Genomic DNA, 57,671 nt, shown 5'->3' with positions numbered 1-57,671 from the left:
CAACGGCAGCGTCGAGGAGTCCGCCGCCGTGATCCGAGGTGCCTTCCTGGCCCACGGTTCGCTCACCGAACCGGGGCGGGCCGCGGCGATGGAATTCACGTGCCCCGGTCCCGAGGCGGCGCTCGCGCTCGTGGGTTCCGCGCGTCGGCTGGACGTGCTCGCCAAGGCGCGGCAGGTGCGCGGGGCGGACCGCGTCGTCGTGCGCGACGGGGACACGATCGCCACGCTGCTCACGCGCCTGGGCGCGCACCGCGCTCTGCTGCAGTGGGAGGACCGCCGGATGCGCAAGGAGGTGCGCGCCACGGCCAACCGGCTCGCGAACTTCGACGACGCCAACCTGCGCCGCTCCGCGCAGGCCGCGGTCACGGCGGGGGCCAAGGTCGAGCGTGCCCTGGACCTGCTCGGGGACGACGCCCCGGAGCATCTGCGGGCCGCCGGCCGGCTCCGGGTCGCCAACAAGCAGGCGAGCCTGGATGAGCTGGGTCGGTTGTCGGACCCGCCCCTGACCAAGGACGCGATCGCCGGGCGGATCCGCCGACTGCTCGCCATGGCGGACCGCCGTGCCGAGGAACTGGGTGTGGCCACGACCTCCGAGTTCGCCGCGCACGCTGGGTCGGAACAGCAGCGCGCATAGTAGCACCCGCGGGCAACACGCCGGTGCTGTGGGTTTGTGTGGGGTTTACGGGAGAGTCGCCTGAATGTGCATCGAGCCCCTGTTGAACCGCGTGAATTCTCGGTAGAATAGGACCGGAAGACCCGGCGGGCCTCGGACGACGTCGAGAACAGAGTGTGGGAGTTCTACCGTTTGGTTTGGATCCCACATCTCGACGGACCGGTACCCGCCAACCCCCGACAGACAGAGGAGATCGCAGTGACAGTCAAGGTTGGCATCAACGGTTTCGGACGGATCGGACGCTGCTTCGCGCGGGCCCTGTACACCGAGCACGGCCACGACATCGAGTTGGTCGCGGTGAACGACCTCACGGATCCGGAGACCTTGAAGCACCTGTTCGAGTTCGACTCCGTCATGGGCCGGCTCGGCGCGGACGTCACCCTGGACGGTGACATGATGACCGTGAACGGCCACCAGGTGAAGTTCCTGGCCGAGGCCGATCCCTCCAAGCTGCCCTGGGGCGAGCTCGGCGTGGACATTGTGATCGAGTGCACGGGCAGGTTCACGACCGGCCCCAAGATGCAGGCGCACCTGGACGCCGGTGCCAAGAAGGTCGTGCTCTCCGCACCGGGCAAGGAAGTGGACGGCACGTTCGTCTACGGCGTGAACCACGAATCCTACGACTCGGCCAGCATGAACCTGGTCTCCGCCGCGTCCTGCACCACCAACTGCCTCGCGCCGCTGGCCAAGGTCATCAACGACGAGTTCGGCATCGAGCGCGGTCTCATGACCACGATCCACGCCTACACGGGTGACCAGCGCCTGCACGACGCCCCGCACAAGGACCTGCGCCGCGCCCGCGCCGCCGCGCTGAGCATGATCCCCACGACCACCGGTGCCGCCGCCGCCGTGGGCCTCGTGCTGCCCGAGCTCAAGGGCAAGCTGGACGGCTTCGCCGTGCGCGTCCCGGTTCCCACCGGCTCGCTCGTGGACCTCACCGTGGACGTGGAGAAGGACGTCACGGTCGAGTCCGTGAACGCCGCGATCAAGCAGGCCGCCGAGGGCCCCTTCAAGGGCATCATCGAGTACTCCGAGGAAGCGCTCGTCTCCAAGGACATCGAGGGCTACGACGTCTCCACCGTGTTCGACGCGCCCCTGACCAAGGTCATCGACAACCAGGTCAAGGTCATCGCGTGGTACGACAACGAGTGGGGCTACACCCTGCGTCTCGTGGACTTCGTCTCCTACGTAGCGGATAAGCTCTGAGTCAGACCGCTCAGTGGCGCCGGTGCCCGCGGGTACCGGCGCCATTGTCATCAGTACGGCATCACCACAGGAAGGGATGACGGATATGGCCAAGTCACTGGACGATCTCATGGCGGAGGGGGTCGCGGGTCGCCGCGTGCTCGTGCGCTCGGACCTCAACGTTCCGCTTGACGGTTCCACCGTGACCGACGACGGTCGCGTGCGCGCGTCCTTACCGGTGCTCACCAAGCTCGCCGACGCCGGCGCACGCCTGATCGTCATGGCGCACCTCGGGCGCCCCAAGGGCACCGTGGATCCCAAGTACTCGATCGAGCCGGCCGCCGCGCGCCTGGCCGAGCTCGCGGACGCGGACGTCGTCGTCGCCTCGGACGTGGTGGGTCAGGACGCCCACGAGAAGGCCGAGGCCTTGCAGGACGGACAGATCCTCGTGCTCGAAAACGTGCGCTTCGACCCGCGCGAGACGTCCAAGGACGACGCCGAGCGGGAGGAGTTCGCGGCCGAGCTCGCGTCCCTGACGGGGGAGAACGGTGCGTACGTGGATGACGCCTTCGGGGCCGTGCACCGCAAGCACGCCTCCGTGTACGACATCGCCCGCGCGCTGCCCGGTTACCTGGGTGACCTGGTCAAGACCGAGGTGGACGTCCTGCGCAAGGTCATCTCCGATCCCGAGCGCCCGTTCGTGGTGGTCATGGGTGGGTCCAAGGTCTCCGACAAGCTGGCCGTGATCGACAACCTGATCGGTAAGGCGGACTCGCTGCTCATCGGCGGCGGCATGGTCTTCACGTTCCTCGCGGCCCAGGGCCACGCGGTGGGTTCGTCCCTGCTCGAGAAGGACCAGATCGACACCGTCAAGGGTTACCTGGACCGCGCCGCCGAGGCGGGCACCGAGATCGTGCTGCCGGTGGACGTTGTGTACGCCTCCGAGTTCTCCAAGGACGCCGAGCACGAGGTCCGCCCGGTCTCGGACATCGAGGGTGGGAAGATCGGTGACTCCGGCCTGGGCCTGGACATCGGCCCCGAGTCCGCCGAACTGTTCGCGCGCACGATCGCCGAGGCGAAGACCGTGTTCTGGAACGGCCCCGTGGGCGTGTTCGAGATGCCGGCGTTCGCCAACGGCACCAAGACCGTGGCGCAGGCCCTCGTGGACTCCGACGCCATGAGCGTGATCGGCGGCGGCGACTCTGCCTCCGCCGTGCGGAACCTGGGATACCGGGACGACCAGTTCGGCCACATCTCCACGGGGGGTGGCGCGTCGCTCGAGTACATCGAGGGTAAAGAACTGCCGGGCCTCGTGGCGCTGGGCGCCTGAGCCGCCACACACCGTGATGCGTGGGGCCCGCCGCCGCGGGCCCCACGCGCCCGCCCCCGTCCACAGCCACGCCGCACGACCGAAGGAGATTCAGCCATGACCACCCAGACCAATGGTGTCTTCGACCGCACGCCCCTGATCGCGGGCAACTGGAAGATGAACATGGACCACACGCAGGGCATCGCCCTGCTGCAGAAGCTCGCGTGGACGCTCAAGGACGCCAGGCACGACTTCTCCCGCGTGGAGGTCGCGGTGTTCCCCCCGTTCACCGGCCTGCGCTCCGTGCAGTCCCTCGTGGAGGGCGACGGACTGCAGATCGCCTACGGCGCCCAGGACCTCTCCGACCAGGACTCCGGGGCGTACACGGGAGACATCTCGGGCCAGTTCCTGGCCAAGCTTGGGTGCCGTTACGCGCTCGTGGGGCACTCCGAACGGCGGAGCATTCACACCGAATCCGATGAGCAGTGCCGCGACAAGGTCCGCGCCGCGATCCGTCACGGCCTGACCCCCATGCTGTGCATCGGCGAGGGTCTCGAGCAGCGCCAGGCCGGTGAGCACGTGCAGTACACGCTCGAGCAGTTGCGCGGGAGCCTCGCCGAGCTCAACGCCGGCGAGCTCGAGGGCCTCGTGGTGGCCTACGAACCGGTGTGGGCCATCGGCACGGGGGAGGTGGCCGGACCCGAGGACGCCCAGGAGATGGCGCACGCGATCCGCGCGGAACTCGAGTCGCTGTACGGCGAGGACTTCGCGAAGGCCACGCGGGTGCTCTACGGCGGTTCGGTGAAGTCCTCGAACGTCGCGAACATCCTCGGGGGAGCGGACGTGGACGGCGCCTTGGTGGGCGGTGCCAGTCTGGACGCGGAGGAATTTGCTAAGATTACCCGGTTCGAGCAGCACCTGGTCACCGACCAGTGATCCCCTCCGATCGCTGACGGTTGACCCGCCCCCGAGATTCGTGAATCGAGGCTATTCGTGGAGATCCTCCAGATCGCCCTCCAGGTGATCATCGTGGTCACCGGCATCCTGTGCATCATGTTCGTCCTGCTCAACAAGGGCAAGGGCGGCGGTCTGTCGGACATGTTCGGTGGCGGGATGACCCAGTCGCTGAACACCTCCGGCGCCGCGCAGAAGAACGTGGTGCGGATCACCACCGTTCTGGCGATCGTGTGGGTCCTGGCCATCGTGAGCTACGGCCTGCTGATGCGCTTCAGCGGCCCGGGGGTCTGAGACCCGCCGCACGCCCACCGGCTAATCCGGTCGCCACGACTCGGCACAGCACAAGAACTCGGCACAGCAGAAGAACTCAGTAGAGCAGACGACGTCGGCCCGGACCGTGAAGGTCCGGGCCGACGTCGTCGTATCCGGGGTGCGGTGTCGTCCCGTACGTGCCGGGTGACGGGCCGGGCCCGGGGGCGGGATCATGGGCTCAGCCCGCGGTCCCGCCCGGGGCCGGGTCGGGGTCCTCGGGCATGCCCGGGAGGGCGTCCTCCGTGACGAGCCACAGGGTCTCCCGGGTCCCGCGTACCGCGCTGGCCGGGGCCTCGGTCGCGGTGATCTCCGGCCGTCGGATCGTGGCGAGGGCCCCGGCCTTCGCGGCACCGGCGACCAGCAACCAGACCCGCTGCGCGGAATTGATCGCTGGTAGGGACATGGTGACGCGGGTGGGCGGCGGTTTGGGGGAATCCTCGACCGCGAACACCGGGGCGTCCGTGCGCAGGACGTCCTCGCGGCCCGGGAACAGGGACGCCACGTGGGTGTCCGGGCCCAGGCTCAGCAGGGCCAGATCGAAGACCGGCAGGCCCGTGTCGGATCCCTCGTTCTCGGCCGCCGCGGCGAGTTCCTCGGCGTAGTCCTCGGCCGCGGCATCGGCCGACGCGATCTCGTCCGAACCCGCCACGGGGTGCACGCGGTCCCACGTCAGCTCGTGGGTCTCGCCCCACGCGTCCGCGGCCTGGACACCGTTGCGTTCGCCGTCCGCACCGGGCAGGAAGCGCTCGTCCGACCACCACACGTTCACGCGCGACCAGTCGATCACGGCGGCGTCCGGGTGGCCGGCCAGCTCACCAATCACGCGGGTCCCCATGCTCCCACCGGTCAGCACGAGGGTGGCCTCCCCGCGTTCGTCCTGGGCGTGCTCGAGCACCTCGAGGACGCGCCGGGCGGTGTCCCAGGCAAGGCGTTCGTCACCCTCGTGCGGGACGAGTCGCGGTTCCGGGCGGGACGGCTCACTCATCGCCGGTTCCCTCGGCCGATGCGGAAGCCGAGGCATCGTGGCCCTGCACCGTGGTGTTCTCGGAAGGCTCCGCGGCCTCCTCACCGACGGTGCGGGTCGTGATCCGGGCACTCGCGAGCCCCGAGGTGATGACCTCGCCGTAGACCTCGTCCGCATCCAACCGTCGCAGTTCCTCCGCGAGGCACGCGTTGAGATCCCGCACGGGCATGGCGATCTGCTGATCCGGCTGACCCGGCTGGGAGAGCACGGCCACGGTGCGGCCGGGGCGGTGCAGCTGCACCGATCCGTCGTCGGTGACCAGGCACACGCGGTCGAGACCCCGCCGGGTGTCGTCGGTGATGATGGTCGCCGGGGCATCGAGCTTGCTGGACAGCCACACCCCCAACAGCACCATGGACGGGGCCACCGTGGAGCCCTCGAGCACGATCTCGCGCACCTTCACGGGCCCCACCTGGTCCAGGACCGCAGCGAGCTGGATGCGCCAGTTGGTGATCCGCGTCCAGGACAGGTCCGTGTCCCCGGGGCGGTACTGCTGGGACAGTTGTGCCAGGGACTCGAAGGGTGCGGGCGCACGCGAGGAGTCGGTGATCCTGCGGTGGGCGATGCACCCGATCGAGCTCGTGCTGGGATTCTCGGGGAAGTCGTGCGGCCACCACGCCACGATGGGTGCGTCCGGCAGCAACAGCGCGGAGACCAGAGTCTCAGTGGGTTCGGCGAGCTCGCCGTAGCCGTGCAGCAGGATCACCTCGGACGCGCCGGCGTCCCCGCCCACGCGCAATTGCGCGTCCAAGCGGGTCTCGTCGGTGCGGGAGTGCGCTACGTGCACGATGATCCGGCACGGGTGCTCGTGACTCGCGTAGTTCGCGGCCTCGACCGCGACCTCCGAGTGACCGGCCTGCGCCAGGACCACGAGCGTCAGCACGCGGCCCAGCGTCACCACGCCGTTCTCGTCCCGCAACTGATTGAGTTTCTTCTCAATCTTCGCCGCGGTGGTGTTCTCCATCTGAACGATCACGGTCGCCTCCAAACTCGCCCGTCACGGGCCATCAACTCGTGCGCCGAGTCCGGTCCCCACGAACCCGGTGCGTACGGCTCGGGCATGACGCGCTGCTCGGCCCAGTGCTCCTCGAACGGGTCCAGGATCTTCCAGGACAGCTCCACCTCGGAGTGGTCCGGGAACAGCGGGGGCTCACCCAGCAGGACGTCGAAGATCAACCGCTCGTAGGCCTCGGGGCTCGACTCCGTGAACGCGTGGCCGTAACCGAAGTCCATGGTCACGTCCCGGATCTCGGACTGGGTGCCCGGGACCTTGGAGCCGAAGCGGATGGTCACGCCCTCGTCGGGTTGGATCCGGATCACGATCGCGTTCTGACCGAACTCGTCGTTGTCCATGTCCCGGAACAGCAGGTTGGGCGACTTCTTGAACGCCACCGCGATCTCGGTGACCCGCCGGCCCAGTCGCTTCCCCGCGCGCAGGTAGAACGGCACGCCCGCCCAGCGGCGGTTGTTGATGTCCACGCGCAGTGCGGCGAAGGTCTCCGTGCGGGAATCCGCGGGGATGTCCTTCTCCTCGTGGAAGCCCTTGACGTAGTCCCCGCCCTGCAGCCCGGACGTGTACTGGCCCAGCGCGGAATGCTTCCCGAGGTCCTCGGGCAGCACCACGGATTCGAGTACCTTGGCCTTCTCGCGGCGCAGGTTGTGCGCCGTGAAGGACGCGGGTTCCTCCATGGCGGTGAACGCGAGCAACTGCAGCAAGTGGTTCTGGATCACGTCCCGGGCCGCGCCCACGCCGTCGTAGTAGCCGGCGCGCGAACCGATCCCGATCTCCTCGGCCATGGTGATCTGCACGTGGTCCACGTAGCGGGCGTCCCACAAGGGCTCGAACATCTGGTTCGCGAAGCGCAGCGCCAGGATGTTCTGCACCGTCTCCTTGCCCAGGTAGTGGTCGATGCGGAACACGCTGTCCGCGCGGAACACGCGTTCCACGATCGCGTTGAGCTCCCGCGCGGATTCAAGGTCGTGCCCGAAGGGCTTCTCGATGACCACGCGTCGCCAGCCCGTGCTGTCCTCGCTGTCGGCGAGGTCGTGGTCCGCGAGCTGTTGGCACACCACCTCGAACGTCTTGGGCGGAATCGAGAGGTAGAACGCGTGGTTGCCGCGGGTGCCCCGGTCCCGGTCGAGCTCGTCGAGGGTCTGCGCGAGCCGGTGGTACGCGTCGTCGTCGTCGAACTCGCCGTGGACGAAACGCAGACCCGAGGCGAACTGGTTCCAGAGGTCCTCGTTGTAGGGCGTGCGCGCGTGCTCGGCGACGTGTTCCTTGACGTACTCGGCGAACTGGGCGTCGTCCCAGTCCCGCCGGCCGAACCCCACGAGGGAGAAGGCCGGCGGGAGCAGGCTACGGTTGGCCAGGTCGTACATGGCCGGCAGCAGCTTCTTCTTGGCGAGGTCACCCGTGACGCCGAACAACACGAGGGCCGACGGCGCGGCGACCCGGGTCAGGCGCCGGTCGCGGGGATCGCGTAGCGGGTTGCAGTTCTTGTTGTCAGGCACGCGTGTTCCTGTTCGTTAGCGGTTGGTGGCGGGTCACAGCTCCGATGCCACCCTGAGCAGCTGTGCGACACCCTCGGCCCGGTCCGTGAGCCGCAGCCGCACGACGGGACGGTGGTGATCGCTCAGCACACCAGCGTCGCCGTCGGCCTGCGCGCCGATGAGCTCACCGAACGTGAACGGGATCCCGGGGATGTCCACGTCAGTGCCCGTGGCCGCAGTGATCTGCAGGTAGACACCCTGCTCGGGGCCGCCCTTGTGGTACTGACCCGTGGAGTGCAGGAACCGGGGTCCCCAGCCGAAGGTCACGGGACGGCCCGTGTGCCGTGCGAGCAGATCGCGGATCGACTCGAGCTGCGCCCACTCGAGACGGTCGAAGTACGCCTGCACGCTCACGTAGCCGTTCTCGGGCAGCTGGGCGAGCAGAGCGGCGAGCGCCTCGGGCACGGTCGTGGCGCCGTCGAGTAGCTGTTCACTGCCACGGATCTCGATCGCGCCGTCCGTGGCGGCGGCGGGGGAGGGCTCGGGCTTGGCGGCCAGCAGCTCGCGAGTGGCCGCCTTGGCGGATTCCACGTCCGGCTGGTTGAACGGGTCGATGCGCAGCAACTGTCCCACCACAGCGATCGCGACCTCGAACGCCATCATGAGCCCGGCCAGCGAACCAGCCACGCGCACGCCCTCGCCCTGCTCCTCCGTGACGGCCTCGTCGTCCACGAGCGAGACCACCAGGACGTCGGGGGCGCCCGACGTCACTTCGGGAGCGGCGTCGTTCACGACCACGGGCAGCACACCGGTTCCGGACTTGCCCGTGGACTCGGCGATCAGCTGCTCGGCCCAGTCCGCGAAGCCCACGAACGGCGCGCCCTGGTTCACGAGCACGATCTTGTCGCGCAGCGGGGACGTCCCGCCCAGGGCGGCGCCGAGCTGCAGACCGATGTTGTTCTCGTCGTCCTCGCGCAGCATCTCGGTGGCCTCTTCGGCGTCGTCGAGCAGCGCCGCGACGTCCACGCCGGCGAGCCCAGACGGCACGAGGCCGAACGCGGTGAGCGCCGAGAAGCGACCGCCCACGTTCGGGTCCGCGGTGAAGACCTTGCGGTAGCCGGCCTCACGGGACGCGGAGTCCATGGGGGAGCCCGGATCCGTCACGACCACCACGCGCGACGGTGCATCGATGCCCGCGCGCTCGAACGCGTTCACGAACACGCGCCGGGCGGAGTCCGTCTCGACGGTGGACCCGGACTTGGAGGAGACCACGAGCGCGGTGTGCTCGAGGTCCTCGAGTGCTTTGGTGACCATCTCCGGGTCGGTGGAGTCCAGCACGAATAGGTCCACCCCCGCGCTGCGCGTGATCACCTCGGGGGCCAGCGACGAGCCGCCCATGCCCGCGAGCACGAAACGGGTCACGCCCTCCCGGGCGAAGTCGTGGCGCAATTGTTCGATCTCGGGCACCAGGGGGCGCGAGACGCGCACGGCGTCGGTCCACCCGAGCCGTATCGCGGCTTCCTCCTGCGCGGCGGAGCCCCACAGCGCGGGGTCCTGGTCGAAGAGTTTGGACGCGAAGTTCTCGGCGACCAGACGCGGGACGTGCGTGTCGATCGCCTCACGCGCGGCGCCGGCCGCCTGCAATGACAATGAGCTCACGGGGAGCCTCCTCGGAACGTGGTTTTCGGACAACGACGCCGCGGCGCGGCTCCGACCCTATGCTCACCGGGCGGGTGCCCGGCGCGGGATCGCAGCCGCGACGCAGTGGCTGGGTTCGGCTCAGCGGGCCTCGTCGAGGGCAGTGCGCACCGTGGCGAGCAGCTCGTCCCAGGACTTGTCGAACTTCTTCAGCCCCTCGGTCTCGAGCTGGTCCACGACCTCCTCGTAGGAAATCCCCTGCTCGGCCACGGCGTTGAGCACGTCCGTGGCCTGTTGGTAGGTCCCCGTCACGGTGTCACCGGTGATCTCGGCGTGGTCGTAGGTCGCGTCCAGGGTCTTCTCCGGCATGGTGTTCACGGTATTAGGGGCCACGAGTTCGCTCACGTACAGCGTGTCCGGCAGCGACGGGTCCTTGACACCCGTGGACGCCCACAGGGGACGCTGCGGGTTGGCCCCGGCCGCGGCCAGGCGCTTCCAACGCTCGGTCTCGAGCTGCTCCTCGTAGACCTGGTACGCCAGGCGCGCGTTGGCGAGACCCGCCTTACCCTTCAGGGCCTTGGCCTCGTCCGTGCCCACGGCGTCCAGACGCTTGTCGATCTCGGTGTCCACGCGGGAGACGAAGAAGGACGCGACGGAGTGGATCGTGGAGAGGTCCTTGCCGTTCTCGAGCGCTTCCTCGAGGCCCTGCATGTACGCGTTGATGACCCCGCGGTAGCGGTCCAGCGAAAAGATCAGGGTCACGTTCACTGAGATGCCCTCCGCGATCGTGGCCGCGATCGAGGACAGGCCCTTCTCGGTGGCGGGGATCTTGATCAGCGCGTTGGGCCGGTCGATGGTCTGCGAGAGCTTCTGGGCCATTGCGGACGTGGCGTCGGCGTCCTGGGCCAGTCGAGGGTCCACCTCGATGGACACGCGGCCGTCCACGCCCTGGGTGGCCTGGGCGATGGGGGTGAACAGGTCGCACGCATCGCGCACGTCGTCGGTGGTGATCCGGAACACGGCGTCGTCCACGGAGGCGCCGGCCTTGGCGAGCTCCGCGACCTGTTCGCGGTAGGACTCACCGTCCGCGAGTGCCGCGGCGAAGATCGTGGGGTTGGTGGTCACGCCCACCACGTTCTTGGTGTCGATCAGTTCCTGGAGGTTCCCGCTGGTCAGGCGCTGGCGGGAGAGGTCGTCGAGCCAGATGGAGACGCCGGCGTCGGAGAGTTTCTGGGTGGGAGTCGTCATGATGTCCTCACTTCACGTCGAAGGGTTCTGGGGCGTCGCAGGCGGCCCGAGCGGACCGCCTGCGACGTGGGACGGGGTTCACCGAGCGGCGGCGATGGACTCCTCGGCGGCCTGGGCCACGGCCTCGGCGGTGATGCCGAACTCGCGGTACAGGGTCTGGTAGTCGGCGGACTCGCCGAAGTGCTCGAGGGACACGGCGCGTCCGGCATCGCCCAGCAAGTCGTTCCAGGACATCCGGATCCCGGCCTCCACGCTCACGCGGGCCTTGACGTCGGACGGGATCACGGAGTTGCGGTAGTCCTCGTCCTGGGCGTCGAACCACTCGCGGCACGGCATGGACACCACGCGGGCGGCCACGCCCTTGGCCTTGAGCTGTTCACGGGCCTCGACGGCGAGCTGGACCTCGGAACCGGTGCCGATGAGCACTACGTCCGGGGCGCCCTCGGTGTCCGCGAGGACGTACCCGCCGCGGGCTACGCCTTCGGCGGAGGCGAACTTCTCGCCGTCGTGATCCGGGTGAAGGTCCTCCCGCGCGAACGTGGGCAGGTCCTGGCGTGTGAGGGCGATCCCGGCCGGGTGCTCGTGGTGCTCGAGGATGGTTCGCCACGCCACGGAGGTCTCGTTGGCGTCCGCGGGGCGCACGACGTCGAGCCCCGGGATCGCGCGCAGCGCGGAGAGCTGCTCCACGGGCTGGTGCGTGGGACCGTCCTCACCCAGGCCGATCGAGTCGTGCGTCCACACGTAGATCGAGGGCACGCGCATGAGCGCACCCAGGCGCACGGCGGGACGCTGGTAGTCCGAGAAGATCAGGAACGTGCCGGAGTAGGCGCGCGTCTGGCTGCTCATCACGATGCCATTGACGATCGCTGCGGCAGCGTGCTCACGGATGCCGAAGTGCAGCACCCGGCCGTACGGGGAACCGGACCACTGGGCCGTGGAGCGTGCCTCGGGGATGAAGGACTTGGCGTCGTCGATCGTGGTGTTGTTCGACCCCGCGAGGTCCGCCGAACCGCCCCACAGCTCGGGGAAGGTGTCCGCGATGGCGTTGATGACCTGACCGGAGGCCTTGCGGGAGGCCACGGCCTTGCCCGCCGGGAACGTGGGGAACGCGTCCTCGTAGTTCTCGGGCAGTTCCTCGTTCTTGATCCGGTCGTACAGCGCGGCCTTGTCCGGGTGGGCCTCACGCCATTCGGCGAAGGACTTCTCCCATTGCGCGCGCTCCTGCTTACCGCGTTCGCCGACCTCGCGCACGTGCTCGAAGATCTCGGGCTCGATCTGGAAGGACTTCTCCGGGTCGAAGCCCAGGATCTTCTTGGTCGCGGCGACCTCGTCCTCGCCCAGCGCGGAACCGTGCACGCCACCGGTGTTCTGCTTGGTGGGGGCGGGCCAGCCGATGATGGTGTTCAGGGCGATGATCGAGGGCTTGTCCGTGACCTTGGTGGCCGCGACGATCGCGTCGTACAGCCCCTGCACGTCCTCCTGGTACTCGCCGCCGTTGCGCCAGTCCACGCGCGTGGTGTCCCAGCCGTAGGCCTCGTAGCGCTTGAGGACGTCCTCGTTGAACGCCACGTTGGTGTCGTCCTCGATGGAGATCTTGTTGTCGTCGTAGATCACCACGAGGTTGCCGAGCTCCTGGGTGCCCGCCAGCGACGACGCCTCGGAGGTGATGCCCTCCTGCAGGTCACCGTCGGAGGCGATCACGAACACGGTGTGGTCGAACGGGGAGGCGCCCTGAGCAGCGTCGGCGTCGAACAGACCGCGCGTGTAGCGCTGCGCGTACGCAAAACCCACGGAGGACGCGAGCCCCTGGCCCAGCGGACCCGTGGTGATCTCGACACCCGTGGTGTGGCGGTACTCGGGGTGGCCCGGGACCTTGGAACCCCACGTGCGCAGGGACTCGAGATCCTCCATCTCCAGGCCGTAGCCGGAGAAGTACAGCTGCAGGTACAGGGTCAGGGACGTGTGACCGGGGGAGAGGATGAACCGGTCACGCCCGGTCCAGCGGTCGTCGGAGGGGTCGTGCCGCATGATCTTCTGGAACAACAGGTACGCGACCGGGGCCAGGGACATGGCGGTGCCGGGGTGGCCGTTGCCCACCTTCTGCACGGCGTCCGCGGCGAGCACACGCGCGGTGTCCACCGCACGGGCGTCCTTCTCGGTCCAGTTCAACGGTTGATCGAGGTTCGGCACGGTGACGCGCCCCTTTCCTAGACGGGTTGTGCGGTCACGATCCGGAACACTCCGCCGCGGACTCGGCCGCGACGATCGGCCCGGAACGCATGTTCCGGGATCAACCTTAGTCCGGTGGGACGCCGCGTGGCAGGGACGACCGCGGCCCGCGCCACGGGCACAAGCGCGTGCCGGGCATCACCCCGGCGTGGGCCGGGACCGGCGGCTATACTAATGACCGGGTATCGGTGCGCGTGCGGCGCGCCCGCCCCAGGCACTCCCGGCGCACGGCCGGGCCACCCACGTTCTTTGGAGCATTGATTCCGTGAATCACCTTGACACCGCGACGCACCCGGAATCCCACGGATCCCACGCGCCGCACGGACACGGAGTGACCGGGACCCGCATCGGGACCGTGGAGCCCGTGGGGTATCAGGGCCGGATGACCTTGGGTCGTAAGCTCAAAGCGTACGTGGCGCTCACGAAGCCCCGGATCATCGAACTGCTCCTCGTGGCCACCGTGCCCACCATGTTCTTCGCCCAGCAGGGCGTCCCCGATTTCTTGCTCGTGCTCAACACCCTGATCGGCGGCGCGCTCGCGGCCGGTGCGGCGGGTGCGTTCAACTGTTACATCGACCGCAACGAGGACCGGCTCATGCGGCGCACCGCCAAGCGCCCACTCGTGACCGGTGAGGTGGGGGAGCGTGAGGCCCTGATCTTCGCGTGGGTCCTCTCGGTCGTGTCCGTCGCGTGGCTGACCCTGGGGGTCAGCGTCTTGTGCGGTGTGCTCGGCGTGGTGGCCATCGCCCTGTACGCGGTGTTCTACTCGATCGTGCTCAAGCGCCGCACCGCGCAGAACATCGTGTGGGGCGGGATCGCCGGGTGCATGCCCGTGTTGATCGGCTGGGCCGCGGTGCGCGGGACCCTCGAGTGGCCCGCATTCGTGCTCTTCGCGTTCATCTTCCTGTGGACCCCGCCGCACTACTGGCCGCTGTCCATGAAGTACGCGGAGGACTACTCCCGCGCCGGCGTGCCCATGCTCGGTGCGGTGGACACCGCGCGCACCGTGGGCGCCCAGGTGGTGCTCTACGCGTGGGCCACCGTGATCTGCTCGCTGCTGTTGATCCCCGTGGGTGACGCCGGGTGGGTCTACGGTGTGATCGCCCTGATCTCCGGCGGCTGGTTCACGTACCACTGCCACAAGCTCTACGGCCTGGCCCGCGTCGGCAAGCCCACGCTCAAGCAGGCCATGTACGTGTTCCACGGCTCGATCGCCTACATCACCTTCGTGTTCGTGGGCGTGGCCCTGGACCCGTTCGTGGGTGGGCCCATTTTCTGACCCGGGCCGTTCCCGTCGGAGACCTTCGGGCTTGCGTCTCGCCCGACCCGCTCCAGCGCGCGGGATCCCGTCCGGGCGTTACCACGGACGACGACGCCGTCCGCCCTTCGTTCTCGACGTCACGCACGGGCTGGGTGTCCTGGAAAGCTGGTTAGGGTCACCTAAAATGGGTCCATGTTCTCGATGACCTTCTCCGGTGTGATCGCCTACCCCGTGACCCCCTTGCTCCCCGGTGGCGGGCTGGACCTGGATTCCCTCGAACGCAGTGTCGCGCGGCTCGCGCGCAGCGGGGTGTCCGGGATCGTGGTACTCGGGACCTCCGGTCTGTTCGCCTACCTGGACCCCCAGGAACGGGCGCAGGTGGTCCGCACCGCCGTGGACGCGGCGTCGGGCTCGGGGACGCCCGTGGGCGTGGGGATCTCCGCGATCACCACGCGGGAGGTCATGCAGTTCGCGTACTCCGCCGAGAACAACGGTGCCGACGGCCTGGTGTTGAGCCCCGTGAGTTACATCCCGCTGGTGTCCCAGGAGATCGCGGACCAGGTGGAGACGGTCGCCTCCGCTATGTCCCTGCCGTTGTGCCTGTACAACAACCCGACCACCACCGGGTTCACCTACCCCGTGGAACTGGCCTCGGAGCTGTCGTGGCTGGACAACGTGGTCGCGTTCAAGGACACCGCGGCCTCCGGTCGGCTCTTCTACTCCCGCCAGCTGCTCTTCGCGCAGCAAGCCGAACCGGGCACCGTACACGGTGTGAGCCGCGATCAACTTATCGTGGACGAGTACCCGAGCGCGGCGTGGCACAGCGGCATGGCGGCGTTGCTCGCGCCCGAGTTCGTGGCCTTCCACCGCGCCGTCGCGGAGGGCCGCGCGGACGACGCCGCCGCCTGGAGCGCCGCGCTGCATCCCCTCATGCACCTCATGAGTCAGGAACGGCCCCTGTCGGTGCTCTACGCGTTGGCGGAGGTGTGCGGCGTTCGAACGAGCGCTCCCCGCCGTCCCCTGCTGCCCATCCCGTCCCACAGCAAGCGGCTGCTCTCGGACGCCGTGGAGCGGCTGCGCTCGTCCGCACCCTCGGCGACCTTCGTCGCAGAATAAGCTCGGTGCCTCGCGATCAGCGCACGGTGTGCGCGGGCGTGGCGCGAGCGGCGTCGTCGGCGGGCTCGTCGATGGGTGCCGCGTACTCGTGGGTGTCCTGTGCGAGGTAGACGCTGAACGAGACCACCCGCGTGGCTGCCCAGATCAGCACGGCCGAGAGCACCATGTGCAGGGCCACGGCGGGAACCGGGACCCCGTTGAAGTACTGGTAGTACCCCAGCAGCGCCTGGGCCACGATGACGACCGCCATGATGAGGTACGCGTTACGCAGGATCCGCGGCAGGGACTTCACGACGGTGAGGGCGATGCCCGCGATCACCGTGAACGTCAGGAGGTAGACGGGGATGGCGTGCGCCCGGGCGATCATCACGGAGTCGAATGTGAGCCGCGCACTGTCCTCGTCCCCGGCGTGGGGGCCCGTGCCCGTGACGAGCGTCCCGAGGTAGAGGATCACGGCGGTGAGCACACCGGTCAGCGCCCCCAGCACGCGTGCGGCGGAGCGGGAGCCGTGCAATTGCCCCGGTCGCTGCTCGTATGCGACCACCGACAGCCCGTCCCGGCGGGTGTTGAGCACGAGCAGAGTGGCCAGGCTGATCATGATGGCCGAGATCAGGTAGTGCACCCCCACCACGAGCGGGTGCAGGTCCGCGTGGACGGTGATGCCGCCGATCGCGGCCTGCAGGGGAATGCCGATCAGTAGGAACAGCGCCAGGCGGAAGAGCTTGGGGTGCTCGTGACGCAGTTTGAGCACCGAGAGGAACGTGAGCACCGCGACCACGGTGAGCACGAACGTCAGCAGGCGGTTGCCGAACTCGATCAGCCCGTGCACGCCCATCTCCTGGGTGCTGGTCCACGAGTCGGCGGTGCAGCGCGGCCACGTGGGGCAGCCCAACCCGGAACCCGTCAGGCGCACGAGCCCGCCCGTGAGGATTAACAGCGAGTTGGTCAGCAGGGATGCGACCGCGAGTCCCCGCACCCACGGGGTCACGGTGGCGGGCCACCAGAACGAATCGGTGGCGGTGCGGCGGGCGACATCAGACATGACGGAGCATCCAAGGGCAGAGGGGATGGGACCCCTCCAGTGTAGCGAGAACAGCGTGGGAAACCCCTGGGCGCAGCGGGCTCACGCGGGTGAGCTCACACCCACTTGAACCAGGCGACCGTGGCCGCCCAGCTGAGCACGGCCCACGCGGCGAGCACGAGCAGCGGCACGGGGGAGACACTACCCATCAGGAAGCATTCCCGCAGCGCCTCACCGGCCGCGGAGGACGGCAGCCACGCCACGAGCCACGAGAGCCACCCGGGCAGCACGCTCACCGGGAAGAGGACGCCGCCGGCGGCCGCGAGCGCGACCCATACGACGTTGAGCACGGCCAGGGTCGCCTCGGCGCGCAGGGTCCCCGCAATCAGCATGCCGAGCCCGGTGAATGCGAGTGCCACGAGGATCAGCAGGGGAACGGACCCCAGCACGGCCTCCCAGGACGGCCGCCAGCCCAGGGGCACGGCCACGGCCGCAATCACCGCGTACTGCACCGCGAGCACGGCCAGGATGGCCAGTAGCTTGCCCGCGATCAGCCCGGCGCGACCCAGGGGAGTGGTCGAGAGGTAGCGCAGCACCCCGTAGCGACGGTCGAAACCGGTCTGGATCCCCTGTCCGGAGAACGCGCTCGAGATCACGCACAGCACCAGGATCCCGGGCACGGCCACATCCACGCGGGATGCGTCCCCCACGCGGTAGCGGTCCAACAGGTCGGTCACGGTCAGGGCCACGAGTGCCATGACGGGCAGGATCAGCAGGAGCAGCAACTGTTCGCCGTTGCGGATCATGGTCATGGTCTCGAAGCGCGCCTGAGCGAGCACGCGCCGGGGCAGGGACGCGGCCCCGGCGGGGGACGACGGCGCTGCGGTCACCGAGGACTCGTGGGTCGAGGTGCTCACGGGGCATTCCCCCCGGAGACTTCCAGGAAGACGTCCTCGAGGGATCGGGGTTGCACGCTCAGCGCCTCCGGCAAGGTGTCGTTCTGTGTGGCCCACGCGGTCAGTTCGCGGATCCGTGGTGCGTCCAGCGGGCCCGTCAGTGTCACGGTGCGGTCCTGGACGCTCCATTCGACGTCGTCGAAGCGCGGGGTGCGCCACGGCGGGTCCGCACGCAGCAGGCCCGCATGCTCCTTGGCGAGCGTGATGCTCATCACGAGCGGTGCGAGGCGCTCGGCGCTGACCAGTTCGGCCACGGTTCCCTGCGCGGCGACCGTGCCCCGGTCCACGATGTAGACGTAGTCGGCCAGGCGGGCGGCGTCGTCCATGAGGTGCGTGGTCAGGATGATGCACACTCCGCTGTCCCGCAGGCGTCGGATGAGGTCGAAGACGATGTGGCGGGAGCGGGGGTCCAACCCGGCCGAGGGTTCGTCCAGGAACAATACGTCCGGGCGGCCCACGAGGGCCGCGGCCAGGGCCACGCGTTGCTTCTGCCCGCCGGACAAGCGCCGGATCCCCGTGGTGAGGAACGATTCGATGCCCAGGAGCTCCACGAGTTCGGCCACGGGCACGGGGTCCGCGTAGAGCCGGCTGACGTGGCGCAACAGTTCCCCGGGGCGCACGGACTGCGGTAGACCGCCGTCCTGGAGCATCACGCCCACGCGCGCCCGCAGTGCGGGGGAGGCGTGCCACGGGTCGTCGCCGAGCAATCGGACGCTACCGGACGTGGGGCGCTGCAGCCCCTGGGCGCACTGCAGCGTGGTGGTCTTGCCGGCCCCGTTGGCGCCGAGCAGCGCCGTGATCTTCCCGTGCTCGGCGGCCATGCTCAGCCCGCGCACGGCCCGGACGGGCTCACCCCGGCCCTCGAAGGTCTTCACGAGGTTCTCGATGTGCAGGGCGGAACCGGTGTCGGTCGCGGTCGCCGGGGACGTGGGAGCGGGGTCGGGGTGGATCTGCACCCGGACAGTCTAGAACGTCCGTCCCGGTACTGGCTGGAGGGTTCGCCGAAGGGTCTTGGGCCCCGGTTCCCCTATCGGAGCCGTTTGGCCGGGAATGGATTAGGACATACCCTCGTTATGTATTGCGTGTCCCACCACGAGGGTTTTTACGCTGCATGGCGCTCACCCGGTGGGATCGACGCGGAAGCCGCGCCCCGAGCCAACCGTCATCACTCGAAGGATGTTGCACCGAGCATGAGTTCACCTGCCACGGACCGCGGTGCGGTCCGCACGGACCAGGATGACACCACCCGTTCCCGGGTGCTCTCGTTGGTGCTCGCCCACGGTCCCATCTCCGCCGCCCAGATCGCCAAGGACCTGGGGTTGACGCCCGCCGCCGTCCGGCGCCATCTGGACGCGCTCGAGGCCGAACAGTTCATCGAGGTCTCCGCCCTGCGCAGCGCGCAATCGGGCGCGGGGCGCCCGGCCCGGCGCTACGTCGTCGCCCCCGGAGGCCACGAACAGCTCGGCCACGACTACCTCGGACTCGCGCACCGTGCGCTGGAGACCATGCAGCGCGTGGGCGGTGAGAAGCTCGTGCAAGCATTTGTCGCCGAGCAGATCGAGCGCATGCGCGAACGCTACCGCCCGCAGGTCGAGGCGGCCGGGCCCGACGTCGACGATCGCATCAACGCCCTGACCGCGGCCATGAGCCGCGACGGCTTCGTGGCCTCGCACACCACCGTGACCCCGCGGGGACCCAAGGGCGTTACGCTGCGCTCGGCGCAACTGTGCCAGGGCCACTGCCCCATCCAGGACATCGCGAGCGAGTACCCCAAGTTCTGCGAACAGGAAACTGCACTGATCTCCGAACTGTTGGACGTGGACGTCCGCAGGCTGTCCACCATGGCGGCCGGCGCCCACGTCTGCACCACACACGTCCCGCTGCAACTGCGCACTGCGGGTCACTCGAATTCCACCAACCACACAACCGCACGACAGGGAGGGTTGTCATGACCGAGCGCATTGTGCCCGCGGAGACCGCGAGCAACACGTCAGGTGACACCACAATTTCCGAGATCCTGGAGATGAACCCGGAGCTCGAGGGGATCGGTCAGTACCAGTACGGCTGGGCCGACAAGAACGACGCCGGTGCCTCCGCGCGCCGCGGCGTCAACGAAGAAGTGGTCCGGGACATCTCGGCCAAGAAAAGCGAACCGGACTGGATGACCCAGCTGCGGCTCAAGGGTCTGAAGTTCTTCGACCGCAAGCCCATGCCCACGTGGGGTGCGGACCTGTCCGGGATCGACTTCGACAACATCAAGTACTTCGTGCGCTCCACCGAGCAGCAGGCCGGCTCCTGGGAGGAGCTGCCCGATGACATCCGCAACACGTACGAAAGGCTCGGCATCCCCGAGGCGGAGCGCAACCGTCTTGTGGCCGGTGTGGCCGCGCAGTACGAGTCCGAGGTCGTGTACCACCAGATCCGCGAGGACCTGGAGCGCCAGGGCGTGATCTTCATGGACACGGACACCGCGCTGAAGGAGCACCCCGAGTTCTTCGAGGAGTACTTCGGCACCGTGATCCCGGTGGGCGACAACAAGTTCGCCGCACTGAACACAGCCGTGTGGTCCGGCGGGTCGTTCGTGTACGTGCCCAAGGGCGTGCACGTGGACATCCCGCTGCAGGCCTACTTCCGCATCAACACGGAGAACATGGGCCAGTTCGAGCGCACGCTGATCATCGCGGACGAGGACTCCTACGTCCACTACATCGAGGGTTGCACCGCGCCGATCTACAAGACGGACTCGCTGCACTCCGCCGTGGTGGAGATCATCTGCAAGAAGAACGCCCGGGTGCGCTACACGACCATCCAGAACTGGTCGAACAACGTGTACAACCTGGTGACCAAGCGCGCGATCGCCCACGAGGGTGCCACCATGGAATGGGTGGACGGCAACATCGGCTCCAAGGTCACCCAGAAGTACCCCGCGGTCTACATGACCGGTGAGCACGCCCGCGGTGAGACGCTGTCGATCGCGTTCGCGGGTGAGGGCCAGCATCAGGACACCGGCTCCAAGATGGTGCACATCGCCCCGAACACGTCCTCGTCGATCGTGTCCAAGTCCGTGGCCCGTAACGGCGGTCGTTCCGCGTACCGCGGTCTGGTGCAGGTGCGCGAGGGCGCCAAGCACTCCAAGTCCAACGTGGTGTGCGACGCCCTGCTCGTGGACACGATCTCCCGCTCGGACACCTACCCGTACGTGGACATCCGCGAGGACGACGTCACCATGGGTCACGAGGCCACGGTCTCCCGGGTCTCCGAGGAGCAGCTGTTCTACCTCATGCAGCGTGGTCTGCCCGAGGACGAGGCCATGGCCATGATCGTGCGCGGCTTCGTGGAGCCGATCGCCCGCGAGCTGCCCATGGAGTACGCGCTCGAGCTGAACCGTCTCATCGAACTGCAAATGGAAGGATCCGTTGGCTGATATGTCCACCACTGATCAGACCGCCCAGGACACCACTGAACAGGTGAACGGGGTCCCCACCGGTGAGGACCGCGTGGCGATTCCCGGGATGAGCCAGGAGGGCGAGACCCTCCAGGAGGGTCGTAACCAGGCCGGTGAGCCCGAGATCAGGCACACGGAGCACGGTGACATCTCCGCTGTCCCGGATTCCTCGCGCGCGGGTCGTTTCACCTCCTACGACGTCGCGGACTTCCCGCCGCTGAGCACCAAGCTCGAGGACTGGCGATTCACCCCGATCAAGCGCCTGCGCGGACTCGACGACTCCGCCCTGGACGGGCCCGCCCCGGCCGTGTCGGTCTCCGGCGGCGATGGCGTGGAGCTCACCACGGTCTCCCGCGAGGACTCCCGCATCGGCTCGGTGGGCATCCCCGAGGACCGGGTCTCCGCCAACGCATGGTCCAACTTCCGCGAGGCCACCGTGCTCAGCGTCCCGCGCGACGCGCAGGTCACCGAGCCGGTCATCGTCACGATCACGGGTGAGTCGGCCGAGCCCGCAGCCCAGCACATCGTGATCGAGGCCGGGACGAACTCCCGCGCGCTCGTGGTGCTGCGACACGTGGGCTCCGCCGTGCTGTCCCAGAACGTGGAGTTCTCGGTCGCGGACGGTGCCAACCTCACGGTCGTCTCGCTCCAGGAATGGGACGACGACTCCGTGCACGCCTCTTCGCAGCAAGCGAGCCTGGGCCGCGACGCGACCTTCAAGCACGTGCTCGTGAGCCTCGGTGGGGACCTCGTGCGGGTCACCCCATCCACCCGCTTCACCGCTCCCGGTGGTGACGTGGAGATGTACGGTCTCACGTTCGTGGACGACGGCCAGCACCTGGAATCCCGGTTGTTCGTGGACCACTCCGTGCCCCGGTGCCGTTCCCGCGTGACCTACAAGTCCGCGCTGCAGGGCGAGAACGCCCACGGCGTGTGGGTCGGGGACGTGCTGATCCGCGCGGAAGCGGAGGGCACGGACACCTACGAGCTCAACCGCAACCTGATCCTCAACGACGGCCCCCGCATGGACTCCGTGCCGAACCTCGAGATCGAGACCGGCCTGATCGCCGGCGCCGGTCACGCCTCGACCACGGGTCAGCTGGACGACGAGCACCTGTACTACCTGATGTCCCGCGGGATCCCGGAGCAGGATGCTCGGCGCCTCGTGGTGCGCGGGTTCCTGTTCGAGATCATCCAGCAGGTGGGGGTCGAGTCCCTCGAGGAGCAGCTGCGCGCGTCCCTCGAGGACGAACTGGCCCGCACCGAGAACTGAGCACCCGGCCCCGCGCCGCGGCAGCTCCCATCCACGACCTTCCCGCATCCGGCTCGCGAACCGATCGGGTGCGCACGAACACTAGGAGAATCGCTTCATGTCAACTCTGGAGATCAAGGACCTCCACGCGTCCGTCATCCTGGACGACGAGACCACCAAGCCCATCCTGAAGGGCGTGAACCTGACCATCAATTCCGGTGAGGTGCACGCGATCATGGGCCCCAATGGTTCCGGGAAGTCCACGCTCGCCTCCACGATCGCCGGTCACCCCAAGTACCAGGTGGACTCCGGTTCCGTCACCCTGGACGGTCAGGACGTGCTGGAGATGTCCGTGGACGAGCGCGCGCGTGCCGGGCTCTTCCTGGCCATGCAGTACCCCGTGGAGATCCCGGGTGTGACCACCTCCAACTTCCTGCGTTCGGCCAAGACGGCGATCGAGGGCGAGGCCCCGTCCCTGCGCACGTGGACCAAGGACGTGCGCACCGCCATGGACAAGCTGAAGATCGACAACGACATGTTGCAGCGCAACGTGAACGAGGGCTTCTCCGGTGGCGAGAAGAAGCGTCACGAGATCCTGCAACTCGAGATCCTCAAGCCCAAGATCGCGCTGCTGGACGAGACCGACTCCGGTCTGGACGTGGACGCCCTGAAGATCGTCTCCGAGGGTGTCAACCGCGCCCTGCAGGAGGACAACACGGGCATCATGCTCATCACCCACTACACGCGGATCCTGCGCTACATCAAGCCGCAGTTCGTGCACGTGTTCTCGGACGGGCGCGTGGTGGACCAGGGTGGTCCCGAGCTCGCCGACCAGCTCGAGAACGAGGGCTACGACCGCTACGTGCAGGCCCCCGCTAAGTAAGTCCCCGCACACCACTTCAGAGGAGGTCGCGATGAGCGATTCCACCGAGACCGTCACGGCGGAGACCCCCGGTCCCAATGGCCAGGCGTCGCTTGCCGAGATCACGGATCTGTTGAAGAACGTGATCGACCCCGAGCTGGGTGTCAACATCGTGGACCTGGGGCTGCTCTACGGGCTGGCCTACCAGGATGACGACTCCCTGCGTCTGGACATGACGCTCACCACGGCCGCGTGCCCGCTGCAGGACGTGATCGAGGAACAGGTTGCCCAGAACCTGGCCCCCACCGTGGACGAGTGGCACGTGAACTGGATCTGGATGCCCCCGTGGGGTCCCGAGCGGATCACGGAGGACGGACGCGATCAGATGCGGGCCCTGGGCTTCAACATCTGAGTCGATGCGTGTCGTGAGGGCGCGGGGTGAACCACCCCGCGCCCTCACGCGTACCCGGACCCCTCCCGCATGACTCGGATGCGCAGAGCCCCGGGCAGCCATGTGCTCGGCCCCCATCCGAGGGTTTCATGGCGCGGGCGGTGAGACCGGGGGCGTGCTCACCGCCGACGGCGCCCGCCGGGCCCTGAGCGTGGGCGCCGACGTTCTGGTGGTCTCGAACCACGGCGACCGGCACCTGGGCCGGGCCCCGGTGTCCCTGACCGCGCTGGCCGAGGTACGCGACGAAGTGGGCCCGGACGTGCCGCGCCGGATGACGATGTGTGAACGGTTACTTCAGGGCCGCAGGACGGTTCAGGTCCGAGGCGGTGAACGTGTTGCACGCGCGGATGTCCCCGGTCTGGTAGCCGGTGAGGAACCACGCCTGGCGCTGCGCCGAGGTGCCGTGGGTGAAGGACTCCGGGTTCGCGCGACCCTGGGTGGTCTCCTGGATCCGGTCGTCACCGATCGCCCCGGCCGCCTCGATCGCGTCGGCGAGCTGCGTGCGCGTGATCGGTTCCAGCTGGACGGCCCCGCCGGGCTCGGTCGCGTGATGCGCCCACATCCCCGCATAGCAGTCGGCCTGCAGCTCGGTGCGCACGGCGGCCGACGTCGCTCCGTGCGGGTCCTGCTGCGCCCGGCCCAGGGTGCCCCGCAGGTTCTGCACGTGGTGCCCCACCTCGTGCGCCATGACGTACTCCTGGGCCAGGGCGTCGGCGTCCGCGCCGAACTGGCTGCGCATCTGGTCGAAGAAGCCGGTGTCCAGGTAGACCGTGGAGTCCGGCGGGCAGTAGAACGGGCCGGTCGCGGAGGACGCCTGGCCGCAGGACGTGGAATCGGTCCCGCGGAACAGTTCCACCTGCGGCAACGAGTACTTCTTGCCCGTGGCCTCGGGGAAGTACCCTCCCCAGAACTGGTCCAGGGAATGGACCGTGGCCACCATGCGGCACTCGGTGTCCCGGTTGGCGTCCTCGCCCGTTCGGCAGCGGTCCGCGAGCCCGGAGTCCACCTGTTGCGTGCTCTGGGTGTCGTCCTGATTGCCGCCAGTGAGCGCATCGATGCCGTCCTGGCCGAAGAACAGTCCTGCGAGCAGCAGCAGGACGGCGCCGCCCAGCCCGCCTCCCACGGCGATCCCGCGGCCACCGCCGCCCGAACCCACGCGGCCGCCGTTGAGCTGGGAGTTGTCATTGAAACTCATGGGGGAAGCATAGGGCCCCACCGGGGCAACCGCATGGTACGGGGCCGTGGTGCCGCGTCGTGGCGCGTCGGACGGCCTCCGCGTCGCGTGCGCGGGGGCTCACTCGAGTCCGCGCGCGGCGAGCGCCTCCCCGGTGCGGTGCGCGTAGTCCACGGTCGCGATCACGGCCGGTGTCACGAGCTGCACGGGGGACGGGCGCACGGTGCGTGCCGCGGCGGCGTCGCGCAGCCCGGAGAGCACGCCGAACAACCAGGGCACCGAACGGATCATGAGTGAGACCGCGAGCCCCACCCGCTCGGGGTCCACACCCAGCCGGCGCAGCGGTGCGCACAGGGTGACCAGGCCGTCGATGAGTCGGGGCAGCGGTGTGGTGGTGATGAGCAACCGGGTGATCCCCACGACGGCCAGCAGGGAGAGCACGACGTCCGCCGCGCGGGCCGGACCGTTGGCCACGAGGTGGTAGAGACTCAGCACGCCCACGAGCAGCAGGAGTGGGCGCAGGGAGCGGGCCCACCGCCGTAACCCCAAACCACAGACCGCGGACACCACCGCGCTGAGCGCGAATGCCGCGAGGGACACCGGCCACGCGCGCACGGCCATGATCGCCACGCACGCGCCGAGCAGCACCACGGTCTTGAGCCACAGGGGACTGCGATGCAGGATCGAGGTCCCGGGGACGTACGTGCCCAGCAGGTCGTCGGCGCGCGACCTCCTCACGCAGTCTCCCCGGGGAAACCGTGCGCGCACCACGCGCGGTACCGGGGGAGCACGAGCTCGGGCGGACCCTGATCGAGGATCCGCGCCTCGTGGACCACGACCACGTGCTCGGCGCTCTCGGCGAGGTCGAGGTCGTGAGTGCTCACAAGTTGCTGCTGGGGTAATCCGTCCAGCAGCTCTCGCAGCTTGAGGCGATTGCGCAGGTCCAGCAACGTGGTGGGTTCGTCCAGGATGAGCACCCGGGGTTCCACGGCGAGCACGGCGGCCAGCGCCACGAGCTGGCGTTCCCCGCCGGAGAGGTCGAACACGCTGTGGTGTGCGCGGTGCTCAAGCCCCATGCGGCGCAGCCAAGACAGGGCCTGCTCAGCGCGTTGCACCCGGTCCGGGACGCGACGCCGCAGGGACAGTTCGATGTCCTCGAGCGGTGTGGGCATCAGGATCTGGGAGGCCGGATCGGTGAACACGAACCCCACGAGCGAGCGGGCCTCCCGGGGGAAGGCCACGGGGTCCACGCTGCCCGTGAGCACCACGCCCGAGGTGGGTGTCACGAGCCCGTTGAACAGCCGCAGCAGCGTGGACTTGCCGGAGCCGTTGAGCCCGACCACCGCGGTGCGCGGCGCGGTGAACTCACACGTGACCCGGTCCAGGACGGTCACGGGACCCGCGGGTCCCTCCGCCGTGACGGTGACGTCCGCGCAGTACAGGGGCTCGGAGGAGCCCGGTCGTCGTGCGGGCTGCACTCAGAGGACCGCCCCGGCCATCCGGGGGAAGGCACGGTGCACGGCCACCGCGATCAGGGCCGCCACGAGTGCCTTAACCAGGTCACCGGGGACGAACGCGAGATCGGTGAGCAGCGCCGCCCGAAGGGACAGTCCCGCGGTGAGCATCATGCCCACGATGCCCATGACGTGGGAGAGCACGAGGCCAGCGAGCGCCGCACCGAAGAGTGTGATCACCAGCCCGCCACGGCGTTCGGGGGCTGCGGAGGTGGAGCCCGCGCGGCGTCGTACGCGTTCGGCGCGCACGCTGCGGTGGGCGAGTGCACCCACGAGGGCGGCGGCGAACGGGAAGGAGAGCAGATAGCCCACGCTGGGCCCGCCCAGGACGGCCGGTCCGCCCACGAAGCCGGCGAACACCGGGACGCCGAGCAGACCCACGATCACGTACAGCGCCAGGGCGGCGAAGCCGCGGCGGCTCCCGAGGATCATGCCGGTCAGGTACACCCCGAGGGTCTGCAGTGTGATGGGCACCCCGAGCGCACCCACGGGGATGGCGGGAGCGAGCGCGAGCACGCACGTCAGCGCGGCGAACACGGCGATGTTGGCCAGGTCGAATGAGGTCACGGTGCGGGTGTCGCGCGCGGGTGCTGTCATGGTCCGCAGTCTAGTGGAGCCCGGTGGTGTGGGCCCTCGGCACCCGCCCACCCTCGCTCGCCCGACCGCTCCTGCTCATCCGGCGGGTCACACGGCCCGTGCACCGCGCCGGCACCTCACGGGACGACGCTGCATGGGTCGCGGGTGCCCCGCGCGCCGGCCGCGCCCGCTCGTCGAGTGGATTTGCGACCGTGAGTAGACTGGTGCGGGACCCCGCAGCCACGGGGTTTCTGTCTGTCCCGGGCGCCTCCATCCAGCGCGATCCATGAAGCGCCGCACGCCGAGCACGGTGTGCGGCGTCCTCCCGGGACCACTCGCTCGACCGCCCCACGAAAGGCCCTGCACCGTTGATCACCGTCACGAACCTCGAACTGCGCGCCGGCGCGCGATTGCTCATGGACGAGGTGAACTTCCGGGTGGACAAGGGCGACAAGGTGGGCCTGGTCGGGCGCAACGGGGCTGGCAAGACCACCATGACCAAGGTGCTCGCGGGGCTCACGCTCCCCGCCGCGGGTGAGGTCACGCGGTCGGGATCCATCGGGTACCTGCCGCAGGACCCCAAGGTCGATGACATGGACCAGCTGGCCCGGGACCGCATCCTGTCCGCGCGTAACCTCGCCGGTGTGATCACCAAGCTGCGCCGCGCGGAGGAGGAGATGGCCTCCGAGGACGACGCCGTGCGGGCCAAGGCCATGCGCCGCTACGACCGCCTCGAGTCCGAGTTCCTGGCCGGCGGCGGCTACGCCGCGGAGTCCGAGGCCGCGACCATCACGAGCAACCTCAACCTGCCCCAGCGCGTGCTTGACCAGCCCCTGCACACGCTCTCCGGTGGGCAGCGTCGCCGTGTGGAGCTCGCCCGGATCCTGTTCTCGGATGCGGACACCATGCTCCTCGACGAGCCCACCAACCACCTGGACCACGACTCGATCGTGTGGCTGCGTGAGTTCCTGCGTTCCTACCAGGGCGGGGTCCTCATGATCTCCCACGACGTGGACCTCATGGAAATGGTCGTGAACAAGGTGCTGTACCTGGACGCCAACCGCTGCGTGGTGGATGTGTACAACATGACATGGAAGAACTACCTCCAGCAGCGCGACCAGGACCAGGCCCGCCGCAAGCGTGAACGCGCCAACGCGGAGAAGAAGGCCGGGGTGCTCATGGACCAGGCCAACAAGATGCGCGCCAAGGCCACCAAGGCCGTGGCCGCCCAGCAGATGATCCGCCGAGCCGAACGGCTCATGGCCGGGATCGAGGGTGAACGCGTGCAGGACAAGGTCGCGGCCATCCGCTTCCCCAAGCCCGCCGATTGCGGCAAGACCCCGCTCATGGCCAAGGGCCTGTCCAAGTCCTACGGCTCACTCGAGATTTTCACCGATGTGGACCTCGCGATCGACCGCGGTTCCCGCGTGGTCGTGCTCGGGCTCAACGGCGCGGGCAAGACCACGCTGCTCCGCATGCTCGCGGGCCAGGCGGACCCGGACACCGGCGAGGTGGTCGCGGGTCACGGCCTGAAACTCGGCTACTTCGCACAGGAACACGACACCCTGGACACCGAGCGCACCGTCCTCGAGAACATGAAGAGCGCCGCACCGGACCTGCAGGACACCCAGGTGCGCACGATCCTCGGCTCCTTCCTGTTCCAGGGCGACGACGTGGACAAGCCCGCCGGGGTGCTCTCCGGCGGCGAGAAGACGCGACTCGCACTCGCGACGCTCGTAGCGTCGTCGGCGAACGTGCTGCTGCTGGACGAGCCCACCAACAACCTGGACCCCGCGTCCCGGCGGGAGATCCTCAACGCGCTGCACAGTTACGAGGGCGCCGTGGTCCTGGTCTCCCACGACGAGGGCGCCGTGGAGGCGCTCGAACCCGAGCGCGTGGTCATGCTCCCCGACGGCGTGGAGGACCTCTGGAGCCAGGACTACCAGGACCTCATCACCCTCGCGTAGCGCGGGGCGTCCTGCCGCGGCCGCTGGAGGACCAACGGGCCTGGCGCGCCGCGGGACTTTCCGCGGCGCGTACGGTGCGGGGACGTACGCCGCTCCCGCACCCGGCGCGGCGGGGCTCAGTTCTCGAACAGTACGACCTGGCGCACTGCCCGGCCCTCGGCGAGGGCGTCGAGACCCTCGTTGATCTGCTCGAAACCGATCCGCTGGGAGATCAGCTCCTCGATGGGTAGCTTCCCCTCCCGCCACAGTCCCAGGTACACGGGGATATCCCGCGCGGGGACCGCCGAACCCAGGTAGGAACCCACGATCGTGCGCGCCTGCGCGGTAAGCCCCAGCGGGGAGATCGTGGACCGGGCGTCCGGCGAGGGCAACCCCACCGTCACCGTGATGCCCCCGGGCGAGGTCGCCGCGACCGCCGTCTCGAACGCGCGGGGGTGGCCCGCGGCCTCGATCACCACGGCCGCCGTCACCCCCTGCTCGGCGAGCTCCTCGGGGGAGTACACCGCGCTCGCTCCGAGTTCGACGGCGCGCGCGAGCTTCTCCGGGTTCGCGTCCACCCCGATCACCGGGCCCTTCTCGAGCGAGACCGCGGTCAGCAGCGCAGCCATGCCCACGCCGCCCAGACCCACGATGAGCACCGTGTCACCGTCGTTGGGACGGCCCGCATTGATCACGGCGCCGCCGCCCGTGAGCACCGCGCAGCCCACCACGGCGGCGATCTCCGGGGGCACGTCCTTGTCCACGGGCACCACCGATTGGCGGTTGACCACCGCGTGGGTCGCGAAACCCGAAACCCCCAGGTGGTGGAACAGCTCCTCCTCACCGCGGTGCAATCGGCGCTCACCACCGGGCAACAGCCCGGCGTCGTTACTGCGGGAACCGGGACCGCACGGCAGCTTCCCGTCCGTGGCGCATTGGTCGCACTCCTCGCAACGGGGCAGGAACACGGTCGTGACCTGGTCACCCACGGCGATGTCCGTGACACCCTCACCCACCGCCTCCACGATCCCGGAGGCCTCGTGTCCCAGCACCATGGGCGTGGGACGCACCCGGTTGCCGTCCACCACGGACAGGTCCGAGTGACACAGTCCCGCCGCCCGGACCTGGATCAGCAGCTCTCCCGGACCGGGGTCCGCGAGCTCCACCTCCTGGAGGCGCAGCGGATGGGACTCGGCGTACGGGCGCGGCAGCCCGATCTCCTCGAGCACGGCGGCGGTGATCTTCACGGCGACTCCTTCATCACGGGTGACCCGTCCGACAAAGCAATGTCCGCTCGGGCGGACCGCCCGCCTGGACGGCTCCCTCGGGTGCCGTAAGCGGGCGCGGGTCTGCGTCTCAGTGTCGCCTGTCGGCCTCGAGGGCGTCCAGCAGGGCGTCCTCCTCGTCCTCGTTGCTCACGCCGGTGGAGGCACGACGGCGCTTGGGTCGGTACAGCGACTTCAGATGCGCGGGCATGTCGTCGGCCATCTGCAACTGCCGGATGATCAGGGACTCGTCCATCTGCCCGATGTAGTTGCCCTCGGCGTCGTAGTACTGCGCCAACCGGCGTTCCACCTCCGCGGCGTACGCGCGATCCCACTCGAGGTTCTTCACGTGCTGGCGCGCCGAGTACCCGTAGGCCACGAACACCAGCACCGCGAACGCGTACCACTGCAGCGAGTAGGACAGGTGCGGACCGTACTCGATGACCGGTCGTTCACCGGCCTGCGGGGTCACGCTCGAGGGCGGGTCCTCGGAGACCAGTTCTCCGTACCCGCCCGTGGCCAGCGCGCCACCCCAGCGTTCGGCGAACGCGGGCAGGTCGATCGAGGCGGACTGACCCTCGGGTGCCCCGCGGTCCACGGTGCCCTCGGTGGGGCGCAGCCGGGCGGTCACGGTCACGGTCCCGGACCGGGGAGGGGGCACCGCGGACGGCATCCCGTTCGCGGAGTCGTCCGTGGGGATCCAGCCGCGGTCGATCGCGATCACGGGTCCCTCCACGGTGCGGAACGGGACCAGGACGTCGTATCCCACGCGCCCGTCGTGCGGACGGTTGCGGATCAGCACGGTCTCCTCGGGCACATACGTGCCGCGCAGTTCCACGGGGTGCCAGGTCTGCGAGTCGTCGTAGTCCTGGAACAGGGGGATGCCACGGGCGGAGTCATAGGCCGGGGCGTCGTAGTTCTTGCTGATCTTGGCGTTCTCCGCGACCAGGTGGTCGTTGCGGGACATCTGCCAGTGGGCCAGGTAGAGGCACAGCACCGCAGCTACGCAGCACAGCGCGAACCAGCCGAGCCACGTGGGGGTGCCCAGGAACTTGTACTTGCGCATCAGGGTGTGCGCCCCGATTCCTCGGGTCGGACGACGCCGCCGTCCCCGACCTCGGCGCGGCCGTCACCCGCGCCGGGCTCGTGCGGGATGTCCTGGCTCGCAGCGGCGTCGGGCGTCGCGTCCTCGGGGGCCTCGAACGGTGTGATGGTCTTGAGGAAGCCACGCTGGCCCAGGAAGTCGGCCAGGTGCTCCCGGTGCTCGTCGCACGCGAGCCACGCCTTGCGGCGCTCGGGGGTGTGCACGCGGGGGTTGTTCCACAGCAGGGTCCACTGCGCGGGACGCGAACAGCCCCGGCGAGAGCACACGGCCTCGGGTGCCGCCGCGCGGGGTCGGGGTGCGGCGTCGTCGGGCGCGGGGCGTTGCGGGTCCAGAGAGCCGAGCAGATCGAATCCCACGGTGAAAAATCCTCCCAGAAATCGTGCGGTGCGGTGGGCGCGGGGGCGGACCCGCTTCAGTTGCGGCGCGTGACCGCGCGGGGCGGGGGCAGTTCGCGCTGCGGGGGCGGGGCGGTGTACTCCCCGTCCACGACCACGGTCTCCGGATCCGGTGCCCGCTCCTGCGACTCGGCGCTCGTGGGCAACTCGGTGCGGGTGGGCGGGCGGTACGCGGAACCCGAGCGTTCGGAGCGGTCCGCGCCGCGGTTGGCCATCATGACCGCGAGCCACGGCAGGATCGCAGCGCCCAGCACGAGCAGGATCCGCGCGATCAGGTTGTCGATCAGCACCACTCCGATGATGCACACCACGCGCAGCGCCATCTGGAAGGAATAGACCTTCATGCGGTGTGCCATGTCGGTGGTGTGCGGATCCGCCGCCGAGGTGATCGAATGAACCTCGGTGGAACCATGCGACTGCGGCTGGGAACGTGAGATGGGAACCGGTCCTTCGGCGAACGATCTGGGGGTGTACCCGCGGGGCAACACTGCCACGGCTGACTGTGAGCGTTCTGAGCATTATCTCACCGTTGTGTGTGGCGCCCAAGCGGGGGATGTCCGCCGGTCAGAGGCCGGTTAGGATGCTGTGAGGTCTTGATACGAGGGTGGGCTTGCCCGCCGCGCCCGCCCCTCCACGGAAGGTTCCATCATGTCTGACCAGTCCTCCGCCGCTCGCACCGTGCTCGTCACCGGAGGCAATCGAGGTATCGGCCGCGCGATCGCGGAACGGTTCATCGCCGCCGGGGACAACGTGGTGGTCACCTCGCGCTCCGGTGGGGACGGGCCCGACGGCGCGTACACCGTGCAGGCGGACGTCACCGACACCGCCTCCGTGAACGCGGCCTTCCGGGAGATCGAGGGGAAGTTCGGTCCCGTGGAGGTACTCGTGGCGAACGCCGGGGTCACCAAGGACACCCTGTTGGTGCGCATGAAGGACGCCGATTTCCAGGACGTGATCGACACCAACCTCACCGGCGCGTTCCGGGTGGTGCAGCGCGCGACCAAGGGGTTCATGCGACTGAAGCACGGCCGGATCATCTTCATCTCGTCCGTGGTGGGGTACACGGGCGCGCCGGGTCAGGTGAACTACGCGTCCTCCAAGGCCGGCCTGGTCGGCATGGCCCGCGCCATCACCCGCGAACTCGGTTCCCGCGGGATCACCGCCAACGTGGTGGCCCCCGGCTACATCGACACCGCCATGACCCATGAGCTCTCCGACGAGGTCAAGGACAACTACCTCTCCATGATCCCGGCCCAGCGTTTCGGGCACGTGGAAGAGGTCGCCGGAGCGGTGGAATACCTTGCCTCCGACGCCGCGGCCTACGTCTCCGGCGCTATCATCCCCGTAGACGGCGGGTTGGGCCTGGGGCACTGATACCGCCGATTCCCGCACCCGCACCCCTCGAAGGAGAAACCGCATGAGTTCAGTGGCAGGCAAGACCGTGGTCATCACCGGATCCTCGCGAGGCGTGGGCGCGGACACCGCCAAGATCCTCGCCGGTGAGGGCGCCAACGTGGTGGTCAACTACCGTCAGAAGGCCCCCCGGGCCAACAAGGTGGTCAAGGAGATCACGGAGGCCGGCGGCCACGCGATCGCCGTGCAGGCGGACATCACGGACGCCGAGTCTCGCGCGGGTCTGTTCCGTGCCGCCGTGGACGAGTTCGGTGGCGTGGACGTGCTGATCCTCAACGCCTCCGGGGGCATGGAGACCGAGATGGGTGAGGACTACGCCCTGCGGTTGAACCGTGACGCCCAGAACGACACCCTGACCGAGGCCCTGCGGACGCTTCCCCAGGGTGGCCGCGTGGTGTTCGTCACGAGCCACCAGGCACACTTCATCAACAACGTGGAGACGATGCCCGAGTACGAGGCCGTGGCCAAGTCCAAGCGCGCCGGGGAAGACACCCTTACGGCTCGCGTGCCCGAGCTGCAGGACAAGGGCATCGGCTTCGTGGTGGTCTCCGCGGACATGATCGAGGGCACCGTCACGGCCACGCTGCTCAACCGGGCCCGCCCGGGAGCACTCGATGAGCGCCGCGAGGCCGCCGGGAAGCTCTACACCGTCAATGAGTTCGCCCAGGAGATCGCCGCGATGGTCACTGCGGACGTCCCCACCGGTCACGTGGAACTCGTGGGTGGCGCGGAGGACTTCCTGGCGCAGGCAGGTCGGTAGCATCCGCACCGGGCCGTGGTCCCGAGGAGTGCGCGGTCCGGCCCCGGTCGAGTTCGAACGGACCGCGCAACTGTGGTAGGTTTCTTGTCGTTGCCACGGGCCGAGAAGGTTTCCGGGAGATCGGGAACGCCGCGGTTCGGACACCTGCGCGGGTGGCGGAATAGGCAGACGCGCTAGCTTGAGGTGCTAGTCCTCGTATTAGAGGGTGGGGGTTCAAGTCCCCCCTCGCGCACAGTAAGGCCCCTAGTCAGGGGCAGGAGAAAGGCCCCGGTGTTGACACCGGGGCCTTTCTCGTTGACACAGACCCTACGATTCAGGGCATGGCCAGCATCCGAGAGCGCACCTGCAAGGACGGCACCACCTCCTGGGCGGTCCTGTGGCGCGACGTCGACACCGGCAAGCAGACCTCCCGCACACTGGCCACCCGCGCCGACGCCCAGCCCCTCACGGACTTCCTCAACGCCAACGGCCAGTCCTTCGCGCTCGCGGCCCAGGCGGCCTCCAAGATGCGCTCCACCGCACCGTCCGTGGCCACCGTCGTTGCCGAGCACATCGAGGGCCTCACCGGTGTCTCGGCCGGCACCCGGGAGAAGTACCGCCGGATCGCCGCCCGCCACATCACCCCCACCCTCGGCGTCATCCCGGTGGACACGCTCACCCGCACGGACGTCAACAAGTGGGTCAACGCCATGACCGTGGCCGCGAGGACGAAGAAGAACGTGCACTCCCTGCTCTCCGCCGCGCTCACCGATGCCACCGCCCGCGGGCTGGTGGACGCCAACGTCGCCAGGGGCGTGAAGCTCCCCACGGGGGAGGCCCGCCGCGAGCCCGTGTTCCTCACCGCCGAGGAGCTGGACCTGATCGTGGCCACGATCCCCGAGGCCCGACACAAGCTTCTCGTGGAGTTCCTCGCCGGCACAGGCCTGCGCTGGTCCGAAGCCATCGCCCTGCAGGTGGCAGACCTGGATCTAGCCCAGGAGCACGGCGTGGTGGCCGTCTCCCGGGCTTGGAAGCGCGCGGGCGGGGAAATGATGGGTCACCGGGGCACCCAAGACCGCCAGGGGCCGCCGCAGCGTCGTTCTCCCCAAGGCCCTCACTGCCCAGCTGCGCGAACACATCGCCGACAAGACCCCCGCCGACCTCGTGTTCCCCTCCCGCGAAGGCCCCCTGCACAACGTCGTCTTCCACCCCCGCGACGAAGCCGGCGCCCGGTGCCCTCTGGATGCCGGGCGCCGTGCGCTCGCCGCAGCCCGGCAGGGTGCCGCTGAACACCAAGCTCCCGCGCCGGGGCACGTGGCACATCACCTCCGACGTGGACCCTGGCAAGCAGCAGCCCTCGTTCACGGGGGTTGCCACGTACTTCAAGAACCAGGGGTATTGCCCACACCTGATGTGGGACCCCCTCACCGGGCACATCGAGCAGTACTACCCGGCCGACGTCGGCGCCCGTGCGCTGCGCATGTGGAACGAGGACGGGGCCCGCAACATCCAGATCGAGATCTTGTTCTCCCGTGGTGCGTACCGCGATGGGAAGCAGTACTGGGAGCTGACGGACACCCCCCCTGCGGGGGCTCGCACAGATCCTGCAGTGGCTAGACTCCCACGGCATCCCACGCACCTGGCCCATGGGACCCACCCCAGCGCTCGGCCAGGCGGGGCGCCGCGACGTGGGCGTGTGGAACGGGCAGGCCGGCCACTACGGGCACTCGCAGGTGCCGGACAACGATCACACGGACCCCGGGACGTTCCCGGACATCACGTGCATCCCCACCGCCGCGGCCGCTGCGGCCGGGGGGAGCACCAAAAACAGCATCGGGCCCGGAGCGGGTCCAGAACTGGAGTGCATCTTGGGTTGGTACCAGGGCGGACGCCGTGACTACGAGGCGTGGATCGAGAGGAAGTGCAGGGACGCGATCAATACGCTGATGCCGAAGATCGTCGTCAACGTCTGGGCGTACAAGAACGAGAAGGTCAACGGGAACCGGGACGCGTACGCGCTGCTCACTGACCTGGACCGCCGAATGGCCGCACTCGAGCAGAAGGCGGGGAAGTGACATGGCTGTGACTATCGAGCCCACGGGCAAGAAGATCGGCGCGACGACGATGGGCTCCACTGCCGGCGGTACGCTGGCTGGTGCGGCCACCGTGGTCCTGGTGTGGCTGTTTGGAGCGGCGGGGGTGGACGTCCCACCGGAGGTCGCGGCCGCGTTCACTGTCTTCCTCGGCGGGCGGGGCACGCTGCTCGGAGGCAAGCTCACTCCCTCGAACCAGACCCGCACGGTATCCGAGGTCGTGACCGTGCCGCAGGAGGCGGCGACCGCGGGCCCATCTGCCGGGGAACCTGCGCAGGCTCCCGTGCTTCCGGAAGTGACCGCGGGGTCCACCGCGGTGGGCGACCCGGCCTCCGACCTGATCCCCACCGACGATGGGGCTCAGGCGGGGACGGACTGAACCCGTGAGCAAGCAAAGCGCCCCCGCACCGTACTGGTGCGGGGGCGCTTTCGTCATGTGCGCATGCGTTTCGATGGAGCGTGGTGCAATGGAACCCACTCCCATCCCCAGGAGACCCCTGATGAGCACCCCCCTGAACCTGGCCACCGCTGACCGACAGGCCTTCGGCTCCTCTTTCGACCGCCCTTCTGACCCCCGGGCGCATTCGAAAGCCGTCCTGGACGGGGTTCTCTCCTTGCCACCGCATCATCCGTGGGAAGGGAACGTGCTGAACTGGACGGCGGATCCCCACGGGGATCGCAACTGGCAGTTCCAGCACCACACCCTGCGATGGATCAACCCGCTGCGCTGGGCTGCGCTGGATGGGGACGCCGGAGCTCGAGAGGGGTGGGTTCGTGTGGTGCGGTCTTGGTGCGAGCAGAACATCCCCGCGCCTCAGTCCGGCAGCGCGTTCGCCTGGAAGGACATGGCGGACGGGAACAGAGCCATCCAGCTCAGCATCGGCGCGCGCCTGGTGGGGGATGAGGATCTGGGGTGGTTCTGCGAAGCCTTGCGGTATCACCGGGACTGGCTGATGGATGAGGCCCACATAGTGGGGAAGAACCATGGGCTTCACCAGCATGCGGGTCTCTTGGTGGTGAGCGCCATGCTGGGCGACGACTCGGGAATGGCTACCGCGGTGAGTCGGATGGAGCGCCAGTTCGCGTCCACTTTCGATGAGCAGGGCGGCAACGACGAGGGATCCACGGCCTATCATCAGCTGAATTTGATGTGGTGGGGGCAGGCGTGGGACCGGGTGGCTCGAGAGGGCCTGGAGGTCCCGGGGTGGGTGGCCCAGCGGTTGGATGCCGCTGGCACGGTGCTGGCCCACCTGGCTCAGCCGGACGGTCGCCTGCCGCAGATTGGGGACTCCGCTCGGGGCCCGGTCAGTCGCGGTCTCCACCCTGAGAGCGACTTCGCGGCCACGGCCGGCAGGACGGGGCGACGCCCGCGGGCCACCACCCTGGTCTTGGACCGTGGGTACGTGCTCACGCGGAGCGGATGGGGCGAGAATCGGCCCTTGTCCATGGAGTCTCACATGGTGCTGCGTCACGGTGAGGATATGAGAGGGCACTCCCACGACGACCGGGGGAGTCTGCAGATTTACGCCGGCGGACGGCCGTGGCTGGTGGACAGCGGGTTCCACAGCTACCAGCAGAAGGACCCCGTCTGCAGCTACCTGCACTCCCGCCAGGCCCACAACGTGGCGTCCCTAGCGGGGATGCGCCGCGACACCTCGGCGCCGGTGGAGCTGGCCCGATGCGAACTCACCCCCGAAAGCCACGAGATCGAGCTGGCCGACTGCGGCTACGGGGAGCAGGGTGTGCGACGTCGGGTCCTCTACCTCACCGGCCCGGACTGCTGGATCGTGTGGGACCACACCGCACCATCAGTCAGAGTCCCGCTCGAGCAAGCGTGGCACGTTGACCACGGGGTCGCGGTCACACGCCACGACCGTGGGTACGAGCTGCGCGACGGCACCCGATCCCTCACAATGTCTTGGCTCGGCACACTCCCACAGCTACGACTTCACCGCGCGACCGACGGTGACCTCCGCGGCTGGGTCGGCACACGCTGGAAAACTCTCCTCCCAGGCTCCCGCATCACTGCCCAGGCCGTCCCACCCTCACACCGCAACGTGGTACTCATCGCACCGTCTGGGGAACGGCCCCTGGGAATTGCCCGCTCTTACATCACGACCGCCGGCGTCCTCGATGTAATCCTGACCCGTGGCACGGCGACGTGGCAGGTGAGGATCGCGCCTGACGTACTGCGTGTGAAGCAGCTCCCTCCAACGGGGTAGGGCCCGTCTCGGTGCCGTTGACGCGGTCAACAACCCGCGTGTCCTCCACAGAAACGGACAGGCTTGAACCGCGCCGTACTGCACAGGTCGGACACCGAAAACCCCGCTGAGCGGTTTTCAAGTCCCCCCTCGCGCACACGATTCGGGAAGCCCCCAATCCGGAAACATGAGTTCCGGGTCGGGGGTTTTTCGCATGCCCGCCTGAACGCCCGGGGCGGGATGCGTCTCGGGGCGGGGTGCGCTAAGGACATCTGAGGCCCGAAACCGCACCAGATCAGCCGTGGAGCCTGCCGTATCGGGGCACAGATGTATGTGGGCCGGAGCGGACCCGGTCAGGCGTCGGCGGTGCCCTCCGCCGGCTAGTGCCCTCGGCGGTTCCGTGCGGCCACCGAGCGCCAGCGGCGGAACGCGATGATCGTGGCCACCACACTCACCAGGCACGCCACGCCGAACACGATCAGGTGCGGCCACGTGGGATCCGTGACCAGCGCCCCCAGCCCCACGAGGGCCACCTGGCCGGGGATCACGGTCAGGGCACTCGCGGAGAGGAACACGCTCTGGGGGATCCCCAGCGCACCGCACCCGTAGTTGACCGGCCAATAGGGGATCCCGGGGGCCAACCGCAGCGTGGCCACGGCCTCGAAGCCCGCGCCCGTGAGGTAGTTCTCCACGGTGTCCGCGTGCTTGCCCATGATCTTGCGGGTCGTGTGTTTCCCGAGTCCCCGGGCGAGCCAGTAGCCACCCCAGCCGCCGATCAGCGCGGCCACGACGGAGAACACGCTGCCCAGGGTCGCGCCGAAGAGCACACCGGCCGTGACCGCCATGATCGTCACGGGGATCGGGGTCACCGCCACGATCGCGTAGATGAGGATGAACACGAGCCAGCCGGCCCAACCGTAGCCGTCGATCGTGGCCTCGAGTTCGGCCTGACTCGGCAGGTCCACGGTGAACGCGAGCCACACCATGAGCACGAGCACCAGGATCAGTGCGGCGTTACGGGCCCACGTGACCCAGCTGCTCGACGACGCGCCGTCGTCCGGGCCGGAGGATGCGCTCGACCCCGCCGCGGTCGAGGAGTCGTCCGGGCTGGGTTCGGGCTGGAAACGGGTGGCCACGGGCACCCACTGTACGACCAGCATCCACGTGCGCGCGTTCGTGGCCCCCGATGACCGCGAAGGTGACGGGTGTAACCCCTACGATGGGAGCAGCTGCCCGCAGCGCGGCGTCGTCGTCGGAGTCGGCCCCGCGAGGGCACGACCGGTGACCCCCGCGCCGAGACCCCACAGGTGAGACATGCCCAATAGCCCCACCCGCCCCGTCCCCGAGCACGCGGAAGACACCAAGAGCGCCGGTCCGGAGGCGGGCGGGAAGCGGCCGGGATGGGTGCGCTGGTTGATCCCCGTGGTGCTCGTGCTCGCGTGGCTGGGGGTCATGGGCGTGGGCGGGCCCACGTTCGGCAAGCTCTCGGACGTGGTCTCCAACTCGCAGGCGAACTTCCTGCCCGTGGACTCGCAGGCCACGCAGGTCCAGGACCGGCTCGGGGAGTTCCAGGACTCGGATGGGGTGCCGGCCATCGTGGTCATGGAGTCCGAGGACGAGATCACGCCGCGGCAACTGCGCGCGATCGGCGCGAACGCTGAGTCCTTAGGGAACATCCAGGACGTCCTGGAGGTCTCCCCGCCCATTCCGAGCGAGGACGGCAAGGCGGTGGAGATCATCGCCCTGGTGAGCTCGGAGGCGGACACCGGCACCGTGGTCGAACACCTGCGCGAGCGACTGGCCGAGGACATCCCCGAGGGACTGTCGGTGGCCGTGACCGGTCCGGCGGGACTCGTGGCGGACCTCTCGGCGGCGTTCGCGGGTATCGACGGACTGCTGCTGATCGTGGCCCTCGTGGCGGTGCTCGTGATCCTGGTGATCGTCTACCGCTCGCCGCTGTTGCCGTTCCTGGTGTTGCTCACGAGCGTGGGCGCGCTGTGCGGGGCGATCATCACCGTCTACTTCCTGGCCCAGCAGGGCTGGATCGATCTCAGCGGGCAGACGCAGGGGATCATGTCGATCGTGGTGATCGGTGCGGCCACCGACTACGGGCTGCTCTACACCGCGCGGTTCCGCGAGGCCCTGCACCATACGCCGTCGCGCTGGACCGCGACCCGTATGGCCTGGAAGGGCACCGTGCCCGCCGTGCTGGCGTCCGGGACCACGGTCATCGCGGGTCTGTTGTGCCTGCTGTTCTCCGCCCTGACCTCCAACCGCGGCGTGGGCCCGGCCACCGCCATGGGCGTGGTCTTCGCGATCCTCGCCGGTCTCACGCTGCTGCCGGCGCTGCTCGCCCTGTTCGGTCGGGTGGCCCTGTGGCCCCAGATGCCGCGCGTGGAGGAGAACCCCGAGACCCACGAGCAGGCCATGAACCCCTACGACCACAAGGGGCTGTGGCCCTCCGTGGCGCGCCTCGTGGACAGGAGGTCGCGCGCGGTGTGGCTCGTGTGCGCCGTCGTGCTGGGCGCCGCCGCCGTGGGCGCGAGCCAGCTCGACGCGGACGGCGTCCCGCAGTCCGAATTCGTGCTGGGGGAGTCCGAGGCCCGCGACGGTCTGGCGGTCATCGAGCGTCACTTCCCGGGCGGCGCGGGGGATCCCGTGTACGTCCTGGCCCCGCAGGAGGACGCCCAGGCGGTTGCCGAGCGGTTGTCCCAGGACGACGACGTCGCGTCCGTCGCGTTCACCGCCCAGGACTCCCCGAACGGGACCCTGCCGTATTCCACGCCGCAGGGCGGACCCCTGGCGAACGCGGAACCCACCGTGAGCCACGGGGACGTGCTGATCCAGGCGACCCTCACCTACGCGTCCGACTCGGAAGAAGCCCAGGCCACGGTCACCCGCTTACGCGACGATCTCGCCGGGATCACCCCCGACGCGAAGATCGGCGGGACCACCGCCGTGCAGGTGGACACGATCGCCGCGTCCGAACGTGACCGCGCGCTGATCATCCCCATCATCCTGGCGGTGATCCTGCTCATCCTCATGGTGTTGCTGCGCAGCATCCTGATGCCCGTGCTCTTGATCGCCACCACCGTGCTGTCCTTCTTCTCCGCGCTCGGCGTGGCCACCCTGGTGTTCCACCTCATGGACATCAACCAGGCAGACCCCACCGTGCCACTGTTCAGCTTCGTGTTCCTCGTGGCGCTGGGGATCGACTACAACATCTTCCTCATGAGCCGCGTGCGCGAGGAAGTGGTCACCGCGGGCCACCGCAAGGGCGTGCTGGCCGGACTCATCACCACCGGCGGGGTCATCACCTCCGCGGGCATCGTGCTGGCCTCGACGTTCGCCGCGCTGGCCGTGCTGCCCATCCTGTTCCTGGTGCAGCTGGCCATCATCGTGACGATCGGCGTGCTCATGGACACGATCATCGTGCGCTCGCTGCTGGTGCCCGCCCTGGCCCTGGACCTCGGCCCCCGCTCGTGGTGGCCCTCGCGCGTGGGCACCCCCGGGAAGCACCGCGCCCTGCCGACGACGCCGCGCTGAGCCTTCCTGACGTCACGCGGCCCGACGTCGCGGGTGATGCACGGGGCCCGCGGCTGGGGAACGGGCCGAGCGGCGTCGCCGGTGCGGTGGAACGGCCCGCGGGAGTGGCCCGAGCGGCGTCGTGCCGGTGCCTTCTTTGTGCGCGCTTCCGCGGGGCCGATAAACTGCGACCATGCCCCAGAACTGTGCTGTCGTCGCCCTGGCCGTGTCCCCGGAGGACGGTGCCACCGAAGCCGTCCTCGACGCCGTGGAACGTGCCGGTGCCGTGATCGAGACGCACAACTGGGTGCGGGTCACGGGGACCGCGTCGGACGGGCAGGCCGCGGACGTGGAGGGCTACAACGCCCTGACCGTGCGCGTGCAGACCGAGGACCCGCAGCAGCTGCGCCGCGCCCTGCAACCGGACCCGCAGTGGCAGTTGCTGCCGGGGATCGACCTCAACGTGGTGCCGCACACCTGGTTCGACCAGTCCCGCAAAAAGCTCGTGGTGCTGGACGTGGATTCCACGCTCATCCGCCAGGAGGTCATCGAACTGCTCGCCGCCCACGTGGGCCGCGAGGCGGAGGTCGCCGCGGTCACGGAACGGGCGATGCGCGGTGAGATCGACTTCGCGGCGTCCCTGCGCGAGCGCGTGGCCGTCCTGGAGGGACTGCCCGCCTCGGCGATCGACGACGTCGCTGCCGCCGTGCGGCTCTCGCTCGGCGCCAAGGTGCTCGTCCAGACCCTGCTGCGCGAGGGTCACGCCGTGGCCGCGGTCTCGGGCGGCTTCAGCCAGGTGCTGGACCCGCTCGCGGCGCGCCTGGAGCTCACGCGCGCGGCCGCGAACGAGCTCGAGATCCACGATGGCGTGCTCACGGGACGCGTGGCCGGGCGGATCGTGGACCGCGCCGTGAAGGCGGAGGTCATGGGTCAGTGGGCCCAGGAATTGGGCGTGGCACCGGAGGACGTCATGGCCGTGGGGGACGGCGCCAACGACATCGACATGGCCCGCGCGGCCGGGCTGTCCGTGGCGTACCGGGCCAAGCCCGCGCTGCGGGAGGTCGCGGACACCCAGGTGAGCATCCCCAACCTGGACGCCCTGCGCTTCTTCCTGGATCTGTGACCGGTCCCGGCTGCCACGGAGCGCCGGACCGCGAACCGGCGAGCGCGGGGCACTAGAGTTGCCGTCATGAGTTCAGTGCTTGATCTGGTGGACGTCACGGTGGTCCGCGGCGAGAAGACCCTGTTGGACGGCGTGAACTGGACCGTGCGGGACGGGGAACGGTGGGTCATCCTGGGCCCCAACGGCGCGGGCAAGTCCACGCTGTTGTCGATCGCCGCCGCCCGGTTGCACCCCACGCGCGGCATGGTGGACATCCTCGACGAGATCCTCGGCGCGGTGGACGTCTTCGAGCTGCGCCCGCGGATCGGTGTGAGCTCCGCACCCCTGGCCGGTCAGATCCCGCATGCGGAGACCGTGGCCAATGTGGTGCTCACCGCGGCCTACGGCGTCACGGGGCGCTGGCGTGAGGAGTACGACGACGCCGACATCCAGCGCAGTGAGGAACTGCTCGAGGCCTGGGGCTTGGGGGCCCTGCGCGAGCGCACGTACGGCACCTTGTCCGAGGGCGAGCGCAAGCGTGTTCTGATCGCCCGCGCCCTGATGACCGACCCCGAACTGTTGTTGCTCGACGAACCCGCCGCCGGTCTGGATGTGGGCGGGCGCGAGAAGCTCGTGCAGCGCCTCGATGAACTCGCCCGGGACGAGGCCGCCCCGGCCACGGTCATGGTGACCCACCACCTCGAGGAGGTCCCGGACGGGTTCACCCACGCGCTGTTGCTGCGTGAGGGTGCCATCGTGGCAGCCGGTCCGGTGGCGCAGGTAATGACGCAGAAGAATCTCTCCCACACCTTCGACATGCCCCTCAAGCTGGTGCGCGTGTCCGATCGTTACGCGGCGTTCGCCCGCTGATCCGCCTCCATGCTGACACTGTCCTCCGCCATGGTCCCCACGGAGTTCTTCGGTTCCGGCGGGACCGTGGGCTTCGAGTGGTGGCAGGTGCTGCTGATCCTCGTGGCCGGGTTATGGGCCGGGACGATCAACACCATCGTGGGGTCCGGCACGCTCGTGACGTTCCCGGTGCTCGTGACCATGGGGGTTCCCCCGGTCACGGCGTCCATGTCCAACGCCATGGGGCTGATCGCCGGTAACCTCACCGGCGCGTGGAGCTACCGCAGTGAACTGCGTGGGCTGACCCGCACGCTGGTGAAACTGCTGCCGTGCTCGATCCTGGGCGGGGTGATCGGCGCTTCCCTGCTGCTGCACCTGCCCGAGGAAGTCTTCGGCGTGGCCGCGCCCGTGCTGATCGTGGTCGCGTTGCTGTTCGTGGTATTCCAACCCACGCTCCAGGCCAAGGTCCGCGAGCGCAAGGAACGTCAGGCCCGGGACGCCGCGGCCGGTGGCCTCGATGCCCCGCAGGCGGGGAAGACGGCCACGGACACCGAGGCCGTGGACCGGTCCAAGCAACCCTTGATGTTATACGTGCTCGTGTTCTTCGCGGGCATCTACGGCGGGTACTTCGTGGCCGCGCAGGGCGTGTTGCTCGTGGGCATCCTGGGTGTGTTCCTGCTGGCCCCGCTGCAATCGGCGAACGCGGTCAAGAACGCCCTGGTCGCGGCGGTCAACATCGTGGCGGCGCTGTCCTACGTGCTGCTCGCATTCGACCGGATCAACTGGTGGGTCGTGGTGTTCATCGCCCTGAGCTCCACTCTGGGGTCGTGGCTGGGCGCCAAGATCGGTAAGCGGCTGTCCCCGGTGGCGCTGCGCGCCGTGATCGTGGTCCTGGGTCTCGTGGCGCTGACCAACATGGTCTCGCAGCTGTTCTGACCGTTACCCGTTTTATCGTGCCGTCGTTCCGCGGGCCCCGTTCCGCCGCACCCCTTTTCCTCCAGAACCTTGTTCCTCCGATTCCCAGGATGTCCGTGAGCACTCCCGCGCCCCTGTCCGAACGTATCGTCTCGCTGACCGACCCCGCGGACCCGCGCGTGGCTGACTACACGAGCCTCACGGACGTGGCCCTGCGGCGTCGGCTGGAACCCGAGCGCGGGCTCTACCTCGCGGAATCGTCCAAGGTGCTGCGGAGAGCGCTCGACGCCGGCCACCGGCCGCGCTCGTTCTTCATGGCCGAGAAGTGGCTCGAGGGGCTGCGCGACGTGCTCGAACGCTACGACGTGCCCGTGTACGTGGGCTCCGACGAGGTGCTCGAGCGGATCACGGGGTTCCACCTGCATCGCGGCGCGATCGCGGCCATGCAGCGCCCCGAGCCCCTCGAGCTCACCGAGGTCCTCGCACGGTCACGGCGCGTGGCGATCCTCGAGGACATCGTGGACCACACCAACGTGGGCGCGATCTTCCGTTCCGCCGCGGCCCTGGACGTCGACGCCGTTCTGGTCACCCCGCGCTGTGCCGACCCGCTCTACCGCCGTGCCGTGCGGGTGTCCATGGGAACCGTGTTCCAGGTCCCGTGGGTGCGCCTGAAGCACTGGACCGCGGATCTGCAGCAGGTCGAGGACGCCGGGTTCCTCACGGCGGCCCTCGCCCTGTCCGACGACGCCGTCACAGTGGACGAGCTCGCGGCCGAGCACCCGGAGAAGTTGGCGTTGATCCTCGGGACCGAGGGCCAGGGGCTGAGCGCGGCCACGCTGCATCACGCCGAGCGGCACGTGATCATCCCCATGAGCCACGGCGTGGACTCGCTCAACGTGGCCGCGGCGAGCGCGGTGGCGTTCTGGGAGACCCGCCCGCGAGGGTGACCGCCGCGATTTCGTCCGGGTGCCACCCTGGCCCATCTTGCTGCCCCGCACCGCATGCCCACCCATGAACTTCCAGGCACCCTAAGGCCACCCACGAGTCTCTGGGCACCCCGAGGCCATTCGCGGGGGTCTTTCGTGGCCTCGGAGTGCCGAGGAGTTGCCCAGGTGTCCTCGGAGTGCCTCAGAGTTGCTGGACGGCGCGGCGGTAGCTGGGAGCTGCGCGAGGCGCAGAAGTGGCAGTGCGCCGTCGGCGGATACGGGCCGGGAATGACCGCAGGGCGGTTCCCCGGGAAGGGAACCGCCCTGCGGCGTTGTCGATGTCCCTCACGAGGGAGGGGCGACCGGGGGAGGGGTCAGCGGGTGGTCCACACCCCGCGCTGGGGGGTCCAGTGGGCGGTCACGCCGTTGGAGAAGCGCTGGTGGACCACACCGTTGGAGGTGTACTCGTCCGTGGCGGGCCAGCCCCAGCCGCGTTCGAGTCCGGCGCGCTTCCAGGCCTTGCCGATGGCTCCGGTCTCCTTCACGGCGTGGGCGCCCGTGGAGGGGCTCCACAGCACCTTGGTCTGCGCGGAGCCCTTGCGGTGCACCTGGTAGGCGCCGCCGGAGATGCGGATCTCGTCGGTGCTGGGGTAGCCGTAGCCGCGCTCACGGCCGGCGGAGATGAACTTCTTGCCCACCAGGGTGGAGTTCTCCAGGATGTGGGCGCCGGTGGCCGAGCTCCAGTAGATGGTGGTCTTGCGACCGTTCTTGGAGAACTCCTGGTAGCGACCACCGTTGGCGGCGTTGGCCTCGTTCATCACGGGGTTGCCCCACTTGGCGGCGCCACCGGTGGCATGCCACTTGGAACCGATCCCACCCGCGGCGGTGTAGGACGCCTGGACGGTGGTGCGAGGCGTCACGGCGCGCACGGCGGCGGCGGGGTCCAGGTTGAGCGAACCCAGCGGGCCGCTCGCGGTGGAGGTCAGCAGCTGCTCGATCCGCGCAGGGGTGAGCCCGGGGTCCCGCTGCTTCATGAGCGCCACGGTGCCGGAGACCAGTGGGGTGGCCATCGAGGTCCCGTAGAGGTTGCCGTACGTAGGAGCACCCGGGACCGTGGTGCCGGAGTTGAACGTGGAGAGCATGGGGTTGGCGGCGGTCCCGCCCGGGGCCAGGATGTCCACGACCGCGCCGGTGTTGGAGTAGCCGGCGGTGTAGCCCGTGGTGTCCGAGGCGCCCACCACAATGGTGTTCGCGCAGTTGGCGGGAGCCGTGCCACCGGCGTTGACCGAGCTGTTGCCTGCGGCCACGACCACGGGGACCTTACGGCTGACCGCGGTGTTGATCGCGTTCTGCATCGTGGTGCCGCACTGGCCCGGGTAGTTCAGGGACAGGTTGATCACGGACGCGGGATTGCGGTTGGCCGGCTGTCCGGCCACGGGAGCACCCGCGGACCACGAGATGCCGTCCGCGATGTCCGAGACCCACCCGTTGGTGCACTTGCCGAGCACACGCACGGGGAGGATCTTGGCGCCGGGTGCCGCGCCGCTGATCCCCGCACCGTTGTGGGTCACACCGGCGGCGAGTCCGGCCACGTGGGTCCCGTGCCACGAGGAGTTGCGGGCTCCCGCGGAGCACTCGCCGGGAGCGCTCCAGTCGCCCTCGTCGCGGGGGTTGGCGTCACGCAGGTCGTAGTCGCGGGAGAGGTTCGTGTCGTTGATGAAGTCGCGTCCGGGCACCACCTTGGAGTCCAGGTCCCCGTGCGGGGTGATCCCGGTGTCCAACACGGCGATGGTCTGTCCGTTGCCGCGGGACATGTCCCACGCGGCGGGGAAGTTCACGCCGCCCTGCTGGGGGAGCAGGCTCCACTGGAACTGTGTGTAGGTGTCGTTGGGCACCCAGGACGCGGAGGCGAGCCTGTCCGCTTCCGCGTATTCGACGGCGGGGTTCGCCTCGATCTCGCGTACGAGGTCCTTCTGCTCGGACTCGTCCAACTCGCGGTCCAGTTTAATGACGTCCGCTCGCGCGGTGGTCTGCTTGACGTGTTCCTCGACCTCGGGGGTCTTGGTGTCACCCAGCGCCTGCTGGGCGGCGGTGTCCACGACCTTCTCCTTGGCGGCCTCCGGGGCCGCCGTGTCGCGGAACTTCACGATCACGCGATCGGATTCGGTGGGCGGATCGGAGGGCACCGTGGCGGCCGGGGCATCCGGGCCGGCGGCCGGGTTGGTGGGTGCGGCCACGGCGGGTTGTGCGGTCAGTGCCAATGCGGCGGTGACGGCGAGAGGCAGGACCGCGCGGCGCATCAGGGCGCCCATGGAACCAACCGACGGGGGAGTTGTGGCAGGGGGCAGGGGGGAGTGCAGGTGTGCAGAACTCATAGGTGGGGGAGACCTTTCGGTGGTCCCGGCACGAAAGAGGGGGGAGCACCGGAACCTGGGGGGATAGAGCCTCGACCATCCTAGGGGAGAGATCACATTTTGATGACGATTACATGTTTCATGTCGTCACGTGCCCGCGCACGACGACGCCCGGCCCACCGAAGGGTGGACCGGGCGTCGGGGGAGAAGTTCGGACTTACTTGCCGGACTTCCCGAAGTTCGCGAACCGCTGGTTGAAGCGCTCCACACGGCCGGCGGAGTCCATGATGCGCTGCTTGCCGGTGTAGAACGGGTGCGACTCGGAGGAGATCTCCACCTCGATGATGGGGTACTCGTTGCCGTCCTCCCACGTCTCCGTCTTGGAGGAGGTGGCGGTGGAACGGGTCAGCACGACCTTGCCGGACGCGAGATCGCGGAACAGGACCGGGTGGTAATCCGGGTGAATGTCAGCCTTCATGGTGTCAACCTTCTGTAGGTGCCTGGATTTTGCCAGGCACGGCGTTGCTCGGATGCGGCGCACCCGAACGTGGGCACACCAACGCACTATGATACGCCCGCAGCGGCGCACAGTCGATCCGGGCCTCGCGCATCCCGGTACGCTGGGCCCGTGAGGACCTCCCCCCGCCCTCCCGTCACCCCGGGGCGCACCGCACCGTCACCCAATCCGTCCCGTTCGTCGCAGGCCCCCGCGTGCTCCGGGCCGAGCGCATCGTCCCTCCCACACCGCAGGCTCCCGGTACGACGCCGCGCGCTCGCCATCCTGAGCACCGTCCTGTTGTGCGCGACCGCCTGCGCGGGACCGCAGCCCGACCCGCCCATGACGCGGGCACCCGAACCCACCGGACCGGTTCCCGGGGTGGCCCGTAATGCGCCATTGCATGCCGTGGACCCGGGTCTCGTGGCGGCCGCCCGGGACCTCCCCGAGACCTATCCGGGCAGCGCGCCCCGCGAGGACGATCCCACCGCACGGGTCACCCTGGGCCGGACGAGTCCCGGGGACGAGGACTACCGGCACGGTTCCGTGGGGTTGTCCTTGGAGTCCACGGACCTCGCGGACCCTCGGCTGGGGGAGCACAACGACGACCTCGTCTCGATCCTGCAGTCCCTCCATGAACCGACCCTGCGCTTCGGGGGCAATTCCACGGATCGGCGGTTCTTCTTCACCTCGAGCGACGAACCGATCCCTACGAACTGGCCGCTGGTCGAGGGCGAGAAGATCACGAAGGTCACCCCGGCGGACCTGGAACGCGTCGCGGCACTCGCGCACCGCACGGGCACGTCCGTGATCCTGAGCGCCAACCTGGCCCGCTACGACCCGGACCGGGCGGCAGATCTGGCGGCGCACGCGCGTGCGGCGTTCGGGGACCGGCTCGTGGGGCTGATGATCGGTAACGAGCCTAACGGGTTTCACCGGGGCTCGGACGATCCCCTCAACGTCAAGGGACCGGAGTGGAACCGGACGGTCTACGCTCGTCAACTCACCGCCTACGCCCGCGCGGTGCACCGGAAGGTTCCGCACCTGCGCATCGTGGCACCGGGGGCCTATTCCGATCCGTGGTGGGAAGTCGCCGCCGGGGCCCCGGGCACGGCTCCCTTCGCGCTCGCACTGCACCAATACCCACTCTCCGAGTGCGGGACGCGGTGGACCCGGCAGAAGCCCACGGTGACCAACGCGGTGGCCCCGCAGACCCGCGAGCGCGTGGACGCCCTGGTCTCCCGCGCCCGCTCCGTGGCGGACGAGCACCGGGTGCCGCTGTGGATCACCGAGACCTCGCTGTCCTCGTGCTCGGGCGGCAACCAGATCACCGGGACCCTGGCCGCCGCCGTCTACCAGGCCGACTACTCCGTGCGGGTCCAGGCGCTCGCCGCGGAACGGGTCACCGCACACTCGTCCCTGGGTCCGTGTCGCGGCGGCCCGCCCATGTCCCCGCTGTGCTCGGACGGCACCGTGGGCTCGCCCGGTGAGCGGTTCGGGCTGCGCGCCAACGGGCTCGCGCTCGCGTTGATCGCGAGCATCCCGCAGGGGACCATGACGCCCGCGCGCACCGGTTCCGAGGACCTCACGGCGTTCGCGGTGACCCACGCGGACGGGAGCACCTCGCTCGTGCTCTCCGACTTCCGGGACCCGGCCACCGCGGGCCCCCGCACCACCATGGTCACCACGCCCGGGCCGGTGCAACGCGTCACGCAGTCCCAGTTGCGCGGCGGCTCGTGGCGGGCCACCGCCCCGGCGGGCGACGCCGCGGACGCCCCGGGTTCCCCCGAGGGCCCCTCTGCGGGGGAGCGGGCGACGGACGCCGCCGCACCGGGGGCGGCGTCGTCGTACCCGGCGGACCCGCGCGTGGCGCTGAGCGTGGAGAACGCGCTGCGACCCACGGCCGACGGCGCCGTGAGCGTGGACGGCTACGGCCTGCCCATCACCCCGCCCGCCGACCGACCCGAGGTCGCTGGGGTGCGGTCGGGAGCGACGTCGTTCGCGGTCTCGCTGCCCCCCGGCACCACCACGGTGCTTACCATCGAGACAAAGCACGCCACGGCCCGGCCGAGCGCCACCGCATCACCCTCCGGGGACGGAACCCCCGCCCCGAAGGCCACATCGGGGACGCCCCGAGCCACCACACGCAGCGGAGGTCAGTGAATGAGCACGACGAGCGCGCACGGGGAGTACAAGGTCCCCGGCGGGAAACTGGTGGTCGCGGACTTCGACGTCACGGACGGACACCTGGAGAACGTGTCCGTCAACGGGGACTTCTTCCTGGAACCGGACGAGGCGCTCGCGGACATCAACGCGGCCCTGACCGGTCTGGCCGAGGACACCGCGCCGCAGGACATGATCGAGCGGATCGAGGCGGCCGTGCCGCGCGACGCCGTGTTGTTCGGCTTCGACGCGCGCGCCGTGGTGATCGCGGTGCGCCGAGCGCTGGCCCGGGCCACGAGCTGGTCCGATCACGCGTGGGAGGTGATCCCCGCGCAGGTGCGCCCCACCCTCGAGAACCTTGCGCTGGACGAGGTGCTCGCCAAGGAGGTGGGCGCGGGACACCGCAACCCCACGCTGCGGATCTGGGACTGGGACGAACCGGCGGTGGTGATCGGCTCGTTCCAGTCCGTGCGCAACGAGGTGGACCCGGAAGGGGCCGCGCGTCACGGGGTACAGGTGGTACGCCGGGTCTCCGGGGGCGGGGCCATGTTCATGGAGGCCGGCAACTGCATCACGTACTCGCTGTACGTGCCGCAGACCCTGGTGGACGGGATGAGCTTCGCGGATTCCTACCCGTTCCTGGACGCGTGGGTCATGCAGGGCTTCGCGGACCTGGGGGTCGAGGCGTTCTACGTACCGCTCAACGACATCGCCACACCCCAGGGCAAGATCGGGGGAGCGGCGCAGAAGCGCTTCGCCAACGGCGGGATGGTGCACCACGTGACCATGAGTTACGACATCGACGCCGAGAAGATGACGGACGTGCTGCGCATCGGCAAGGAGAAGCTCTCGGACAAGGGCACCCGCTCCGCGAAGAAGCGCGTGGACCCGCTGCGGCGCCAGACGGGGATGGCCCGCCAGGACGTGATCTCCGCCCTGACCCGCACGTTCACGCAACGCTACTCGGCCGGTGTTGGTAAGGTCTCAGACAGCGAACTCGCCGCCGCCCGGGAGCTGGTGGAGCACAAATTCGGGACCGAGGGATGGATTCACCGCGTGCCGTAGGTACTATGTGCGATAGCAATCAACGGCTCCGCTGACCGACGGCCCGCCCCCCGGGACGTGATCCCCAGCGTCGCCGTGGCGGCAGCGTTGTCCGGTGAGTGTCGCTCGATTCCGACCCCCCACCCACGGAGTGCCACGTGTCCATGAACCAGTTCGAGTTCGACGAAGAACAGTCCCGCCCGCGCGGAAAACACACCGGACGCAACATCCTGCTCACGGTGCTGGCCCTCCTGCTGGTCGTGGGCGTGGTCGCCGGTCTGTTCGTGTGGAACCTGGGTCGCAACTTCGACCGTGGGGCCTCGACCCTGGAATCGGCGTTCCCCGAGGAGTCGGCCCGCCCGGCCAAGGGCTCCGCCCAGGACGCCGGCACCACCGTGTTGCTCCTGGGTTCGGACAAGCGCCCCGACGGTGTGGATCCCAACGTCACCGGCTCCCGCGCGGACTCCATCATGCTGCTGCACATCCCCGAGGACGGGGGGCAGATGTACGTCATGTCCATCATGCGCGACACGTGGGTGGACATCCCCGGGGTGGGGGAGTCCAAGATCAACGCCGCCCTGGACCACGGCGGGATGCCGCTCATGGTCGAGACCATCGAGCAGAACTTCGGGACCCGCGTGGACGAGGTCGCGCTCGTGGACTTCGCGGGCTTCGAGGGCCTCACCAACGCCCTGGGCGGGGTGACGGTCGACGTCCCCGAGGCCTTCACTTCCCAGGACGGACACCGCTTCGAGGCCGGGCCCCAGGAGCTGAGCGGGGAACAGGCGCTCGCGTTCGTGCGGGAGCGCTATGCGTTCTCGGACGGTGACTACCAGCGGGTGCGCAATCAGCGCGCGTACCTGCAGGCCATGATCAACAAGCTCGTCAGCGCCGGCACCCTGACCAATCCGCTGAAACTCAACGAGGTGGTCAAGGAGATCTCCCCGTACCTGACCGTGAGCGACGGCCTCACCTCCGGGTGGATCGCCCAACAGGCCCCCAAGCTCGTGGGCCTGAGCAGCAGTGACATCCACATGTTCACGGTGCCCAACAACGGCGTGGGCACCTCCGCGGACGGCCAGTCGATCATCGTCGCGGACACCGACGCCATGCAACGGATCGGCAAGGCCATCTCCGACGGCACCCTGGACCAGTACGCCACGTCCCTGGACCAGCAAGGCCAGTAACCGCTCGACCACCCCCACCCATCCCGACTCGTGACCCCCCCCCGCGAGAGGCCCATGAACCGCACACAACCCCCTGCAACCGGTACCTCACCGGGTGACCAGCCTCCGTTGAGGGTGCTGCTCATGGCCAGTTCCTACTGGCCCGAGCACTCGCCGCCCCAGCGGCGGTGGTACTCGCTCGTGAGCCACCTGCGGGAGCGGGGATGGACCGTGTCCGTGGTGTGTCCCGTGGCGCACTACGGGGCGGGCCCGGACTACTCGACGCAGACGCGCGGGCGGGCGTGGCGGCGGCAGGCGGGGTTCCTGGGTGAACACATCTACCGGGTGCCCTACGTGTTCCTCGGGGACAATCGTGCCGGGAAGTTGCTGGACCAGCTCGTGAGCGCGGCCGCGTCCGTGGCGCGCGGGCTGTTCACGAGCCGCCAGAACATCGTGGTGGTCACGGCGCCGTCGTTACCGTTGCTGGCGTCCGCGTTGCTCGTGGCCCGCGTCAAGGGGATCCCCCTGGTCGTGGAGATGCGGGACGCGTGGCCCAACCTGGCCGAGGACGCCTCCCTGGTGCGCGGCGGGTCCAAGTCCGTGGTCAACCGCGCCGTGGTGTACGTGCAGAACCGCGCGGACCTGGTGGTCACGGTGACCCAGGGCTTCGCGCGCACCCTGCGCGAACGAGGGGTGCACAACGTGGTCACGGTGCGCAACGGCATCCTCCTGGAGCGCACGCCCCAGCTGCCCCCGCCCCCCGCAAGACGGCGGGGGCTACGGGTGTTGTACCTGGGCAACCACGGCGAGTCCCAGTCCCTGGACCGGCTCATCCGCGCCGCCCATCTGGCCGGGGACTCGGTCCGTCTCACACTCGTGGGTCACGGCAGTCGCAAGCCCGCACTGCAGCAGCTGGCGCACCGGCTCGGCGCCAACGTGGAGTTCCTGCCCCCGGAGTACCGCGAGCGCGTGTTCGAGCGCTACCGCGACGCGGATTCGGTCGTGATCTCCCTGCGTGACGACTGGAAGTCGTTCGAGGACACCATCCCCTCCAAGACCTACGAGGTGCTCGCCGTGGGCCGGCACATCACCGCGGTCGTTCGCGGCGAGGCCGCCCACGTGCTCACCGACGCGGGCGAGGGGGACATCGTGGCCTCCGATCCCGAGCAGATCGCCGCCCTGTGGCGCGCGCTCGAGGCCGACCGTTCGCGGCTGGTCCCCAGCGGGTCCGGCCGGGAATGGGTGCGGCACAACGCGGACTACGCGGACCTGTCCGTGCAGTACGACCAGCACCTGCGCGCCACCGTCCGCGAGTATTCCCGCGTGTGCGGTCAGGGCGTGCTGCCCCGCCTGGGCAGGGTGCTGCGTGCCGTCACGCGCGGCGTCGCGGGGGCGGGTTCGCGCGAGTCGCCGTTCACCGCCCGTACGGCCGACGGCGGCGCTGCGCAGGGTCGTCCCGCCGCCGAGGCGGATTCCGGCACCCCTGATACCGACCACGCCTCTCGACGCCAGGGCGTCGCGGACGCGAGCCGCGGGAGCGTCGAGCGGATGGCCTCATGAGCTCACGGCGCCGCGAACGGTCCCGTGAACTCGCGGTCAACTCGTGGCTCACGGCTCGCACGATCGGCCAGCACGTCACCGACGACCCCGTGGTCTTCTGGTTGCAGGTCTCCCGCCGGTTGCCGCGGCGCTGGGTCACCCCCGCGGCCCGCATCCTCTCACGGGTCCCCGGCCCGCGTTGTCTCGCCGCCCGGGCCACCGCCCTGCATGTCCTGGGGGACGACGACGCCGCTCGCGCCGCCCTCTCCCGCGCCCTCGCCTCCGCGGGGGACCCGGGTCACGAGCACCGGGAACATGCAGGGCCGGACCAGACGCGTCCGGGCCCGCCGCGGCCGAGAACGGCGCTGGGCGCCCTGGCGCGGGGGGGCAGGAACGGGGACACAGCGGCGTCGTTACGCGGCGGCGCGGAAGTGGCCCTGAGCATGGGGGACACCGGCCTCACCGCGAGCTTGCTCGCCGTACTCCCCGCCGACCATCCGGGAGCGGCTGCGACCCGCGCGCGCCTCGAGTGGTACCACGGCAACGTGGACCGCGCCGTGGAGGTGCTGGGCGACGCCGAGGCCCTCCGGCTGGCCACCCGCGGTGAACGAGCCCTCGCGCGCCGCCTGGCCGCCGAGCGGGACCTGCTGGGCGACTTCTTCCCGCGGCTGGAACCTGTCCGCGATTACCGGCCCAGGGACCGCACCGTGCTCTACGCCGTGACCAACTCCCTACCGCACACCGCGAGCGGCTACGCGCAGCGCTCGCACTCGTACCTCACCGCACTGCGGGACGAGGGGTGGGACGTCCACGCCATGACCCGCCCGGGGTACCCCGTGCAGGTGGGCAAGGTGCTCGCCCGCCACACAGACGTCGTGGACGGGATCCCGTACCACCGCGTGCTCCCGCGGCGGCTGTCCGCGACCGCCACGGGACGTGTGCAGCAACACGCGCACGCGCTGCTGGAGCTCGCGCTGCGCACGCGGCCCGCTGTCCTGCACACCACGAGCCACTATGTCAACGCGTTGGCCGTACACGCGGTGGCCCAGGCTTTGGGTATCCCGTGGGTCTACGAGGTTCGCGGACTCCTCGCGGACACGTGGGCCGCGACCCGTCCGCCGGAGGCCCTCACGTCCGAGCGCTACGAGCGCTTCCAGGCTCGCGAGGCGTGGGCCGTGACCACCGCGGACCGCACCGTGACGCTGGGCACCGAAATGGCCCGGCGACTCGAGGAGCTGCCTACACCGGCATCCGCCTCCGAAAACCCCCTGCGCGTGGACCTGGCCCCCAACGCCGTGGGCGGGGCCCTCGTGGAGAACGCACCGTCCCGACACGACGCCCGCGCCGCCCTGGGCCTCGCCCAGGAGACGTTTCTGATCGGCACCGTGACCTCCGTGGTGGACTACGAGGGCATTGATGACCTGTTGCGCGCCGCGGCCCAACTGCGCCCGCACGTACCGTCCCTGGCGGTGCTCGTGGTGGGGGACGGCGTGGCCCGCCCCACCCTGCAGCGGTTGGCCCGCGAGCTCGGTCTCGAGGACGTCGTGACCTTCACCGGCCGCGTGGACCGAGCCCTCGCACCGCAGTACACCGCGGCCCTGGACGTCTTTGTGATCCCGCGCAAGGACCGCTCCGTGACCCGCGCGGTGACCCCGCTGAAGCCGGTCGAGGCCATGGCTGCGCGCACCGCCGTGGTCGCAAGTGATCTGCCCGCCCTGCGCGAGAGCGTGCGCCACGACGAGACCGGGCTGCTTACACCGCCCGAGGACCCGGACACCCTTGCCGAGACACTGTTCGGCCTGGCCCGGGACCCCGAGCGCCGCGAACGCCTCGCGAACGCCGGACGGGACTGGGTGGTCGCACACAGGACGTGGCGGGTGATCGCCCAGCAGGCCTCCACGCGATATGGTGAATTGAATGAAGACGTCCCCCGGACGGCTACCCACCCCCCGAGGAGACCGACGCATGACTAGCAGCACCGCCCAGGTCAGCGGGGGACACGGGCAACCGGAGGACCGCACCGTCGAGACCTTCGACCCCACCGCGATGCACGCCGTGGGCGCCCGCCCGCCCCTGCGTAAGTACCTCCAGGACCTGTGGGGCTCCCGTCACTTCATCCTCTACGACGCCCGTGTCCGCCTGGCCGTGAGCCAGGACCACACCCTGCTGGGCAAGGTGTGGATCGTGCTCAACCCACTGCTACTGGGCTTTACGTTCTATGTGATCTTCGGACTGCTGCTGCGTACCGGACGCGGGATCGACAACTTCGTGGCGTTCATCGTGCTCGGTCTGACGATGTTCATGTACAGCTCTCGCTCCGTGGTCTCGGTCTCCCGCTCCATGACCTCCGCCAAGGCGCTCGTGCGTGGCTTCATGTTCCCGCGTGCCGCGCTCACGCTGTCCATCGTGGTGCGGGATGCCATGACCCAGCTCTACGCTCTCGCGGCGATCCTGGTGTTCCTGCTGATCGTCCCGCCCCTGGAGCCCATCTCGTGGACGTGGCTGTTGCTCATCCCGGTGTTCGTGCTGCAGACGATCTTTAACTGGGGTCTGGGCATGCTCCTGGCCCCGGCGGTGCACCGGATCCCGGACGTCTCCAACATCCTGTCCTTCGTCATGCGGCTGTGGATGTACGCCTCCGGGATCTTCTACGACCCCTCGCGCTTCGTGAGCGACGAGCGCGTCCTGGCCCTGTTCCACTTCAACCCCCTGTACCAGGTGCTCTACATCAGCCGCGATCTGGTGCTGCGCGCGCAGGTTCCCAGCTGGTCCTCGTGGGCCGTGTTGGTCACGGCATCCCTCGGGATCCTGACCATCGGGTTCCTGGTGTTCTGGCGCAACGAGGAGAGCTATGCGGATGAACGCTAGGCACGACGACGTCGGGTCGCACGCCCCGGGTGCGTCGGGCATGTCCGCGGAGCGCGCCAACGGCGCACCCGCCCCCGGCGACGGCGCTCCCACACCTGCGCGGCAACCCGGCGCCGGGCCCGCCGTGGTGATCGACCACGTGAGCATGATCTACAACGTCACGTCCACGGGCGGCGGGGACGAGGTCCCGGTCTCCGCGCCGGTGCGCTGGGCCCGACGCGCACTCGGGCGGCCCCCGATCGTGCAGAACCTGGCCGTCCACGACGTCACGCTCGCGGTGCACCAGGGCGAGTTCGTGGGCTTCATCGGGCGCAACGGTTCCGGGAAGTCCACGCTCATGAACATCGTGGCGGGGCAGATGAATCCCACGTCCGGGCGGGTCTATTCGGTGGACACCCCTGTGAAACTGGGGGTCAACGTCTCCCTGGTCCCGGCGCTGTCCGGGGAGAAGAACATCCGCCTGGGCTGCCTGGCGCAGGGCATGCACCCGCGTCGCGTGGATGAACTATTGCCCGAGCTCGTGGAGGTAGCTGCGCTAGGCAAAGCCATCCACTGGCCCATGAAGGCGTACTCCTCCGGGATGGCCGCGCGCTTGCGGTTCGCCGTGGCCACCGCCACAGACCCGCACATCCTCATCCTGGACGAGGCTCTGTCCACCGGGGACGCCCAGTTCCGCGAACGCGGGCAGGCCCGCATGGCCCAGATCCGCGAACAAGCCGGGTGTGTGCTGTTCGTGTCCCACTCGATGAACGAGGTACGGGAGATGTGCACCCGGGTGGTGTGGCTGGACCAGGGGGACACACTCATGGACGGGGACCCCGAGACCGTCACGGAGGAGTACGAGCAGTTCATGAAGCAGCTCGCCGCCGGCAAC

General features: G+C 69.2%; 51 protein-coding genes, 1 tRNA gene and 1 pseudogene (2 of these 53 running past the window's edge). 33 read left to right on the top strand and 20 right to left on the bottom strand.

Annotated elements, in window-relative coordinates; genetic code table 11:
- From whiA to secG, 5 genes are all read left to right on the top strand, one after another.
- Window positions 1–634, top strand: the 3' portion of a protein-coding gene (gene whiA / locus RF637_RS03690) for a DNA-binding protein WhiA (protein WP_239318529.1). The gene continues 356 nt to the left of window position 1, outside the view; the window shows 634 of its 990 coding nt (coding positions 357–990); its start codon lies beyond the left edge, outside the window; the stop codon is at window positions 632–634.
- 237 nt (window positions 635–871) lie between these two features.
- Window positions 872–1,879 (top strand): type I glyceraldehyde-3-phosphate dehydrogenase, encoded by a 1,008-nt coding sequence (gene gap, locus RF637_RS03685; protein WP_064846590.1) that lies wholly within the window; start codon window positions 872–874, stop codon window positions 1,877–1,879.
- Window positions 1,880–1,964: 85 nt separating this feature from the next.
- On the top strand, window positions 1,965–3,188 hold the full coding sequence (gene pgk, locus RF637_RS03680) for a phosphoglycerate kinase (protein ID WP_206478520.1): 1,224 nt from the start codon (window positions 1,965–1,967) through the stop codon (window positions 3,186–3,188).
- A 96-nt stretch (window positions 3,189–3,284) separates the two neighbouring features.
- Complete coding sequence (gene tpiA / locus RF637_RS03675; RefSeq protein ID WP_368844181.1) at window positions 3,285–4,103, top strand: triose-phosphate isomerase; 819 nt, start codon at window positions 3,285–3,287, stop codon at window positions 4,101–4,103.
- A 57-nt stretch (window positions 4,104–4,160) separates the two neighbouring features.
- Window positions 4,161–4,415 carry a preprotein translocase subunit SecG gene (secG, locus tag RF637_RS03670; RefSeq protein ID WP_035962057.1) on the top strand — a complete coding sequence of 85 codons (255 nt, stop codon included), beginning with the start codon at window positions 4,161–4,163 and terminating at the stop codon, window positions 4,413–4,415.
- A 199-nt stretch (window positions 4,416–4,614) separates the two neighbouring features.
- Here the strand turns inward: secG and pgl are convergent, their stop codons facing one another.
- The 6 genes from pgl to tkt all read right to left on the bottom strand — a co-directional run bounded on the left by pgl (window position 4,615) and on the right by tkt (window position 13,026).
- Window positions 4,615–5,421 (bottom strand): 6-phosphogluconolactonase, encoded by an 807-nt coding sequence (pgl, locus tag RF637_RS03665; protein ID WP_144996623.1) that lies wholly within the window; start codon window positions 5,419–5,421, stop codon window positions 4,615–4,617.
- Window positions 5,414–6,436: a glucose-6-phosphate dehydrogenase assembly protein OpcA gene (locus RF637_RS03660; RefSeq protein ID WP_144996625.1), complete on the bottom strand. Its 1,023-nt coding sequence runs from the start codon at window positions 6,434–6,436 to the stop codon at window positions 5,414–5,416. The genes pgl and RF637_RS03660 overlap by 8 nt, the downstream gene beginning before the upstream one ends.
- On the bottom strand, window positions 6,433–7,971 hold the full coding sequence (zwf, locus tag RF637_RS03655; RefSeq protein ID WP_064845169.1) for a glucose-6-phosphate dehydrogenase: 1,539 nt from the start codon (window positions 7,969–7,971) through the stop codon (window positions 6,433–6,435). The genes RF637_RS03660 and zwf overlap by 4 nt, the downstream gene beginning before the upstream one ends.
- Before the next feature lie 33 nt (window positions 7,972–8,004).
- Entirely contained in the window at window positions 8,005–9,609 is a 1,605-nt protein-coding gene (locus RF637_RS03650) for a glucose-6-phosphate isomerase (RefSeq protein ID WP_085107495.1), read from the bottom strand.
- A gap of 120 nt (window positions 9,610–9,729) precedes the next feature.
- Window positions 9,730–10,836, bottom strand: a complete 1,107-nt coding sequence (tal, locus tag RF637_RS03645) for a transaldolase (protein WP_368844180.1) — start codon at window positions 10,834–10,836, stop codon at window positions 9,730–9,732.
- A 78-nt stretch (window positions 10,837–10,914) separates the two neighbouring features.
- Window positions 10,915–13,026: a transketolase gene (gene tkt / locus RF637_RS03640; protein WP_368844179.1), complete on the bottom strand. Its 2,112-nt coding sequence runs from the start codon at window positions 13,024–13,026 to the stop codon at window positions 10,915–10,917.
- Window positions 13,027–13,396: 370 nt separating this feature from the next.
- Here tkt and RF637_RS03635 point away from each other — a divergent pair, with 370 nt between their 5' ends.
- The gene (locus RF637_RS03635) at window positions 13,397–14,344 is read left to right on the top strand and encodes a heme o synthase (RefSeq protein WP_240918800.1); all 948 of its coding nucleotides are present in this window, start codon (window positions 13,397–13,399) and stop codon (window positions 14,342–14,344) included.
- A gap of 174 nt (window positions 14,345–14,518) precedes the next feature.
- Window positions 14,519–15,442, top strand: coding sequence for a dihydrodipicolinate synthase family protein (locus RF637_RS03630; protein ID WP_368844178.1), 924 nt, complete (start codon window positions 14,519–14,521; stop codon window positions 15,440–15,442).
- Window positions 15,443–15,458: 16 nt separating this feature from the next.
- Here RF637_RS03630 and RF637_RS03625 read toward each other — a convergent pair whose 3' ends face one another.
- The 3 genes from RF637_RS03625 to RF637_RS03615 all read right to left on the bottom strand — a co-directional run bounded on the left by RF637_RS03625 (window position 15,459) and on the right by RF637_RS03615 (window position 18,375).
- Window positions 15,459–16,484: a heme A synthase gene (locus RF637_RS03625; protein WP_368844177.1), complete on the bottom strand. Its 1,026-nt coding sequence runs from the start codon at window positions 16,482–16,484 to the stop codon at window positions 15,459–15,461.
- A gap of 95 nt (window positions 16,485–16,579) precedes the next feature.
- Complete coding sequence (locus RF637_RS03620; protein ID WP_368844176.1) at window positions 16,580–17,380, bottom strand: ABC transporter permease; 801 nt, start codon at window positions 17,378–17,380, stop codon at window positions 16,580–16,582.
- Window positions 17,377–18,375, bottom strand: coding sequence for an ABC transporter ATP-binding protein (locus RF637_RS03615; protein WP_368844175.1), 999 nt, complete (start codon window positions 18,373–18,375; stop codon window positions 17,377–17,379). The genes RF637_RS03620 and RF637_RS03615 overlap by 4 nt, the downstream gene beginning before the upstream one ends.
- Window positions 18,376–18,609: 234 nt before the next feature.
- Between RF637_RS03615 and RF637_RS03610 the strand changes: the two genes are divergently transcribed.
- The 6 genes and pseudogenes from RF637_RS03610 to RF637_RS03585 form a co-directional block, all read left to right on the top strand.
- Window positions 18,610–19,371 carry a helix-turn-helix transcriptional regulator gene (locus tag RF637_RS03610; protein ID WP_368844174.1) on the top strand — a complete coding sequence of 254 codons (762 nt, stop codon included), beginning with the start codon at window positions 18,610–18,612 and terminating at the stop codon, window positions 19,369–19,371.
- On the top strand, window positions 19,368–20,843 hold the full coding sequence (gene sufB / locus RF637_RS03605; protein WP_368844173.1) for a Fe-S cluster assembly protein SufB: 1,476 nt from the start codon (window positions 19,368–19,370) through the stop codon (window positions 20,841–20,843). Before RF637_RS03610 ends, sufB begins: the two co-directional genes overlap by 4 nt.
- A 1-nt stretch (window position 20,844) precedes the next feature.
- Window positions 20,845–22,137: a Fe-S cluster assembly protein SufD gene (gene sufD, locus RF637_RS03600; protein WP_368844172.1), complete on the top strand. Its 1,293-nt coding sequence runs from the start codon at window positions 20,845–20,847 to the stop codon at window positions 22,135–22,137.
- A gap of 97 nt (window positions 22,138–22,234) precedes the next feature.
- A complete protein-coding gene (sufC, locus tag RF637_RS03595) occupies window positions 22,235–22,999 on the top strand; it encodes a Fe-S cluster assembly ATPase SufC (protein WP_035962034.1) in 765 nt (254 codons plus the stop codon).
- Between the two features lie 31 nt (window positions 23,000–23,030).
- A complete protein-coding gene (locus tag RF637_RS03590; RefSeq protein WP_035962032.1) occupies window positions 23,031–23,390 on the top strand; it encodes a metal-sulfur cluster assembly factor in 360 nt (119 codons plus the stop codon).
- A gap of 100 nt (window positions 23,391–23,490) precedes the next feature.
- Window positions 23,491–23,682: pseudogene (locus RF637_RS03585) on the top strand (alpha-hydroxy-acid oxidizing protein); the annotation flags it as partial.
- A 36-nt stretch (window positions 23,683–23,718) separates the two neighbouring features.
- Here RF637_RS03585 and RF637_RS03580 read toward each other — a convergent pair.
- From RF637_RS03580 to RF637_RS03565, 4 genes are all read right to left on the bottom strand, one after another.
- Window positions 23,719–24,624: a neutral zinc metallopeptidase gene (locus tag RF637_RS03580; RefSeq protein ID WP_368844171.1), complete on the bottom strand. Its 906-nt coding sequence runs from the start codon at window positions 24,622–24,624 to the stop codon at window positions 23,719–23,721.
- A 99-nt stretch (window positions 24,625–24,723) separates the two neighbouring features.
- Window positions 24,724–25,341 carry an energy-coupling factor transporter transmembrane protein EcfT gene (locus tag RF637_RS03575; protein ID WP_035962028.1) on the bottom strand — a complete coding sequence of 206 codons (618 nt, stop codon included), beginning with the start codon at window positions 25,339–25,341 and terminating at the stop codon, window positions 24,724–24,726.
- Window positions 25,338–26,081, bottom strand: a complete 744-nt coding sequence (locus tag RF637_RS03570) for an energy-coupling factor ABC transporter ATP-binding protein (RefSeq protein WP_084117991.1) — start codon at window positions 26,079–26,081, stop codon at window positions 25,338–25,340. Before RF637_RS03570 ends, RF637_RS03575 begins: the two co-directional genes overlap by 4 nt.
- A complete protein-coding gene (locus RF637_RS03565; RefSeq protein WP_035962026.1) occupies window positions 26,082–26,714 on the bottom strand; it encodes a biotin transporter BioY in 633 nt (210 codons plus the stop codon).
- A 347-nt stretch (window positions 26,715–27,061) separates the two neighbouring features.
- On the opposite strand from RF637_RS03565, the gene RF637_RS03560 reads away from it, so the two are divergent.
- Window positions 27,062–28,660, top strand: coding sequence for an ABC-F family ATP-binding cassette domain-containing protein (locus tag RF637_RS03560; protein ID WP_098053392.1), 1,599 nt, complete (start codon window positions 27,062–27,064; stop codon window positions 28,658–28,660).
- Window positions 28,661–28,776: 116 nt separating this feature from the next.
- On the opposite strand, the gene RF637_RS03555 is transcribed toward RF637_RS03560, so the two are convergent.
- The 4 genes from RF637_RS03555 to RF637_RS03540 all read right to left on the bottom strand — a co-directional run bounded on the left by RF637_RS03555 (window position 28,777) and on the right by RF637_RS03540 (window position 31,892).
- A complete protein-coding gene (locus tag RF637_RS03555; RefSeq protein ID WP_144996637.1) occupies window positions 28,777–29,886 on the bottom strand; it encodes an alcohol dehydrogenase catalytic domain-containing protein in 1,110 nt (369 codons plus the stop codon).
- A 109-nt stretch (window positions 29,887–29,995) separates the two neighbouring features.
- A complete protein-coding gene (locus tag RF637_RS03550; RefSeq protein ID WP_368844170.1) occupies window positions 29,996–30,970 on the bottom strand; it encodes an SURF1 family protein in 975 nt (324 codons plus the stop codon).
- Entirely contained in the window at window positions 30,970–31,365 is a 396-nt protein-coding gene (locus RF637_RS03545) for a hypothetical protein (RefSeq protein WP_239318668.1), read from the bottom strand. Before RF637_RS03545 ends, RF637_RS03550 begins: the two co-directional genes overlap by 1 nt.
- Window positions 31,366–31,421: 56 nt before the next feature.
- A complete protein-coding gene (locus RF637_RS03540) occupies window positions 31,422–31,892 on the bottom strand; it encodes a DUF3099 domain-containing protein (protein WP_255458084.1) in 471 nt (156 codons plus the stop codon).
- Between the two features lie 160 nt (window positions 31,893–32,052).
- On the opposite strand from RF637_RS03540, the gene fabG reads away from it, so the two are divergent.
- From fabG to RF637_RS03505, 7 genes are all read left to right on the top strand, one after another.
- Window positions 32,053–32,778 carry a 3-oxoacyl-ACP reductase FabG gene (gene fabG / locus RF637_RS03535; RefSeq protein WP_064845278.1) on the top strand — a complete coding sequence of 242 codons (726 nt, stop codon included), beginning with the start codon at window positions 32,053–32,055 and terminating at the stop codon, window positions 32,776–32,778.
- Window positions 32,779–32,821: 43 nt separating this feature from the next.
- A complete protein-coding gene (locus RF637_RS03530; RefSeq protein WP_368844169.1) occupies window positions 32,822–33,577 on the top strand; it encodes an SDR family oxidoreductase in 756 nt (251 codons plus the stop codon).
- 146 nt (window positions 33,578–33,723) lie between these two features.
- Window positions 33,724–33,809: transfer RNA gene (locus RF637_RS03525), tRNA-Leu, on the top strand.
- 88 nt (window positions 33,810–33,897) lie between these two features.
- Window positions 33,898–34,845 carry a tyrosine-type recombinase/integrase gene (locus tag RF637_RS03520; RefSeq protein WP_368844168.1) on the top strand — a complete coding sequence of 316 codons (948 nt, stop codon included), beginning with the start codon at window positions 33,898–33,900 and terminating at the stop codon, window positions 34,843–34,845.
- A 357-nt stretch (window positions 34,846–35,202) separates the two neighbouring features.
- The gene (locus tag RF637_RS03515; RefSeq protein WP_368844166.1) at window positions 35,203–35,631 is read left to right on the top strand and encodes a hypothetical protein; all 429 of its coding nucleotides are present in this window, start codon (window positions 35,203–35,205) and stop codon (window positions 35,629–35,631) included.
- 1 nt (window position 35,632) lies between these two features.
- A complete protein-coding gene (locus RF637_RS03510; protein WP_368844165.1) occupies window positions 35,633–36,028 on the top strand; it encodes a hypothetical protein in 396 nt (131 codons plus the stop codon).
- A gap of 121 nt (window positions 36,029–36,149) precedes the next feature.
- Window positions 36,150–37,871: a heparinase II/III family protein gene (locus RF637_RS03505; protein ID WP_368844164.1), complete on the top strand. Its 1,722-nt coding sequence runs from the start codon at window positions 36,150–36,152 to the stop codon at window positions 37,869–37,871.
- Window positions 37,872–38,230: 359 nt separating this feature from the next.
- Here the strand turns inward: RF637_RS03505 and RF637_RS03500 are convergent, their stop codons facing one another.
- The gene (locus RF637_RS03500) at window positions 38,231–38,986 is read right to left on the bottom strand and encodes a TVP38/TMEM64 family protein (protein ID WP_368844163.1); all 756 of its coding nucleotides are present in this window, start codon (window positions 38,984–38,986) and stop codon (window positions 38,231–38,233) included.
- A 178-nt stretch (window positions 38,987–39,164) separates the two neighbouring features.
- Between RF637_RS03500 and RF637_RS03495 the strand changes: the two genes are divergently transcribed.
- The 5 genes from RF637_RS03495 to RF637_RS03475 all read left to right on the top strand — a co-directional run bounded on the left by RF637_RS03495 (window position 39,165) and on the right by RF637_RS03475 (window position 45,188).
- Complete coding sequence (locus RF637_RS03495) at window positions 39,165–41,396, top strand: MMPL family transporter (protein WP_368844162.1); 2,232 nt, start codon at window positions 39,165–39,167, stop codon at window positions 41,394–41,396.
- 172 nt (window positions 41,397–41,568) lie between these two features.
- On the top strand, window positions 41,569–42,498 hold the full coding sequence (gene serB, locus RF637_RS03490) for a phosphoserine phosphatase SerB (protein WP_368844161.1): 930 nt from the start codon (window positions 41,569–41,571) through the stop codon (window positions 42,496–42,498).
- Window positions 42,499–42,564: 66 nt separating this feature from the next.
- Window positions 42,565–43,347 carry an ABC transporter ATP-binding protein gene (locus RF637_RS03485; RefSeq protein WP_368835322.1) on the top strand — a complete coding sequence of 261 codons (783 nt, stop codon included), beginning with the start codon at window positions 42,565–42,567 and terminating at the stop codon, window positions 43,345–43,347.
- A gap of 9 nt (window positions 43,348–43,356) precedes the next feature.
- Window positions 43,357–44,262, top strand: a complete 906-nt coding sequence (locus RF637_RS03480) for a sulfite exporter TauE/SafE family protein (protein WP_368844160.1) — start codon at window positions 43,357–43,359, stop codon at window positions 44,260–44,262.
- Window positions 44,263–44,357: 95 nt separating this feature from the next.
- Window positions 44,358–45,188 (top strand): TrmH family RNA methyltransferase, encoded by an 831-nt coding sequence (locus tag RF637_RS03475; protein ID WP_368844159.1) that lies wholly within the window; start codon window positions 44,358–44,360, stop codon window positions 45,186–45,188.
- A gap of 353 nt (window positions 45,189–45,541) precedes the next feature.
- Here the strand turns inward: RF637_RS03475 and RF637_RS03470 are convergent, their stop codons facing one another.
- Both RF637_RS03470 and RF637_RS03465 read right to left on the bottom strand, forming a co-directional pair.
- Entirely contained in the window at window positions 45,542–47,542 is a 2,001-nt protein-coding gene (locus RF637_RS03470; RefSeq protein WP_368844158.1) for a S8 family serine peptidase, read from the bottom strand.
- A 196-nt stretch (window positions 47,543–47,738) separates the two neighbouring features.
- On the bottom strand, window positions 47,739–47,999 hold the full coding sequence (locus RF637_RS03465; RefSeq protein ID WP_035962003.1) for a type B 50S ribosomal protein L31: 261 nt from the start codon (window positions 47,997–47,999) through the stop codon (window positions 47,739–47,741).
- A gap of 150 nt (window positions 48,000–48,149) precedes the next feature.
- Here RF637_RS03465 and RF637_RS03460 point away from each other — a divergent pair, with 150 nt between their 5' ends.
- The 7 genes from RF637_RS03460 to RF637_RS03430 form a co-directional block, all read left to right on the top strand.
- The gene (locus tag RF637_RS03460) at window positions 48,150–50,180 is read left to right on the top strand and encodes a hypothetical protein (RefSeq protein WP_368844157.1); all 2,031 of its coding nucleotides are present in this window, start codon (window positions 48,150–48,152) and stop codon (window positions 50,178–50,180) included.
- Window positions 50,181–51,245, top strand: coding sequence for a biotin/lipoate A/B protein ligase family protein (locus RF637_RS03455; RefSeq protein WP_368844156.1), 1,065 nt, complete (start codon window positions 50,181–50,183; stop codon window positions 51,243–51,245).
- 143 nt (window positions 51,246–51,388) lie between these two features.
- A complete protein-coding gene (locus RF637_RS03450; protein ID WP_368844209.1) occupies window positions 51,389–52,411 on the top strand; it encodes an LCP family protein in 1,023 nt (340 codons plus the stop codon).
- Between the two features lie 123 nt (window positions 52,412–52,534).
- Window positions 52,535–53,950 carry a glycosyltransferase family 4 protein gene (locus tag RF637_RS03445; RefSeq protein WP_368844155.1) on the top strand — a complete coding sequence of 472 codons (1,416 nt, stop codon included), beginning with the start codon at window positions 52,535–52,537 and terminating at the stop codon, window positions 53,948–53,950.
- Window positions 53,947–55,902: a glycosyltransferase family 4 protein gene (locus RF637_RS03440; protein ID WP_368844154.1), complete on the top strand. Its 1,956-nt coding sequence runs from the start codon at window positions 53,947–53,949 to the stop codon at window positions 55,900–55,902. The genes RF637_RS03445 and RF637_RS03440 overlap by 4 nt, the downstream gene beginning before the upstream one ends.
- A complete protein-coding gene (locus RF637_RS03435) occupies window positions 55,895–56,797 on the top strand; it encodes an ABC transporter permease (protein WP_368844153.1) in 903 nt (300 codons plus the stop codon). The genes RF637_RS03440 and RF637_RS03435 overlap by 8 nt, the downstream gene beginning before the upstream one ends.
- Window positions 56,787–57,671, top strand: the 5' portion of a protein-coding gene (locus RF637_RS03430; protein ID WP_368844152.1) for an ABC transporter ATP-binding protein. It continues 78 nt past the right edge of the window; 885 of the gene's 963 nt are visible here — the first part of the coding sequence; the start codon lies at window positions 56,787–56,789; the stop codon falls past the right edge of the window. The genes RF637_RS03435 and RF637_RS03430 overlap by 11 nt, the downstream gene beginning before the upstream one ends.

The sequence above is a fragment of the Kocuria sp. CPCC 204721 genome (assembly GCF_040980945.1).
Taxonomy (GTDB): domain Bacteria; phylum Actinomycetota; class Actinomycetes; order Actinomycetales; family Micrococcaceae; genus Kocuria; species Kocuria marina.
The sequence above is the reverse complement of the archived record's forward strand: the minus strand, read 5'-3'. Positions and strand labels throughout refer to the sequence as shown.

Bases quoted from the DNA above. Each gene is read 5' to 3' on its own strand.
- RF637_RS03515 (WP_368844166.1), top strand. From the start codon at position 35,203: ATGGGACCCACCCCAGCGCTCGGCCAGGCGGGGCGCCGCGACGTGGGC.
- RF637_RS03590 (WP_035962032.1), top strand. From the start codon at position 23,031: ATGAGCGATTCCACCGAGACCGTCACGGCGGAGACCCCCGGTCCCAAT.
- sufB (WP_368844173.1), top strand. From the start codon at position 19,368: ATGACCGAGCGCATTGTGCCCGCGGAGACCGCGAGCAACACGTCAGGT.
- RF637_RS03455 (WP_368844156.1), top strand. From the start codon at position 50,181: ATGAGCACGACGAGCGCGCACGGGGAGTACAAGGTCCCCGGCGGGAAA.
- RF637_RS03565 (WP_035962026.1), bottom strand. From the start codon at position 26,714: ATGACAGCACCCGCGCGCGACACCCGCACCGTGACCTCATTCGACCTG.
- RF637_RS03480 (WP_368844160.1), top strand. From the start codon at position 43,357: ATGCTGACACTGTCCTCCGCCATGGTCCCCACGGAGTTCTTCGGTTCC.
- RF637_RS03630 (WP_368844178.1), top strand. From the start codon at position 14,519: ATGTTCTCGATGACCTTCTCCGGTGTGATCGCCTACCCCGTGACCCCC.
- sufD (WP_368844172.1), top strand. From the start codon at position 20,845: ATGTCCACCACTGATCAGACCGCCCAGGACACCACTGAACAGGTGAAC.
- RF637_RS03440 (WP_368844154.1), top strand. From the start codon at position 53,947: ATGAGCTCACGGCGCCGCGAACGGTCCCGTGAACTCGCGGTCAACTCG.
- RF637_RS03485 (WP_368835322.1), top strand. From the start codon at position 42,565: ATGAGTTCAGTGCTTGATCTGGTGGACGTCACGGTGGTCCGCGGCGAG.
- RF637_RS03495 (WP_368844162.1), top strand. From the start codon at position 39,165: ATGCCCAATAGCCCCACCCGCCCCGTCCCCGAGCACGCGGAAGACACC.
- RF637_RS03510 (WP_368844165.1), top strand. From the start codon at position 35,633: ATGGCTGTGACTATCGAGCCCACGGGCAAGAAGATCGGCGCGACGACG.
- tal (WP_368844180.1), bottom strand. From the start codon at position 10,836: ATGACGACTCCCACCCAGAAACTCTCCGACGCCGGCGTCTCCATCTGG.
- serB (WP_368844161.1), top strand. From the start codon at position 41,569: ATGCCCCAGAACTGTGCTGTCGTCGCCCTGGCCGTGTCCCCGGAGGAC.
- RF637_RS03520 (WP_368844168.1), top strand. From the start codon at position 33,898: ATGGCCAGCATCCGAGAGCGCACCTGCAAGGACGGCACCACCTCCTGG.
- RF637_RS03435 (WP_368844153.1), top strand. From the start codon at position 55,895: ATGACTAGCAGCACCGCCCAGGTCAGCGGGGGACACGGGCAACCGGAG.
- sufC (WP_035962034.1), top strand. From the start codon at position 22,235: ATGTCAACTCTGGAGATCAAGGACCTCCACGCGTCCGTCATCCTGGAC.
- pgl (WP_144996623.1), bottom strand. From the start codon at position 5,421: ATGAGTGAGCCGTCCCGCCCGGAACCGCGACTCGTCCCGCACGAGGGT.
- fabG (WP_064845278.1), top strand. From the start codon at position 32,053: ATGTCTGACCAGTCCTCCGCCGCTCGCACCGTGCTCGTCACCGGAGGC.
- pgk (WP_206478520.1), top strand. From the start codon at position 1,965: ATGGCCAAGTCACTGGACGATCTCATGGCGGAGGGGGTCGCGGGTCGC.
- RF637_RS03450 (WP_368844209.1), top strand. From the start codon at position 51,389: ATGAACCAGTTCGAGTTCGACGAAGAACAGTCCCGCCCGCGCGGAAAA.
- RF637_RS03465 (WP_035962003.1), bottom strand. From the start codon at position 47,999: ATGAAGGCTGACATTCACCCGGATTACCACCCGGTCCTGTTCCGCGAT.
- RF637_RS03580 (WP_368844171.1), bottom strand. From the start codon at position 24,624: ATGAGTTTCAATGACAACTCCCAGCTCAACGGCGGCCGCGTGGGTTCG.
- RF637_RS03445 (WP_368844155.1), top strand. From the start codon at position 52,535: ATGGCCAGTTCCTACTGGCCCGAGCACTCGCCGCCCCAGCGGCGGTGG.
- tpiA (WP_368844181.1), top strand. From the start codon at position 3,285: ATGACCACCCAGACCAATGGTGTCTTCGACCGCACGCCCCTGATCGCG.
- RF637_RS03625 (WP_368844177.1), bottom strand. From the start codon at position 16,484: ATGTCTGATGTCGCCCGCCGCACCGCCACCGATTCGTTCTGGTGGCCC.
- RF637_RS03550 (WP_368844170.1), bottom strand. From the start codon at position 30,970: ATGCGCAAGTACAAGTTCCTGGGCACCCCCACGTGGCTCGGCTGGTTC.
- RF637_RS03470 (WP_368844158.1), bottom strand. From the start codon at position 47,542: ATGAGTTCTGCACACCTGCACTCCCCCCTGCCCCCTGCCACAACTCCC.
- RF637_RS03505 (WP_368844164.1), top strand. From the start codon at position 36,150: ATGAGCACCCCCCTGAACCTGGCCACCGCTGACCGACAGGCCTTCGGC.
- RF637_RS03610 (WP_368844174.1), top strand. From the start codon at position 18,610: ATGAGTTCACCTGCCACGGACCGCGGTGCGGTCCGCACGGACCAGGAT.
- RF637_RS03530 (WP_368844169.1), top strand. From the start codon at position 32,822: ATGAGTTCAGTGGCAGGCAAGACCGTGGTCATCACCGGATCCTCGCGA.